This is a genomic window from Bradyrhizobium sp. MI1.7 (assembly GCF_055811795.1).
The window spans coordinates 56,743-100,440 of record NZ_JBVVPO010000018.1; the positions used below are offsets into that span (position 1 = coordinate 56,743).

Below are 43,698 nucleotides of genomic sequence, written 5' to 3' on the forward strand. Positions count from 1 at the left end.
TCGTCATCAACTTAACATCCAGCGACGGTATCTGCCGAAGAGACTGGCCTTCAGTGCCATGGATCGCCTGATCTTTGTCGGGCTGTATCGTTTGGTCCCAAACACCATCAAGGCGTTGACGATTGTGAAGCCGGAAACGGTCATCCGCTGGCACCGCGCCGGTTTCAGCTTGTATTGGTGCTGGAAATCGCGACGCCGCTGCGGTCGACCAATTGTGCCGTTGGAAATTCGCCGGCTAATCCGCGAGGTGAGCATTGCCAACCCGTTGTGGGGAGCGCCGAGAATCCATGGTGAACTTCTCAAGCTCGGCATCAATGTCGGCCAGACCAGCGTGGCCAAGCATATGGCACGGAGAAGGGGCCCTCCCTCGCAGGGATGGAAGACGTTCCTTCGTAACCATGCGGATGGCATTGTCGCGATGGACCTTTTTGTGGTGCCGACAATCTTGTTCCGGCTGCTCTATGGATTGCTGATCATGGGCCATGGCCGGCGGCAGATCCTATGGCTTGGAGTCACCGCGTATTCAACGGCCGAATGGATCGCCAATCAGCTCACTGAGGCCCGCGGCTGAGAGCAAACTCCTCGTTATCTGATCCGGGATCGCGATCGAGCTTATGGCGAGATCGTTGTCCGCCGGGTTCGGCCGATCGGCTTTCGAGATCGTCCGACGTCTCCGCGCTCACCCTGGCAAAACGCCTACGCGGAACGGCTGATCGGTTCAATCCGCAGGGAATGTGTTGATCATATTGTGGTGTTCGGCGAGCGCAATCTACGTCACGTGCTGCTGTCGTACATGGATTACTACAACGCCACGCGCACTCATTTGTCATTGAACAAGGATGCCCCGCTCCCTCGCGGCGCCGAGCGGGCCGGGACTATTGTCTGCCTCCCGATCCTGGGCGGTCTCCATCATCAATATGCCCGGATTTGATTTGCGATAAGGACAGGTGGCACACGCCCCGCTTGGCTGACGAGGTAGCCTGCCATCAACAGGTGTCGGTACATCGAACCACCGCGGATCGGTGACGAGTACCGCGGGCGGATGGGCATTAAGAACCCGTCGGCTAGAGAAGCCGGACGGGCTTTTCTTTGGACTGAGAGGCGCTAGATCAGCATGGCAGACCGAGTGAATGCCGTTTTCTATGGCCTGTTTATGGATTCCGAGGCCCTAGAGACGAAGGGGTTTCGACCATCCAATGTCAGGCACGCCTATGTGGAGCGTCTTGCACTCAGGCTCGGTACGCGCGCGACATTGGTACCCAGCCCGGAAGGACGTGTTTACGGGATGATCATGACGCTTACTCATCGACCTGCTTGTGCTGGCACAGTTTGAGGATGACACCTGCGAGATTGCGCTTGGTCTCAATCTACCGTCGGGCACGGCCTACCCTGGCGGGCAGACCCTGCGAAGGGAGCATCAGCGATCGACGCCCGCAGATCGCCAAATACGACCGCAGTCAAAACTGGCCGCCGGCCCGCAAGGTCGGAGGGTCTTCTTTTCCGCTAACCGTCTCGGCAGGATATGCCGAAGTTGTCGCAGGTGATCGCAAAAGCTTCTTTCGACTTCGCATCTGCAAAGCAAAAGCGGGTGCCGATCTCCACGCGATCGCTCCACCAGTCGACAGTATTTTCTTTTGCAATGCGGGAAGCCTCTCCGCGCAGCAAATCTAGCTGCCTTCCGGCAGCATGAACGATCAAGCAATTTTCCTTTGCCATGAATGCTTTCCTCTCAAAAAATGAAATCGGCGCGCAAATTGATGCGACGGCGGAGCTCGCTGGCAGGCCTATGTCCTGGATCCGTGGGACCGCTTCCAGTGGCCTAGCCAAGGCGGTTATCGGGGCCAGTTGATTGGTCGCGGTGCACTTCGCTGGAGAACGACCGGACGAGCATCTCCAGCTTCGATTGTTCTTCGCTCAAGCGCCTTTCGACAAACTGGCGCTCGAATTCTGTCAGAGTGGTTTGCAGTAAGAGGCGATAACGTTGAATATTGTTGCGATGTGCACGCGCCAAATGGTCGTCAATCATCGTCGTCTTCCTGTGGCGGATACCAACCATTCCACTTTTGTTTACGGGGGTGAGGCGCCCCGAGGCAACATTCCAAGACGTCGTTGGAGCGGAGTATCTTCGCTCAGCGAAGCCGGCATACCTGGCGGCCCCGGCCATCTAATATCTGACGGACTTAGATGACAGAAAAAAGCCCCCCGAAAGGAGACGCCCCGCGCTTTCGCTCACGGTAATGCGCTTTGCTGTTCCGATCTGTGAACTACTTCACAAGCCCCATGATCCTCCGCCTGCTATCGCTCACTCATCGCTTAGATCAAAAATTGCTTCGAAACGCCCCCAGCCGTTCGCGCGCTGGGGGTTTTGCTTGTTAGCCCAACGCGCTTGACCTAGGCTGCTGTCATTGTTCAATCGGGAGGCGGACGTGGCGACAGGCATTGTGAAGTGGTTTAACGCGACCAAGGGATTCGGCTTCATCCAGCCGGATGACGGCGGCCAGGATGTTTTCGTACATATCAGTGCGGTGGAGCGCGCTGGCCTATCGGGTTTGGCTGAGGGGCAGAAGGTCTCTTACGAGGTCCAAGTTGATCGGAAGCGCGGCAAGAGCAGCGCAGAAAATCTGCGCGTTTGACGCGCCTCGACCTACAAAAGGCTTGCCGGCTCACACTGGAGGGCGCGGCGCCGCAGTTGGGGTTGGAACCATCCTGCGGCCTTCCCCCTTTGGCGCGCGGACGGAGAGACGGTCCCGACTTCAGGGGGCTTGCAGGGATTGACCGGGGCCGCTCCGCCAGCTCGGCCGGAAGCCAGTCGCAAATCAAATATCCGTCGATCTTTCGTGTTCCCTTTGGGAGCGTCATCCCGCGAATTCCTCGGGCGGCCGTCGGGCGTCTACCGTTCTCCGGCTCCCACGGTCAGATCGTAACTTCAACCGAATGTCGGTATCGTGGTTGCACCTGGCGATCGGGTAGAAAGGCGTCAGGGCCAGACCCACCGTCGATGCGGTGTGACGGGCCTCGCCGTTCCCAGCCGATATCAAACATTGCGAACTGGTCAGGCATTGCGCTGAGAGAATACCCGAAGGAGACGGCGCACGTGGTCGTTCCTTCGAGCTGGGCCCCAGAGATGGCTCGGAGAATAAGCCCGGCATTTGCGCCGGGCTAATCGCCAATAAGGTTCAGGTTCTCAGCAACGGACTAATTAGAGAGGAGTCCGCGGGGCAGTCGGTTCGCTTTCTGACATGGGGATGCTCGCTCACGCAATTCGTACGCGCTTGTCTCCGTGTAGCGGTGCGGACCTTTCCCAAACAGTCTGGAAATGATTAGCTCTCCTGACGCTCCTTTGCTCGCCGCTCCGCGCCGCACGTTCACAACTGCTGCCAGCGAAACATGCGGGCTCTGCTTGACGCTGTCACACGATCGTGGGCGGTACCTGAGGCAAAGCTCATGAGCGAGAGTCCCTTGCGGGTCAAGACATTGGGCCGCGGCCTGATCGGCCCCGAACCGCTATCCGACGAAGCGGGGACAATTTCAGTCCCGTCTTCGCCGGCTTCACCGGGCCAGGCCCTAGCGGCTAGCATCGCCCGTTGCATTTACTACCAAAACGCGAGATCGGGTTGCATTCATTGAGAAGATCTCTTCGACTTCGAGACGCATGGTGTCGCGGCATTCGCACGCCACCGCTGCGAGCCGCGATGGGTCGATCTCGATTTCGCCTCGCCGTTCAGATCTGATCGCTCCGGAAGCGCGAAGATTGCGCATCAGGAGCGTCACCGTCGTTCGTCGCACACCCAGTATTTGCGAAAGCGCCTCTTGGGTGAGCGGGAGGACGTCGTGGTCGACGCGGTCGCGAAGATGGAGCAGCCAGCGTGCCATGCGGGCTTGGACCGGATGCAGCGCATTGCAGGCCCCGCCGATTTGAAGCTGTATCAGCATCGCCTTGAAGTGAATCTGGACTGCGTGGCGGATCGCGGGGCTCCGGCTGAAAGCGGCGTGGAATCGCGATGCGGGGATCCGCGAGGCGGTACCCGCGGCACGAACGATGGCGGTAACGGCCGCAGGGGACGGACCCAGCACGGAAAGAGTGCCTACTGCTCCCTCGCGCCCTATTGCAGCGCTGGCGACCGTCTGCCCGTTCGCCATGTCGATCATCACCGAAATGGCGCCGCTATGAGGGAAGAGGACGTGCTCGGTCTGGTCACCCGCCCGCGAGACGACCGCGTCCCGATCGAGCCCGATCATCTCTAACTCGGGTGTCAGCAGATCGAGGTCCGCCGCCGGTAGAGCTGCCAGAAGTCGGTTACCAATTCCACTGAGAAGCGTCACCGTAGCCCGCCGCGAACCATTCGCCGCATCGCATTTCGAGCGGCATGGAGCGGCATGGAGCGGCAAACTCGAACTTTGTTTGAATCCGCCTACGCTTCGCGCTCCGAAATCCAATTCAGCTGCGGAAGCTCTCAATGTCAAAAATAAAACTCCGAATGCACGCGACCGCGAGGCGAATAGGCTCCGAGCCGCGGCCGGTATCCCTGGTCGCAATCTACAGTCCAAATAAACTCCCCGCCGGCTAACAAGGTCGGCGGGTTTTTCTTTTGACCTTGGGAATTTACGGGTGGGCGCCGGTTCACGCTGGCGGGCCAGTCCGCGTCGGGGCAAAAACGGTTCCATCGCTGCTGGTGATTCTAGCGGGCGCCCGCGGCTCGACGAAGCTTGCCGCGCGTGCACCGATCCATCTGGCTGCAGCGATTGCCAGGTTGTTTGCCGGAAGGAACAGGACAGCGGCAAGCAGCGAGAGGATCACAACTGCGATGTCGATGACCAGACAAGCCATGATGCTGCCGTTCGCACGCCTCAGCAGGGGCTCCCCCACGAGCCAGATTACAGGGCCATGGATGAGGTAGAGCGGTAGCAGATCTCACCGAGAAGTCTCGATGTCTTCGATCCTAGCAAGGTGCGCGCGGAGTCAAGGCAAACGCATCCCACGACCAATGCCAGAACGCCGAGCTCCCATCCGATCCAGGGGCGTAAGGGAACGCTCAGGAATCCGGCCAAGATCAAAAGCCCTACTACGGGACGAGGAATGGTATTGAGCCAGCCCCTGAGATGAAGGTCCGCAAGGACGCAGCCGGCGGGAAAAAGCGCCAACATCCGCCAATAGTCGTCCAACACCAAGCTTAAGATGACGGCGATCGCGCTGAACCAAAAGATCCGTGCGGGGGCACGCCGCAAGGCGATAACACCCGCCAGCGCAATGAACGAGCCGAATAGCTCGTACCGCATTGTCCAGAGAGGACCGATATAAGTGTCGCGATAGTCGAAGAAGACAACGTACCAGGAAAAGTAGAACAGGTGCTGCCAGGTCGGAGCAAAAGCCAAGCCCTGCTGGAATTTCGGGTGCCTGATCTCACTTGGTGATATTGCTCCCGCAATCATTGCGAGATGGACCAAAGCAGGCCAGGAAGATCGGGATCGCCAGGCGGAAGTAGCGGCCGGCTACAATTCTTATCCACGACTTAAGATCGCCTCGATCGAGATAATCGATCGAGAGCGAAAATCTATGAAGATTGCCATGATCCCGCTGAAGGGCAGGAACAACTGAAGCAACGCCGCGGCCCTGTCGTCAAACGGGTTTGCTTAGCAAAAGACGTGATAGAGCAGCACAAAAATAGCTGCCCATCCGCGCAAGCCATCGAGAAACTTAAGCCGTGGCTCGTCGTCCCCCTGAAGGTGCCCGATTTACCATGCACGAGTCGGGCGAGAAAATCGGCTCACACTGGAGGCGCGGATCTTGCGCGAGCTAATGCCTGTCGGGGGTGTGGGGAAGTGAAGCTCCGGCTCTCGTTGGCGGCCCACCATCCCCGCCCTTTCCCTGGCTTGGTGGATTTATTCTTCCACTTCCGTGCACGCTAGCGTGCATTTAGTTCCCGGTAAGCGCCAGTAATAATAAGGAATTTTTGCTAGAGATCTGAGCTGAGTGTTGCGGCTTGGCTACATCAACCTGCGGGCGAACGGAATAGCATCGATCCCGCAGGGGAGCGTCATTGCCTTTTTTGGGGATGGTATGGTCAACGTATCTCTCAGATCTAGGTGCGTGTCGCTCGCTTGGATTGCGCTTCTGGCGTTTGTTGCCTACGAGATCGCTAAACTTCCCTGGTAACGCCTTAAGCAATGCAGGCGCTCAACCCAACGGCCTTTTCTTTGTGCTCAGCGTAGCCACCAGCACCGCTGCCAATAAAGCCCAGCCGACGATATCGACAGCACTCATAGAACCGTACTCTCAAGGTCATCAGGGTAGTGCCTTGGCTCCGAGAAAGGTTCAAAATCTTCGTGTCGTCGCTGGCGCGTGCGGTCGCTAGTTCGTGACTGGAATCAGAGCTTTTTTGCTTGATGACGCGCCTCCCCGGGGAATGTCGCGCCTCATAGGGCGATGTACGCAAGTCCCAATCGTAGGAGCTCCGAATGCGCGCGAGCTACTGCCCGTCGTGGGTGTGGAAAAGCAGCCGAAGTCGCAGGCGTGCCCGTCGGTTGGTCGCAAGGTCATCCGCGATTGTTGTGCCGAGCGTGTTGATCGCCATTTTTTTCGATTGGTCGTAGCGGGCGCTTCTGCCCCGAGCCGCTCGAGATACGCATTCATTAGCTGATCAACGAGGGAATGGCGGACCCGGGGCAGGTCAGTCCGAGCCATGATTTGGGCAGCGTCACCGTTCCGAACGGCCGAAACGAGTGCAGGCTGATGGCGCGATCAATTGCGACAGCAGCGAAACGCTCGTGTCCGTGTTCTGCCCGAGAGGGGGCGCCAAAGACGGCCCAAAATGTGGGACCTCGCCGACGGTGGGCTTATGCATGAAGAAGTGAGCCGTCGTTGCAGAATGAGCGCTCTTGCTGGTACAACCTAGCCGCGATTGGCGACGCCGGTCGTAATCTACAGTCCAAACTTCCCGCTGGCTCGCAAGGTCGGCGGGGTTTTTCTGTCTCGGTGGTTCACCCCCGTAGGGCTGCGGTGCAGGAAAACGAAGGGCGGGGCCCGGATCCATGACGTTGCAGATTGCTGCGGCGCAACAACCCGAAGTGACGGGGCAGCGGGACTTTGGTTGGCTTCTGGCCGGACTTGTGCCGGCCGCGTTCGTGTCCGCTTTCCTGGCGCTGATCCCACTGGCAGCGCCAGAGCATGACGATTACTGCTTCGCCTATGGTTATGCGGCAGCCGGCTTCCAGTCGACACTCGCTCAGTTCTACGCGGAGCTGACCGGCCGCGTCACGTCGCTGGCCCTGATACAGTTGCCGCAGGCGCTGGCCTCCGGCCTCTCGATCAGCATTCTCTCAGCATATCCACTGGTCCTCGCGATCCTCGTCGCGGCATTCATCGCTGGCAGCGCGGTTGCAATTGCATGGGCGTGGCGCGTTCGCGGCGCGCGGCTGTTTCTGATGACCGCAACCTTCGCCGCGAGCGTCATCTCTGTGGCGCCGAGTCCGCATGAGCTGCTGTATTGGCTGCCGGGCGTCGCCTGCTACGTTCCTCCTGCCGTCGTCGCGATAATGTTCCTGGCACTGCTGACGCGGCTGGAACGTCTTTCGCCGCTACAGGTCACGGGCCTGGCGCTCGCGGGGCTCGCCGCTGCCATGTGCAATGAATTCACCGCGGTCTGGCTCTGGCTGATCCTGGCGTTTTCCGTCGTTGCGCGTCAGCTCACTAGGGCGCCGCGCCAGCTGGTCGCGCATGCGGCTATCGCTGCATCCGTCCTGGCTGGCTTTGCCGTGATCGCCGTCGCGCCCGGCAATGCCGCCCGGCGCAGCGCCTTCCCGAATTCCGGCCAGCTCTGGCACTCGCTAAGCGATGGGCTCGTCTATGGAATCTCCCGTCTCGGCAAATTCATTGCGGAGCCGTCGGTGATCGCGTGCGTCACCGTGGCCGTCGCCGTTGCCCTGACCTGCGCGCCAATGCTGGCGCAAGACCGGCGCCGGACGACGCTGCTCGCGGTCGGCATCGTCGTGCTGTGCCTGACGTGTTGCTATGTCGAATTCTTCGCTCATGTATATTCGACCAGCATCCGCTTGGTTGAGCGCGCACAAAATCAGGCGCTCATCGTGTTGCTGTTTGGGGTAGCGCTCGCCGGCGCAATGCTGGTTCGCGCATGGCTTCCTGACTTCTCCCTCTCGTCGCCAATTGCCCAGCTGTTGCTGGCTGGGCTCGTCGGCGCAAGCCTCGGCATCAGTCCGAGCGGCCGACTGCTGCGCGCTGAGGCTGGGGCATTTGCAGACTTTCGGAGTGAGGCGATCGAACGCGACCGCGCGCTGCGCGAGAGTGTGGACGCGGTGCCAGCCGTTGCGCGGCACAGGTTTACCCCGTCGCTGCTGATGGGTGTCGACGCCGACGTTAACAAAGGCTGCCTTGCGCGCTATTACGGAAAGGCTGATCTGCGCGTCGAGACGCGGCAATGAGGCCGTCGCGAGGTAGGTGCGCGCGAAGTGATGCTTGCAGATCGTAGCCGGGGAGGCTGTCACATTACTTTGTCAGACAGGTGCCACTTTGGCAGGCGCTGGGATTTCAGAGCCCAGTCCGGAAGACGTGGCGAACGCTGCCAAGTGAATATATTCCGCTGGTGCAGCGTTCAGCATCCTCTCAATTTCGGGAGCTCGGCGTGTTTGATGCTGAAATGACTGCGCTCCTCAGGGCAGTGCTCGATGAAGTGTGCGAAAGTATTCCCGTAAGCGAGACGGGCGCAAGAGCGTACGTTGCTTCGAAGCTCCTCGATGCCGCGGCACATGGACAGCTCACAACCGACGCGTTGAAAGCGGCGGGTCGCAAGGCCCTGGCCCCACCAACGATGTGGCGCTGGTTATCCGCCCCACATCACTCGATCACATCGTATTCGAAGGCGACGCCCTCAGGATCGTGCTGCTCGAACCAGGCCTGAACGGACGCCAGTCGTGGCAAAGACCTTGATGTGATCGACGTCGCCGACCTATTTGGCGGTGTTCAGATACACGCCCGCAGTTGTGGTTCCTTTTCAAAACTCAAGCCGGCGCTGTCCGCATCTAACCCAGTGTCCGAACCTGATTTAAGGGGCCTAACATGGTAGAAGGGAAGCCAGCGGGGAAATGCGCTCCCACATCCCGCGCGGGCAACCAGAAGGCTGAGCAAGTGATCAACATTGCTGAGTGCCGAGAACATGCCAACCACTACAAGATGATTTCTGGCGCGAGCGGCATTTCCAAGGATCGCGCCGCCGTCCTGAAAAACATCGCCCGAACTTTTGTGGGGTTGGCCGGCCAACTGGATAGACTGGCGTCGCTCGCGAGGAACGAACAGAGGTAAGGCCACCGCCAATTAGCGGTCTATTTTTTAGTAGAGCGTTCTAATTCAGGTTTCGGCCGCCCCTTTCAGCTCAAGGAATTTGGTCCCATAGAACATGTCTCGAACGAGGTGTTCTGCTAGAGGAGCATCTGATGTAATGCTCCCAGATTGAACAGATGAAATCCCGAAAGAGTTGGTGTGCGGGAGGATGTTCAAATGAAACGCCACCGGTTCAAACAGGATAGAGCACTAGGCGAACGGCTCATCGAGGAAGCTAGGCAAGCACGGGCAACGGCAGAGCAGTTGCTCCCGGGCGCGGAACGTGAGGATCTTTTGAGGAAGGCCCGCGCAGTCGATATCACCACCCATATTGACGAATGGCTGAAATCACCGGGCTTGCAGCCACCGAAGTAGTGTCATGGAAGACATGAAGGCCAGCGCGGAGAAAATGCGCGCCGAAGCCAACTATGCAGAGCAGATCGCCAAAAGCGCGACCGACCTGCAGAAGCGCGAGCTTTATCAGCGGCTCGCCGCCCATTTCAGACAGCTCGCCGACGAAATCGAGAAGGCCATAGCTATCCGGCCGGAGGCGGAGTAAGGCGGCCTCAGTTGGCCTTGCGAGTCACCAGATCTTCACCGGGTGGCGTCAGCTTCACGTAGGTGCCGCTCTCGTGCTTCGATAATCAGCCGGATCGGCCGCGTTCTTGATGCCGGCGCCGAACTCCGGCGGGCCCGTTGCCTTGAACTTGCAGATATTGTCGCAGGCGATCGCAAACGCCTCTCCGAGCAAGAAGCTGGCACAACCTGCATAGACCTCTGATGCGAACAGGAGCATGCTCTTACCGGTCAGGCGTGGATGGGGAACACCATGATCGGCTTAACCCGTATCTTTGATGCGGCCGTGCTTGTGGTGGGTGCATTCAACATCGTTCTAATTGCAATGATTATTCTCGCAATCTGAGCCGCTCCAGTTGGCGGCCTCGGTTCATTACCAGCTCCTCGCTCGGTTAGCGTTGATGCGCAAATCTAGAGCTGAGATCATCCGTATGAGCTTGCAAGGCCGAATGAAGAGAGACCTTCGAGAGTTCCGGCGCCTAGAAAAAATATGCTCTGCCGCAGCCGAGGCGGAGCCAATGGATCTAACGCGGATCGGGCTTTTGAAGGTCGCGGAGGATTGTCGGCGGGCGGCGGACAGCCTTGAGGCTCATCTTCCTGCACGCCGGCAGATTTGGTTTCGGGCGAACTTGGGCGAGTGAGCCAAATGATCAAGCGAGCTTTCATCAACCCAATAGCCTAAGCGGTGATTTTCGCGGGCTTGGCGGCATTCATCGCGCTGTATCTGCCCTGGTAGGCATCTCTCAGGATTATCGCTCGTCGCGCCGGGCTGAGACGGGTAGCTCGCCGATTCACGCTGGCGGGCCTAGCACTCCCGGCGCTCAAATCCGCAATTGGATCGGCAGCCGGGAGCATTGGGGCTGGAACTGCCATGCCGTGCCATGTCGGCCCTCCAAGCGACAATGCGTAGAAAACCGGAGTCCGGTAGTTGTCCGGACTCCATTTTCGGAACGGGGTGTTCTACTGAAGGAACACCGGCGCGATTTTTTGAGCACCAACTTTTTTCGTTATTCCGGGAATGCCGCAGTGGGGCTGGAACCACGCTGCGGCTTTTCCCATTGTACCCCGCCTCGCAGATCACGCTTCAGGCGGGCAGGCCCACCACATCCTACTCGAAGGCTACGCCCTCCGGATCGTTTTCATCGAGCCACACCTTGGCGGCTTCCTCAGTCGCGAACACCATGAGCTCTTTGCCTTGGTCGTAGATCCAGACGGTCATTGATCCCTCTTGAGCTTGCGCCGGCCCCAGTGGTGCTCCTTTCCCTTGGCGTTAAACTCCGGGACGTGGTGGCGGTTCAATGCCCGCATGACCCCGATGCGCGCGAACATCGTGGGGGCTCCATCTTCAGCGACCAGGATCAGCGCCTGCATTGCCGCTTGCCATTCCGGCGCGGCGTGCTCTTTCTTCGGCAGCGTGGCGATGTACTCGCCGGCGTCGAGTAGTGTCACCAGAGCGCGATCGCCAATCCTGATCGGATCCTCGAAAGGCCGACGCCCTCCTCGTTCGGTCATTCCTTCCGCTTCAACTCAGGTCCCGCGGAGCAATGGCGTGTTCAACCTCGTCGGCCAGAATTGTCAGATGCTCTGCCAGCCTTGTGAACAGTTCTCGCTTCTTGGGATCAGTTGCCAGATCGCGAATCAAGGCGCACTCGGCCGCATCTGTGCGGAGCTTTTCCAACTGAGCCTGCATGTCTTTCATTGCAATCGGTTCCGTTCCCGATCTGGAACTATACCGCTTTGTGCACAAGCGGACAGAACTGATTGCCGGTTTTTCCTATGCTCATGACCACCTGGCGACCCCATTACCGCCAAGGTAACCTCCAAACGGCCCCGGCAACTTAGTCTTTTGCTGGGGCCGCTTTTGCGCTGGTACCGATCAACCGGACATACGTCCCGCTCTCGTGCAGCTCGAGCCAGCCCTTCTCAACTGCATGCTTGATGCCGGCCCCAGATTCCGAGCCGCTGGCTTTGAGCGTGTAAAGGAAGGGCGCGTTGACCTTCTCAATGTGGATGCGGCCGTCCTGGACGGATTCAATAGTCTTCGCGAGTTCGATCAGCTTGCGGGCCGCGACTTCTGGGTTGGCGAAGGGACGTTCGGTGGCGAGTTTCATCGATAAGCCATAGCTTGCACTGGCGGCGTATTCCAATCGAAGTGCGGTCGGACATCGGCGCCTCTTCTACCGCAAGCCTGGCAGATGAATCGCGACTCAAGATCCGACAGCCGCACGTCGTCAGACCATCGATCTGCGCTCAAAGCAACGTTGTGGCCGCACCGATAGTCCGCGCAGTAGACCAGGATGCCGCGAACGCCCATTGCGCGCATCTGACCGAGCGGGATCTTGACGGGCCTGCCGTCGGCTTCGGTAGGTGTGTGGCGTCGGATAGGGCGAGGCATGCCGCGATCAAAGCCCAGTGCGAGCCGCCGTCAAACTATCGATTCCTAGCGGCGCGGAACGAGCGCGAGCTACTGCCTGTCGTGGGTGTGGAAAAGCAACCGAAGTCGCAGGCGTGCCCGTCGGTTGGTCGCAAGGTCATCCGCGATTGTTGTGCCGAGCGTGTTGATCGCCATTTTTTCGATTGGTCGTAGCGGGCGCTTCTGCCCGAGCCGCTCGAGATACGCATTCATTAGCTGATCGACGAGCGAATGGCGGAGCCGGGGCAGGTCGGTCCGAGCCATGATTTGAGCAGCGTCACCGTTCCGAACGGCCGAAACGAGGCCTGGCACAGAAACGAAAGCTGACTCGATATAGACTACCAGGCGCACCAGGACGGTCGCGACACGTCTGAGCCTCAGAAGCCGGCTCTGTCGCTCATGCGGCGCGCTCTCGTTCACGCCCCAGAGTAATATTTAAGAACCAAGACCGTGCTCGGCGCCACGGAACTCACAGGGGCAGGCGGACTGTCGATGCTTTTTCCAGACTCACGTTCTTGTTCGGTTTCTGTTGTTCTTCTTACTTGTCATTGGGGGCTCTGGCCACCAATCTGATAGTTGATTACCGCGAGAACGCCGTCGACGAAAGCCTGACATTCAGCGTGGGTCTTGAACGCGCCTCTATACTTCCCGAATAAGAAAACGATCCGCCCTCGGCCCTTTCCAAACAAGTACTGTCCGATCTGCCTGCCGTCCTCATCTCTAAGTTCAACACTGTCGAGGCTTTGGACTGATTTGAGGTCTGTCTCCGGAAGCTTGATCTGCACAAGTGGTCTCCGCGATCCATTCTTCATACCGGGCAGCTTCGGAGGGCAGGCTAGATGCCGAGGGCAAACTGCGCCATCATCCATTTTTCCGCTTCCCATGCTTCGCCAAATCTTACCCGCATCCGCCCAGTCTCCCAGCGCGGGCTGGTGGGATAACAAGCTCGCGCGGCCAAAAGATCAGTTCATGCATCTGTTTCAGAGCGTGCCCGACGAGCGAAAGCAACACCGGATCGGGGAAGCCTTGGAGGCCGCTGACAGTCACAAAGCCATCAGCGATGAGCTTAAGCGAAAGATCGGCTTCCGTGAAGCCGAAGACCATCTCAACGACGTCTACTTCAAGCAGGTCAGCTCTGGCCAGATCCTGCGCCGTTGGCGGTCTCCTGGTCAGCTCGGCCTGTAACAGCGCGCCGTAGGAAGGCCGCCCTGATCAGCAGATCTAATCCTTTTTGAACGGCAGGACTTTGACCGATAAGGAAATTACACAATGAACTCGGTCGACGACTGATAAAGAATGGTCGCAACTGGAGTCAGTTGGCGAACTGATAGAAAAATCACACGAACCTTATCGGTAGGCGAAAACTGCAAAAAGGCTTGTCAGTCTGAAAAATCAGTTGTCGCGGCACGCAACCTCTCCGTGCGCCTTCCTTGATGCGTGGATGATCATCCAAAAGTTGTGGAAAACTCGGCGTTCGCGACATGCGCCCGTCTGCACCTATGGTGCGGCCTGCGCAACTCTAACGGTCGTAGATTGATCGGTGCATTTTCATTTCTGCTGAGATTTTGCTTGGGGGAAGCTCAATCGATGAACATCAAAATCCGTATGCAACTGTTGCTGTTTTCTAAGCCGCGCTCCGTATCCCGGTGAAGCCGGTCGCATCACCGAGTGGATTGGCGCGTCGCGCGCACGGCGCTGGAACGATCGGATCCGCAACAATGGCGAGATTTCCGCTCGAAGGAGCAACGGTGCGCTCCGTTCGAGTGATGCATTTTCAATTTTGTTGTGCGGGCTTCCAGGTCACCGCAGAAAGGATGTCGTTGATCAATGGACGACGGGGAGAATGAGGGCGCGCCGGCGTCGTTCCACCATCGGGAGGCTGAAGGTCCATTTTCGCTGGATCGGCGAGAGGTGGTTGTCGGCTTGGCGGCAGGGGCGGTCGGACCTCTAGCCGTGTAGACTGCGACATCGTTGGCCTATCGACCAATTCCGCATTTCGCTCTCGGCGTGGACAACTGCTATCCTGCATTGGCCGTGAGGCCGGCGGTCAAGATGCCGGCCACGGCACAAGCCTCGTCATTGTCGGAGGTGTCGCCGGAGACGCCGACGGCGCCGAGCAGCGTTGCGCCATCCATGATCAGCACGCCGCCGGGGACCGGCACCAGCGCCCCCTTGGCGATGGTATTCACGGAATCGATGAAATAGGCCTGCTCCTGCGCACGCTGGTACAAGGCGCGCGAGCCCATGCCCATGGCGAGCGCACCATAGGCCTTGCCGTGGGCGATCTCGGCGCGCATCAGGCTGGTGCCGTCCTGCGCCGCGGCGATCTTGAGCACGCCGCGTGCGTCCAGGATGGTGACGACCAGCGGCTTGAGCTTCAGCTCGGTGGATTTTGCGAAGGCGGCGTCGAGGATCTTGCGAGCGGTGTCGAGCGTGAGGTCAGCCATGGCTGGTTCCCTTTTTAGTGTGAGAAGTGGAATTTGCTCCGGCGCGGTCGAGGCTCATCGCCAGCACGCGCGCGACGTGAAGCGCTTCGCGCTGGGCGCCGTCGTGGATCTGATGCCGGCAGGAGGTGCCGTCGGCAACGACCAGTGTAGCTTGGTCGGCGCGCCGCACCGCGGGCAGCAGCGACAGCTCGGCCATCTCGATCGAGGCATCATAGGTGTCCGCGCCGTAGCCGAAGGCGCCGGCCATGCCGCAGCAGCTCGATTCGATGGTCTCGACCTTCAGGTCCGGAATGAGGCGCAGCACCTGCTCGACCGGTTTGAAGGCGCCGAAGGATTTTTGGTGGCAATGGCCGTGCACGACGGCCTTGTCGGCGACGATGCCGAGCGGCAGTTGCAGCCGGCCGGCCTCGGCCTCGCGCACCAGGAATTCCTCGAAAGTCAGCGCGTGGGCGCCGACGGCCCTGGCGTCGTTGTCCTTGCGCAGCGAGGCGAGCTCGTCGCGCAGCGTCAGCAGGCAGCTCGGCTCGAGGCCGACGATCGGCACGCCGCGGGCGGCAAAGGGCGCGAACGCGGCCACGAGGCGGTCGAGCTCGGCCCTGGCTTCGTCGACGAGACCGGCTGAGAGGAATGTACGGCCGCAGCAGAGCGGGCGACTGCCGCTCGCCGGCTTGGGCAGGTGCACGCGATAACCGCCCGCCGCGAACACGCGGAGCGCGGCGTCGAGATTTTCGCGCTCGTAGATGCGATTGAAGGTGTCCGTGAACAGCACGACTTCGCGGCCGGTCTCCGGCCCGACCGCTCCCGCGGGCGGCACGAACACGTCGCTGCGGAAGGCGGGCAGGGCGCGGCGCGCGCTGATGCCGGCAAAGCGCTCGAACAGCTTTCGCAGCAGCGGGCTGCGGTTGCGCAAATTGGCGAGTGGCGCGAAGCGCGACGCGAGACCGGCATAGCGCGGGAGGTAGCCGACCAGGCGGTCACGCAGGGTCAGGCCATGGGACGCGGCGCGGGCGGCGAGCACCTCGATCTTCATCTTGGCCATGTCGACGCCGGTCGGGCATTCGTGGCGGCAGGCCTTGCAGGAGACGCAGAGTTTTAGGGTCTCCATCATTTCGTCGGAGGACAACGCGTCGGGACCGAGCTGGCCGGAGATGGCGAGCCGCAAGCTGTTGGCGCGGCCACGGGTAACGTCCTTCTCGTTGCGCGTCGCGCGATAGGATGGGCACATCACGCCGCCCTCAAGCTTGCGGCAGGCGCCGTTGTTGTTGCACATCTCGACCGCGCCCTGGAATCCGCCGCCGGCGCCGGGATAGGCGGACCAATCCAGCTTCGTCTTCAACTCGTTGACGCGGTAGTCGGGTTTGAAGCGGAACAGCGAGCGATCGTCCATCCGGGGCGCATCGACGATCTTGCCGGGATTGAGGACGCCCTCGGGATCGAAGCGGCTCTTCACCTCCCTGAAGTCGGCGACGAGACGCTCGCCGAACATGGTCTCGTGGAATTCGGACCGCACCAGGCCATCGCCATGCTCGCCGGAATGCGAGCCCTTGTACTCGCGCACCAGCGCGAAGGCCTCCTCGGCGATGGCCCGCATCGCCTTGACGTCCTTCTCCAGCTTCAGGTTCAGCACGGGCCGTACGTGCAGGCAGCCCTCGGAAGCATGCGCATACATCGTGCCGCTGGTGCCGTGCTTTGCGAAAACCTCGCTCAAGCGCGCGGTGTAGTCGGCCAGATGCGGCAACGGCACGGCGCAATCCTCGACGAACGAGACCGGCTTGCCCTCCTGCTTCATCGACATCATGACATTGAGGCCGGCGGCGCGGAAATCGGCAATGCCGCTTTGGAGTGCGGGCTCGGTGATCTCGACCACGCCGCCCCATTTGCGCTGCTCGTTGTTCCAGCCGAAGCCGAGATCGCCCATCAATTCGCCGAGCTGCTTGAGGCGCACCAGATTGTCCGCCTGGTCGTCTTCGGCGAATTCCACCACCAGAACGGCATCCGGATCGCCCTTGATGGCCGCGGAGATGATCGGCCTGAACATCGCGATGTCGCGGCCGAGCGCGAGCATGGTGCGGTCGACCAGTTCGACCGCGATCGGCTTGAGCTTGACCAGGTGCTGGGCGGCGTCCATCGCCTCGTAGAAACTGCCGAAATGACAGATGCCGAGCGCTTTGTTGCGGATGACGGGCCACAGCTTCAGCTCGACCTTGGTGGTGAAGGCGAGGGTGCCTTCGGAGCCGACCAGGAGATGTGCCATGTTGTTGCGCGCATTGCGCGGCGTCAGCGCATCGAGATTGTAGCCGCCGACACGGCGCTGCACCTTGGGAAAGCGCGCGGCGATCTCGTCGGCCTCGCGGGCGCCGAGATCGAGCATGTCGCGGAACAGGGCTCGCGCGCTGTCGTTCGCATCGAGATCGGAGAGATCGCGCGACACCTCGCCGTACCGGCCCAGCGTGCCGTCGGCGAGCGCCGCCTCCATCGACAGCGTGTTGTCGCGCATCGTGCCGTAGCGAAGCGAGCGGCCACCGCAGGAATTGTTGCCGGCCATGCCGCCGATCGTGGCACGCGAGGCCGTGGAGACGTCGACCGGAAACCACAGGCCGTGCTTCTTGAGCTGGCGGTTGAGGTCGTCGAGCACGATGCCGGGCTCGACCACGCAGGTGCGGCCGTCGACGTCGAGCGACAGGATCCGGTTGAGGTGTTTCGAGAGATCGACCACGAGGCCGTCATTGACGGTCTGGCCGCATTGCGAGGTGCCGCCGCCGCGCGGGGTGACCTTCAGGCCCTCGTCGCGGGCGATCGCCAGCGCCCGCAAGGCCTCGTCCATGGTCCTCGGGACCACCACGCCGGCGGGCACGATCTGGTAGAACGAGGCGTCGGTGGCGTAGCGGCCGCGGCTGAAGCCGTCGAACAGGACGTCGCCAGTCATGTCCGCGCGCAGGCGCCGTTCGAGCGAGGAGGCGATTGTCATCCCTGGTCCCGGATTGATCCAACGCGGCGCCTGTGGCTGGTTGGAGTATTCATTCTTGTTTCTGACCGATTATATTATGAATTCAAAATGAGCAAGCCAGCCACCCCTTAAGGGGCGGCCGGCGTGTCATCTTGGGGTTCGGTCAGGTGCTCGATCGCGGCCGCCCGCTTGTTGCGCAGGTGCTGGAACAGGATGTCGCTGAGCTCGCTGGCGGCGCGGCGGCGCAGTGCGTCGAGGATGGCCTCGTGCTCGCGCATCGCTTCCGCCCAGCGCTGGCGCTTGCGGGCGAAATTGGCGGAGTAGCGGACCCGGCGGATGCGCCCCGCGAAGTTGGCGTAGGCGGTCTTCAGCGTCTCGTTGCGCGCGGCCGCGACGATGCTCTCGTGGATGCGCTGGTTGGTCTGGAAATAGCCGTGCATGTCGCGATGCAGATAGTGCCCGTACATCTCGTAATGCAGCTGCTCGATCGCGGTGATTTCCTCATCCGTAATGGCCTCGCAGGCGAGGCGCCCGGCAAGGCTCTCCAGCCCCGCCATGACGTCGAACAGCTCTTCGAGGTCGCGCTGGCTGAGTTGGCGGACGCGCGCGCCGCGGTTGGGCAGGAGCTCGATCAGCCCCTCGGAGGCGAGCACTTTCAGGGCCTCGCGCAGCGGCGTGCGGGAGATCCCGAGCATCGCGCAGAGCTGCCGCTCGGGAACGCGTGCGCCGTCGGGAATATTGCCCTCGACCACGTAGTCGCGCAGCCGCAGCAGGATCTCGCCGTGAAGCGAGGCCTCCTGGCGGTCGCCGCCATTTGCGGCTGGTGGGGCGATCGGAACCCCAGTGTCGGGAATCGTGGATTTCATTTGCGACACAATAGTTTGCCTGTTTGATCGCGTCGATGTTCACAATCGAATACCAAAATTCAATTGAAATGACAAAAAATGAATGCAAAATGGCCTCCGAAGCCGGCTAGAGTCCGCCGACAGGGAGGTTTTCATGCACCAGGGACGCCATTTCCTTCAGATTCCAGGCCCGAGCCCGGTCCCCGAGCGCGTCCTCCGCGCCATGGACATGCCGGTCATTGACCACCGGAGCGCCGAGTTCGGCGAGCTCGGCCGCGCCGTGCTCGAAGGCAGCCAGAAGATTTTCCAGACCGCGGGTCCGGTCGTGATCTTCCCCTCGTCGGGAACGGGCGCCTGGGAGGCCGCGATCGTCAACACGCTGTCGCCTGGTGACCGGGTGCTGATGGTCGAGACCGGCCATTTCGCCACCCTGTGGCGGCAGATGGCGGGGCGATTCGGCATCGAGGTCGACTTCGTGCCCGGCGACTGGCGCCGCGGCGCCGATCCCGCATTGATCGAGGCGAAGCTCACCGAGGACAAGGCGCGCGCGATCAAGGCCGTCATGGTCGTGCACAACGAGACCTCGACCGGCGCGACCAGCCGCATCGCCGAGATCCGCGCCGCGATTGATCGCACTGGTCACCCGGCGCTGCTGATGGTCGACACCATCTCCTCGCTCGGCTCGGTCGACTACCGCCACGACGAGTGGAAGGTCGATGTCAGCGTGAGCTGCTCGCAGAAAGGTTTCATGCTGCCGCCCGGCCTCGGCTTCAATGCGATCTCGGAGAAGGCCCGCGCTGCTGCGAAGACCAACAAGATGCCGCGCTCCTATTTCGACTGGGAGGAGATGCTCAAGCCCAACGCCAACGGCTTCTTCCCCTACACGCCGGCAACCAATCTGCTCTATGGCCTGCGCGAGGCGATCGCGATGCTGCTCGAAGAGGGGCTCGACAACGTGTTCGCGCGCCATCAGCGGCTGGCTGCCGCGACGCGTGCCGCCGTCAGTCACTGGGGCCTCGAGATCCTCTGCCAGGAGCCCTCGGAGTTCTCGCCGGTGCTCACCGCGGTGTTGATGCCGCCGGGCCACGACGCCGATCAGTTCCGCAAGATCGCGCTTGACAATTACAACATGTCGCTCGGCTCGGGCCTGTCGAAGGTCGCCGGAAAAGTCTTCCGCATCGGCCATCTCGGCGAATGCAATGCGCTGACGCTGCTCGGTGCGCTCACCGGCGTGGAGATGGGCCTGTCGGTTGCGGGCGTGCCGCATCGCTCCGGCGGTGTCGACGCCGCGATGAAGCTGCTGGAGCAGCGCCCGCAGGGCAATGCCTCGCCGCATCTGAAAGTGGTCGGCACCTAGGTCGCGCGGGACACGCAAGGCCAATCATAAAAAACAGTCAGGGAGGGTGGAGATGGGAATTCGGTTCAAGGCCACGCATGTCGTCTTGGCGATGCTCTGCGCGATGTATTTCATCACCTATGTCGACCGGGTGAACATCGGCACCGCCGCGAGCGAGATCCAGAAAGAGCTGGGTCTGTCGAACACCCAGCTTGGCCTCGTCTTCTCCGCCTTCGCCTATCCCTATCTGCTGTTCCAGGTGATCGGCGGCTGGGTCGGCGATCGTTTCGGGCCGCGCAAGACGTTGTTCTGGTGCGGCATGATCTGGGCGGCGGCGACCATCTCGACCGGCTTCGTCAACGGTCTTGCCGCACTGTTCGTCGCGCGCTTCGCGCTCGGCTTCGGCGAGGGCGCGACCTTTCCGACGGCAACGCGCGCGATGCAATACTGGACGCCCGCGAACCGCCGCGGTTTTGCGCAGGGACTGACCCATTCCTTCGCCCGGCTCGGCAACGCCGTGACGCCGCCGGTGGTGGCGCTGCTCATCCTCTGGCTGACCTGGCGCGGCGCATTCGTCGTGCTCGGTCTCGTCAGCCTGGTCTGGGGCGTCGTCTGGGTCTGGTACTTCCGCAACGAGCCGAAGGAGCACGCCTCCATCACCGAGGCCGAGCTCGCCGTACTGCCGCCGCGCCCGACCGGCGAGCGGCCGCGCGTTCCGTGGGGGCCGTTGCTCGGACGCATGTGGCCAGTGACGCTGACCTATTTCTGCTACGGCTGGTGTCTGTGGCTCTATCTCAACTGGCTGCCGCTGTTCTTCAAGAACAACTATAATCTCGACATCAAGAACTCGGCGCTGTTCGCCTCCGGCGTCTTCTTCGCCGGCGTAGTCGGCGACAGTGTCGGCGGCGTGCTCTCGGACAAGATCCTCGACCGCACCGGCAATGTCCGGCTGGCGCGGCTGAGCGTCATCGTTGCGGGATTTACGGGCGCGCTGCTCTCGCTGTTTCCGATCCTGTTCGTCCACGACATCACGATCGTCGCGCTATGCCTGTCCGCCGGCTTCTTCTGCGCCGAGCTGGTGATCGGCCCGATGTGGTCGATCCCGATGGACATCGCCCCGAAATATTCCGGCACCGCCTCGGGCCTCATGAATACTGGCTCGGCCTTCGCCGCCATCGTGTCGCCGCTCGTTGCCGGCTTCGTGATCGACGCGACCGGCAACTGGTACCTGCCGTTCCTGATGTCGATGGGGCTGCTGCTGCTCGGTGGCTTCTCCGCCTTCCTGATGCATCCGGAGCGTCCGTTTACGGAGGCCGACGGGCGCCTGCCGGTCGGAAAGGTGGTGGCCGCGGAGTAGGGGAAGCGCGCTTGGGGCGAGGGCCGCCGGTAATGCATGGGAGGCGCCTTTAGGAGAGGGGACAAGCTGGTCAAATGGTGCTATTCGGCGGCCATCAAAACCAAGGCTAGACCGGGAAGGACGCCGATGACCGTGCACACTGGAAGGCATTTCTTACAGATTCCAGGACCGACCAACGTGCCCGACCGCGTGCTGCGGGCGATGGACATGCCGACGCTGGACCATCGCGGTCCGGAGTTCGCCGAGCTCGGTTTTGCGGTCCTGGCGTCGATGCAGCGGGTGTTCCGCACCAAGCAGCCCGTGATCATCTTCCCCTCGTCCGGGACGGGGGCCTGGGAAGCGGCGATGGTCAACGTGTTCGCGCCCGGCGACAAGGTGCTGATGTGCGAGACCGGCCAGTTCGCCGTGCTGTGGCGCGGCATCGCCGAGAAATTCAAGATCGATGTCGATTTCATCCCGAGCGACTGGCGCCATGGCGCCGACCTCGCCGAGATCGAGAAGCGCCTCAGCGCGGACAAGCAGCACGCGATCAAGGCGGTCTGTGTCGTCCACAACGAGACCTCGACCGGCTGCGTGACGCCGCCGCTCGACGTGCGCAAGCTGCTCGACCGGGTCAAGCATCCGGCGCTGCTCATGGTCGACACCATCTCCGGCCTCGGTTCGATGGAATACGAGCATGACGCCTGGGGCGTCGACGTCTCGGTCGCCGGCTCCCAGAAGGGCCTGATGCTGCCGCCCGGTCTCAGCTTCAACGCCGTATCGGAGAAGGCGCTCGCGGTGGCGAAGGCCAACCCCGGCATGCGCTCCTATTGGGACTGGCAAGAGGTCATCACCTTCAACAAGCTCGGCACCTTCCCCTACACGCCCGCCACCAATTTGCTCTACGGCCTGCGCGAAGCGGTCAAGATGCTTGAGGAGGAGGGGCTGGAGAACGTCTGGACCCGCCACAAGCGTCACAGCGCCGCGACGCGCGCCGCCACCAAGGTCTGGGGCCTCGAGACGCAGTGCGCCGATCCCGCCGCGCATTCGCCGGCGCTGACCGGCGTGCGCGTGCCTGATGGCCACGACGCCGACGCCTTCCGCAAGGTGGTGCTGGAAAACTTCGACATGTCGCTCGGCACCGGCCTGAACAAGGTCAAGGGCAAGGTGTTCCGCATCGGCCATATCGGCCATTTCAACGATCTGATGCTGATGGGTACGCTCGCCGGCGTCGAGATGGGCCTTGATCTTGCAAAGATTCCGCACCGCGGCGGCGGCGTATTGGCGGCCATGGACGTCCTGAAGGGACGCGACGCGGTGCCGATGGCCAAGGCTCAGGTGGCTTAAAGGCGCAGGTCGCCTGAAGGTTCAGGCGGCTTGAACTAATTTGGAAAGTGAGCGCGCGATGAACGCACCGACGACGACCAACGAAGACCTGCTCTACTCCGTCACGGACGGCATCGCGCGGATCACCTTCAACCGCCCCCAGGCGCGCAACGCCATGACCTTCGCCATGTATGACCGCATGGCGGAGATCTGCACCGAGATCAACGGCGACCGCTCGATCAAGGCGCTGATCCTGACCGGTGCCGGCGACAAGGCGTTCGCTTCCGGCACCGACATTTCCCAGTTCCGGGCGTTCAAGACCGCGCAGGACGCGCTCGACTACGAGGCCCGCATTGACCGCGTGCTCGGCACGCTCGAGCAGTGCCGCGTGCCCGTGATTGCGGCGATCGCCGGGGCCTGCACCGGTGGCGGCGCCGGCATCGCGGCCTGCTGCGATCTCCGCATTGGCACCGAGACGACGCGAATGGGCTTTCCGATCGCGCGGACGCTCGGCAACTGCCTGTCAATGTCGAACATCAGCCGCGTCGTCTCGCTGGTTGGTCCCGCGCGCACCAAGGATATGATCTTCAAGGCGCGACTGGTCGAAGCGCAGGAAGCGCTGGCGCTCGGCCTGCTCACCGAAATCGTCCCCGACGTCGAGACGCTGCAGCGCCGTGCCGACGAGACCGCAAAGCTCGTCGCAAGCCATGCGCCGCTCACGCTGGAAGCGACCAAGGAGGCGGTGCGCCGCATCCGCCGGACGCTGTCGCGCGAAGAGGGCGAGGACCTGATCCTCAAGGCCTATATGAGCGAAGATTTCCGCGAGGGCATGGACGCCTTCCTCAACAAGCGCACGCCGAACTGGAAGGGCAAGTAGCGCGGGACACTACGTCTCCGCGTCTCGATCACTCAACTGGCGGCCGCGAGACCGCCGAGGCACTGACCTTGCAAGCCGCAAGGTCAACCCGGCCAGAAATACCCCCAGCGCAAAAGCAATTGTTCGCTCAGCCAGCCGATCCAAATAGCTGGCGCCATAAAAAGTCCGAACGGCAGGAATGCCGTGCGTCGCAGCGGCTGTCGTCGCACGACAGCATTGGCGGTGTAGGCGGCAATCGCTGAAAGTGCTGCCAATTCGATCACCGCAGCCGCCGTTGGGAGTTCGAGCCAGGCACCGGCAACCGCGGCAAGCTTGACGTCTCCAAGCCCCAATCCGCTCCGGCCGCGCCAGTAGCGGTAGAACAACAAGAGAAAAAACAACGGCAGACTTACCGCGGAGGCGCGAAAAACCAGCCACAGCATGGATGTTACATCGGCATTGGTTAAGATTGCTCCGTGTAACAAGGCAATTCCGAAAGCCGCGGCGGTCAGCTCGTTTGGAATGAGGTAGTGGCGGGCGTCGTTGCAGGCGATGCCGAGCATTAGGGCGGCGAGGTATGCACCCAACAGCCCATCCGCGCCCGACGCGATCATGAGACTTGTGACAACGAGCACGAATACGACGACAGCGAATACCCAAGCGCTTTGAATTACCTTTGGTTTTCTTCCAGTGGAATTCCGATTGAAATAGACCATGCGCTCTCGGCATCTGCAAACTGAGGAAACGAGCGGCTGCTCTTCACTGAAGCAACTGGAGAACGGTGATCATAGGTTGCATCCGGCGTGCCGACCCATCCGCCCGATGGTCTCGCGGACTTTGTGGCACAAAGCTGTGACAAATTATCTCTCACTGCCAGACAGCAGGGAATTCCCGAACGATCGTAGGCGGCAACCCGAACTCCAACGTTGATTTGGGGACTCGCCTTCTATTCCAGTCCCGAGATTTCAGCGGTCGAGCTTGCAATCGATCTCATTCCAAAGTCATAAGCGGAGCGGCGCCGGGCCGGCTCGAACTGGCCGGCATTCGCCCGCACAATGCAATTCGCATTGCTTCGCGAATTGCCAATCCGAACAAGAACATAGGCGAAAAACTTGGGGAGACGCACGTGGGACATGGAATGAAGGCCGCGGTCGTGCTGGCCGCCGCGCTTTGTGGCGCGCCGGCTTTTGCCGGCTGGGAGCCGACCAAGCCCGTTGAGATCGTGGTGGCGGCAGGCGCGGGCGGCGCCTCCGACGAGATGGCGCGGATGATGCAGGCCGCCATTCAGAAGAACAATCTGATGAAGCAGCCGATGCTGAACGGGGCAGATAGTTCTAAGTACCCGAGCGCGACGGACTAATCGCATTTGACAGCTAAACTGGTGTTATTCTTCGGACGCATTGCGATCGAAAGGAGGTAGGCCGCGAACAGCCACAAAGGAAGCTGCACGAGGTAGGCCGGCCACCCCATCCAGGGTCCATAGTGAAGAAAGTACATCTGCTTCGGGAATTCAGTGAGATCGGCATAATCATTACCTTCCCACGGGGCGATATTGAACTTGAGCCACAATTGCGTGTTCAAGATCGTCAGGGTGGCAAAGAGATATTTGAAGAGATTTGATACGCCCGACCGGTTGAGTGCGAGAGCCAGTCCCAACACCAAGCTTGGCCAAGCACCGAGTATGAAGCGGGACTCAGTGACTAACACTAGCGGTAGAGTGGCGGCAACGATGCCAAGCGGCCCAAGCCCTAGTTTCCGCAGTTCGGCACTCACGTCTGTCCACCTGAGGATCACGAGCAGCACAGCCGGTCCCCAAAGAAGCGTTGCCGACAGGAAGGGCATTAGAAACTTTCCCCTGCCAGTCATTGGAAAGATGATCAGTTTTAATACGTAGAATATGCCACTCGGGTTCGCGACATCCGGGTTTGATATGGCCGTAAAAGCAATATGAGGAATTAGCAGTCCGGCAGCTGCAAGCAGAAAGAAGCGCAGGGGTACATCGGCGAGCATGGCCAGGGTAGAGCGGCTCAATAAGACGGGGCCGATCAAGATCCAGAGCGCAAGCACGACGATCATCAAGGAAGGCGCGCCGGTCAGAAAAATACCAAGCTCATGGAACTGGGAGCCCGTCTTGATTGCTCGCGTAAGCGACGCAAGCACGAAGATCGAGATCGCCGCCGCCACTATCGCAACGAACAGCCGGAAGGTGCGCATTTGATGATCGTTTCGCATCCCATCTGACGGCGTCAAGGGTAACTGTACACTTTGGACGTCCGGCAATTTTAGGTTTAGAGAGATCAACAATATTGCGCCGTAAACTCCTGTGAGCTGCCACGCAAATGATCCTGCAATCGTAACGATGAGGATCAGCAGTGCGCGTCGTTCCAGATAAAGCAAGAGCAGGAGCAGGTTGACAAAAAGCGCAACACCATCGGTCAATACCGGGTAATACATCAAATTCTTGGTAGCAAAGTAATTCAGGAAGAGGCTGGCGAACCCGATCCACTGCCCGCTTGGGCCGATCGAAAGCAGATCCGCCATTCTCTTCCAAATGATGACACCTAAGAGCAGCGCCAGCAAATTCAGCAGCTCAAAACCACGAATGATGTTTTGATTGGAAAGATCGTTCCCCGAGACAGTGAGCATCGACCTGACGATCACGGAGGGAAGGATACGCTGTGAATAGTAATGACTCAGCTGCCCGTTGCTGATCATCGAGCCAAGTCTGCGTACCATGTCGGCGTAGGTGACGCCGTCCCAGCCGAACCCGCCTCCGGCAGGAACAATCTCGCCAAAAAGGAGATTGGAAACGCCCAAGACGAGAACGATGGCGATCATAAGGAGCAGTGTCGTCGACGCGCCTAATCCCGAAGAAAGCCTGTGCATTTTGCCTTTTCTTTAAAAAAAGAGGGCTGCGTTGCGTTTGCCGGCCAATCGCATTCGGCGGCACTTTGGAGCATGTCTCACAATCGTGGGTTCATAACAAGATGTGTCTTAGCCCGCGTAGAAGAGGCCGTCCCCGATCAGACTGGGGCGAATGCGATGTACGGGAGGTCGGCATCGAAGTACCTGGCCTCCCTCGCGACCCACGGTCTTTCGACGGTCGGGCTAGATTGCAGTCAGGCCATATGCGAACAATCTCATTCCAAAGTCATAAGCTGGGCAGTGCCGGGCGACTTGAACTGGCTGGCGTTCGCCCGCACAATGTAGCCCGCCTTACTTCGCGAATTGCCAATCCGAATAAGAACATAGGGAAGATGCGCGTGGGACATGGAATGAAGGCCACAATCACGCTGGCGGCAGCGCTTTGCGCCACGCCGGCTTATGCCGGCTGGGAACCGACCAAACCAGTCGAGATCGTGGTGGCGGCAGGCGCGGGCGGCGCCTCCGACCAGATGGCGCGGATGATGCAGGCCGCCATTCAGAAGAACAATCTGATGAAGCAGCCGATCGTAGTCTCGCTCAAGGGCGGCGCCTCGGGCGCGGAAGCGCTGATGTACATGAAATCCAGCGAAGGCGACCCGAACAAGGTGCTGATCGCCTATTCGCTGATCTACATGCTGCCGCTGTCGGCGAAGATCCCGTTCAACTGGCGCGAGCTGACGCCGGTCTCGGTGATCGCGCTCGACCAGTTCGTGCTGTGGGACAACAGCGCAGGTCCGAAGACGGTGAAGGAATTCGTCGCGGCCGCGAAGGCGGCGAGTTCGCCGTTCAAGATGGGCGGCACCGGCTCCAAGCGCGAGGATCACGTGCTGACCGTCTTCCTCGAGCAGAAGACCGGCGCGAAATTCTCCTATCTGCCCTACAAGTCCGGCGGCGAGGCCGCGACCCAGCTCGTCGGCAACCACACCGAATCCAACGTCAACAACCCGAGCGAAAATCTCGAAGTCTGGCGTGCCGGCCAGGTGCGCCCGCTCTGCGTGTTCGACAAGGAGCGCATCTCCTACACCAGCAAGGTGACGGACACGCAATCCTGGGCCGACATCCCGACCTGCAAGGAGGAGGGCGTCGACGTCCAGTATCTGATGCTGCGCGCGATGTTCCTGCCCGGCAAGGTCACGCCGGAGCAGCAGGCGTTCTATGTCGATCTGTTCCACAAGGTGACGCAGACCGCGGAATACAAGGACTACATGGAAAAGCAGGCGCTGAAGCCGATCTTCCTCACCGGCAAGGACATGGTGCAATTCCTCGAGGAGGACGACGCCACCAACAAGTCGCTCATGACGGAAGCCGGATTCGTCGCGAAGTAGCCGTCTCTCTTCTCCCTCTCCCCGTTCTTACGGGGAGAGGGAAGGGGTGAGGGGCTCCCTCCCCGAAGAGAGTGGCAGACGGATTCGCGGAGAGTCCCCCTCACCCGGCGCTTCGGCGTTCTAGAAAACGGCCGCGGACGCGGCCTCTGCCTCTCCCCGCAAGCGGGGCGAGGTGACATCACTCCCGGCTTTTGCAAAGCAGCTCATGTCCCAAACCGATCTTGAAATCGTCGTCGACGATCCGACCGCGCCTGAAGACGACTCACCCTCCGTCGTCTCCTCCGGCACGATCGAGATATTCGTCTGCCTGCTGTTGCTCGCGTTGGCCGCAACGCTTGGCTATGACAATTGGCGCACCGGCGCTTCCTGGGATTCGACCGGGCCGGAGCCCGGCTATTTCCCGTTCTATCTCTCCGTCATCCTCGGTGGTGGCAGCCTCTATGGCCTGATTGCGGCCTTCGTGGCGCACCGCGCGGCATCCGAAAGCTTCGTCACGCGTGCGCAAGCGCGCCGTGTGATGGCGGTGTTTGTGCCGACGCTGCTGTTCTGCCTGGTGATGCAGTTCCTCGGCCTCTACGTCGCGAGCTTCCTCCTGATCGCGGGCTTCATGCGGCTCGTCGGCAAGATCGCGCTGTGGAAGTCGCTGCTCACTTCCTTCCTGTTCACGGCGATCATGTTCGTCACCTTCGACATCGCCTTCGACGTCATCATGCCGAAAGGGCCGCTCGAAGCGGCCTTCGGCTACTAGGCGCTCACGATGGAAGCTTTCGGTCTCTTGCTTCATGGCTTCGCCGTCCTGCTGACGTGGAAGACGCTCGTGCTGATGATGGTCGGGCTGGTGCTCGGCATCTTCGTCGGCGTGCTGCCCGGGCTCGGCGGCCCCAACGGCGTTGCGATCCTGCTGCCGCTCACCTTCACGATGGATCCGACCTCGGCGATCGTGATGCTGTCCTGCATCTACTGGGGCGCGCTGTTCGGCGGCGCCATCACCTCGATCCTGTTCAACATCCCCGGCGAGGCATGGTCGGTCGCGACCACGTTTGACGGCTATCCGATGGCGCAGCAGGGCAGGGCGGCGGAGGCGCTGACCGCGGCGTTCACGTCCTCCTTCATCGGCTCGCTGGTCGCGGTGCTGCTGATCACCTTCCTCGCGCCGATGATCTCGTCCTTTGCGTTGAAGTTCGGCCCGCCCGAGTTCTTCGCTGTCTATCTGCTGACCTTCTGCTCCTTCGTCGGATTGGGGCGCGAGGCCAAGCACAAGACGGTCATCTCGATGTCGCTCGGCCTTCTGCTCGCCGGCGTCGGCATGGACACGGTGTCGGGCAACCTGCGCATGACCTTCGGCTCGGCCGAGCTCTTGCGCGGCATCAACTTCCTCGTTGCCGTCATCGGCCTGTTCGGCATCAGCGAGATCCTGCTGACGATGGAGGAGCGGCTCGCGCTGCGCGGACACGCGGCGAGCATTTCGCTCCGCGTCGTGCTCAGCGTCTGGAAGGACCTGCCGAAATACTGGGCGACGCTGCTGCGTTCCTCCTTCATCGGCTGCTGGCTCGGCATCACCCCGGGCGGCGCGATCGCGGCCTCCTTCATGGGTTACAACCTCGCAAAACGCTTCGCCAAGGATCCCGAGAGCTTTGGCAAGGGCCGCATCGAGGGCGTGTTCGCACCGGAGACGGCGGCGCATGCCTCCGGCACCTCGGCGCTGCTGCCGATGCTGGCGCTCGGTATTCCCGGTTCCGGCACGGCCGCGATCCTGCTCGGCGGGTTGATGGTGTGGGGACTCAATCCGGGTCCGCTGCTGTTCGTGGAACACAAGGACTTCGTCTGGGGCCTGATCGCCTCGATGTATCTCGGCAATGTCGTCGGTCTCGTGCTAGTGCTGACGACGGTGCCAATCTTCGCCTCAATCCTGCGGGTGCCGTTCGCCGCGGTGGCGCCGATGATCGTGGTGTCCTGCGCGATCGGCGCCTATGCGATCCAGAACGCGATGTTCGACATCTGGCTGATGCTGGGCTTCGGCGTCGTCGGCTACGTTTTCAAGAAGATCGGCATCCCGCTCGCGCCGTTCACCCTGGCGCTCGTGCTCGGCAACCGCGCCGAGGATGCCTTCCGCTTGTCGATGATTGGGTCCGGCGGCAACCTCAAGGTGTTCTGGTCGAACAGCCTGGTCGGCTCGATCACAACCTTGGCGATCGTGCTGCTATTTTGGCCTGTGATCGACCGCTTGCTGCGCTGCGTCGGATGGCCGCGGCGGGCGAAGCCTGCCGCTTGACCCAAGCGGATTGGAAACTGGAGCGCTGAACGTCGTGAACACCACGGGATATGGGAGGCAGCGGCTTTACGATTGCCAGCGCGGCTGCGGGCTTGATCAAGGCGACGCTCAGCAACGTCAAGGTGATCAACGCGGCCAGCGGTATCGGCGTGGGTGCCGGCGCCGCCGTTCACCTCAGCAATTCGGTCGTGTCAAGCAACTCGGTTGCCGGCATTGCCATCTCGGGCGGCGGCATCAACATTGACGCCACGACGATCTCCTTCAACACGATCGGCGTCAAGCAAGTCGGCGGATCGGTCGACCTGTCCAACAACGACCTTTCTCCGCTATGTCGGCACGCGCTTCGACGGTTTGCGTAAGATCTAGATGGTTGCTTAAGCCGTCAATGCGCGGCCGATGGTGATCACCGCGGCGGCTCGGATCCGAAAGGCCGGCTGTCGCGACGCGGCCGTTCTTTCACACCACCTTGGCGTTCCGGAGCGTCGCGATCTCGTCTGCACTGAGGCCGAACTCCTTCAAGATCTCGTCGGTCTGCTCGCCGAATTCCGGCGGCCGCGCCACCATCTTGCTCGGCGTGCGCGACAGCGTGACGGGTTGGCCGACCAGTCGAATGTGGCGGTCCTCGTCGTTCGGCACGTCCTGAGCGCAGGTCTTTGCGTGGGGTAATGGCTGAGAGAGGTCGGAGAATTCTCGCCAAACGGATGATCTTGCACGCAGATCTCGCAGCTCTTCTAGGCAGCGTCGAGAGTCTTCTCAGCCATGGCATTCATATGGAGCCGGGATTCAGATTACCGTCCGGCCCGCGCGCTGATTCCTATTGGAGCGACGTGATCACGCACCGCCAGAAATCCTGTTTGACCCCAACTTCGCCCTCGAAATCGGTGTTGCCGATGATGTCTCAGAAGTGGATGATTGGGCCGTGAGGATGCAATTCATCTGCGACGTCTTAGAGAAAGGCATCCTGACAAAATCGAACGCCGCAAAAAGCAGATGAAAAAAGGGAGTAAGGCTGTTCTGCAGCGATGGCCGTGCAGCTGACACCTCCGCGAGGCCAAGGCGCTTTAATTCGTTAATGGCGCTTACGGTCCAGAATGGGGCGCCCTGCGTATACGAGCAATTCAAGACATGAAGGCCCGCGGATTCACAGTGACGAATGAAGCTAGGTTTGGTGAAGAGAACAAAATGTCGAGGCGTGTGATATCCTCCCCAGGAACGATATCTAAAAATACGAGCGTCTAGCGAGTCGTAGTTGGGCGTTTTAATCCAAATGAGACCACCAGGAGAAAGCAGGCTCTTTGCCTTTTTCAGTATCTGGATCGGATCTGGAACGTGCTCGATCAGGTTTAGCATCAAAATCAAGTCAAACGTTTTTTCAGTCTCGAAGCCTTCAATAGGCGTGAGGTGAAAGTTGTGACCTTTGGCGCGGGCGACATCAGCCGCTCCAGCATCAATGTCTACGACGGTTGTATCAGCAATTCTGGAATCGGCTCTCTTCAGCCCGTCGAGGAGCCAACCGATTCCGCCTCCAACGTCTAATGCAGACAGGCGTTCTCCATTGAGTTGTTTAGTGATTGCTTGGAAAGCCCTGTCGTCAAGACGCTTCTTGAAGCGTAGTGCCAAGGTATCGGCTGCATTGGCGTGAAACGAATAATAGTTGGATGGATAGATTTCATTCAGCCGATCCGACAGCATCGGGTAAATGAACAGAATATCGCAGCCGTCACAGCGGTAGAAATCGAAGAGCCTGCCGGATGTAAAATACTCAACGTCGTTGGCTTTCGCGAAATGACGCACAGAACCATCGGCACAAATCGGGCACGTTATTTTGGTCATGTGAACCTGAAGAGACTGAGGAACGTTTTCAAATATGTGGAGCGACGCTGCTCGATAACCGATGCTAACTCCGTCTTGAGGAGATATGCCTCCATTTCATGCAAGTTGGTATAGGAAACCTGCGGCTCCCAGTGGTGCAGTAGGTGGCGATTGAATCCCGCGGCTCCGAATACCGAAGAGAATATGCCGGGTCCAAACACCCTCGTATAGGCGCCATGATCATGCTCATTGTAATCGACACATGGATCCGCAGAGGGGTCTCTATGTTCCAGCAACTGGCGAAGAGCGCCGAAGAGGGGGAAAAACATCACAGTCCCCAGGACCCACGCGGCGCAAAAAAGTAGCTCGCGAGAAAAGAAGGAAATCGTGACGATTGCAATGTGCGCAAGGAGACCCATGGGCCTGACCCATGTGCCTCGATCGACCCTCTTGGCTTTAGCTTCGAGTTCGGTGCGCGACCGAAGCACTTCCATCACTCGGACGCCAAACAGAGCCTTGATCAGAAATGCCAGATTAAGCGAGGAGAAATAAGTCGATTCGCTGTCGTCGACTTTGCCGAGCGCGCGATGATGCTGAAAATGGGTGATGCGGTACTGCTGAACAGATGTGCCTATCATCCAAGCAACCAGAATGTTGCATAGAAAATCACTCTGTCCTCTATCAGGGGCGAAATTGAAGTGAGCGCCTTCATGAAGGAACAGTTGCAGGTAGGCGATCCAGAAGCCAATAGAGATTGCACCAGCAAACACAGTAAATAGCAGTCCATAGTCCATTTCCACGGGCACGGCGCGGACAAACGCAAAAGTAACAATCAGTGCAAAGTAGCCGAGCGCAATATCCAGATAGAGCCTCGTATAGTTGGGCGTCAGCGTCTTGATGAAGTCCGCGTATCTGAGACCTTCGTCATTTACGAGAAATGGCCTTAGTTCCTGAAACCTTCGCGAATAGTCATCATTACTATCGATCATTTGCCGTCACCCCGGAGATGGTGCGCCGCCTGAGCGTGCGCCGAGCGTCATTGGTTTCGCCCCCTTCTGGCTCAAGTTGAAGAGGTCAGGTTAATATTTCCATTCCCGGTCCATCCTCCGATAGACGCGTTGAGCGAGAACGGACAGCGAACGGCAGCCGGGCGCAACAAACCTTGATGCGACACTGCTTGATCTGGACACGCCGGGGGTGACGGTGCTCCACTGCCCGCCGGACTGGCAATGCATCTTCAGCGACAATGTGGCGGTCGCCCATCCGCGGTTGGATGTGTTGTAGAAATAGTTCAGGCGGTACCAAAGGCGGCGTATTGGGCGCCGAGCGGAATACGCCTCAAGGCGCCCTCGACGCGGCGTGCCGGCTCTGCCTCCCAGGGCAACAGTAGGAAATGATGCGCGCCGATCTTCTGCAAACCGCTAGCCGCCATCAATCTCCGTGCCTTGCGAGCGCTGAGCAACACGGCGTCGCGATCGAATTCGCAGCGCGCAACGGCAAGGCGGGTAAGCGGATTGAGGGGATTGTGCTCGATGATGCAGATAAGGCCCCCCGGGCGCGCCACGCGCCGCATCTCATTGATGAAGTTGGTCCATTGGGCAGGCGCGACGTGGTGCAGCACGCAAATCGCAGTCACGATATCGAAACTGTCGTCGTCGAAGGGAAAGCTCCTGCCGTCGAAGGCGCGGTACTCGCCGCCGGGATTGTCGGCGCGCGCCTGCTCGATACTCTCCGATGAAACATCGATGCCGGTCAGGCTGCCGACCATGCCGCGCAGCAACGGATGAAAGCTGCCGACGCCGCAACCGACGTCGAGCATCGCGGGATTTGCCGATCCGAGACGCCGCGCGGTCAGGTCGCGCAGGAGGTCGGCTTTGGAGCGCATGAAGAAGCTGTGGGGCAGGCCCGAGAAGTCGATCGATGATTGGACGACGTCCCGGTAATTGCTGCGGTACTGGTCGAAGAGCTCGCTCATGTGGGCTCACTATTCGTGCATGGCGTGAGCTGCGGCGCCCGCCGGCGCAGCCTGGGCGCGATCGAAGCCCAACCGCTTCTGCACGACGTAGAGTGGACGGTGTTTCACCTCGGCATGAATGCGGCCGATGTAGAGCCCGACGATGCCCGTCATCAGCATGTTAAGTCCGCATAGGAGCGATATGACGACCATGGTCGAGGACCAGCCGGCAACCAGGTGGCTGTCCTTGCTCATCCACAGTACAAGCACCCAGCCGCCGTAGAGGAGGGCCAGACACGACACCACGAGCCCACACCAGATTGCCAGGCGTAAGGGCACATCGGAAAAGCCGAGCGCTGCAGCCAACGCAAGACGGGTCATCTTGAGCAGAGGATATTTTGTTTCGCCGGCCGCGCGCTCAAGGCGATGGAAGGTCACTTCAGTCTGCCGGAAGCCGAGCCAGGCGATCATGCCGCGCACGAAGCGGTCCCGGTCCGGCATCTGGCGCAGCGCGTCGAGCACCTTGCGATCGATCAGGCGGAAGTCACCGACGTCGGCCGGAATCCGAACCGAGGTCATGCGCCCGAGTATCCGGTAGAACAGATGGGCCGTCGAGCGCTTAAACCGGCTTTCGCCAGCGCGCGACAGCCGCCGCGCATAGACGACTTCGTAACCTTCTTCCCATTTGGCGATGAGTTGCTCCACGACCTCAGGCGGGTCCTGCAGATCGGCATCCATAACCACAATCGCTTGGCCCTGCGCCGCGTCCATGCCGGCAGTAATAGCGACTTGGTGGCCGAAATTGCGCGACAGGCCGATCAAGCGATAGCGCGGATCGCGTTTGACGAGTGCTTCCAGCACGATGGTGCCGGAATCGCTGCTGCCATCGTCGACGATAATGACCTCCGCCGGCCCGTTGAGCCGGGTCAGCAGCAGGTCGAGCCGGCGCAGCAATATCGGGAGAACGGCCTCCTCATTGAAGACCGGGACAATGATGCTGTAGCTAACCGTCCGGGAATCGATCGCCATTGGGGTTCATTCCGCTTTGAATGAGCTGAAATCTAGAGCACCTGTGGTTAAAGCAGCCTTGCATGAGCAACTAGGAACGGCTCGAACGGAGGCTCTTTTTTCGTGAAAACCGGGATGGAGGGTCAATAAGGCTTATCCGGTCGGGCCGGGCGGCCCCGAACGGACAGGCATCCAACGTTTTACCCAATGCGAGACTGTCCCTGTCGTGAGCGGACTCAGACGACGCCCGCCTCCCTAGTCTTCGTGCTCAGCAACCGCGCCGAGGATGCCTTCCACCTGTCGATGATCGAGTCCGGCGGCACCTCAAGGTGTTCTGGTCGAACGGTCTGGTCGGCCCGATCACGAACGCCGGCCATCCTGTTGCTATTTTGGCCGGTGATCGACGGTCTTCTTGGGCGCGCCGGATGGACGGGGCGGGCGAAACCCGCGTCGAACTAGCAAAGAGGGTCGTAGGCGCAGATCGTCGGCGAGGCGAATCCGCTGTCTAAAGCCGCGCGTCAAGGGCGGTCACCTGTTCTGACGGGCTGCGGCGGCCAAGGCCGAAGAAGGCCGAGCGCTGCTTCTCGACGGATCTTGCGGTGGCGCGAATGCGCAGGAGATCCTTGCGGGCAACCAGGCCGACGAGATGCCCGCTCGCGCGTTCGACGATCGGCACGCGCCCGACGTCGGCCAGAACCATCCGATCCGCAAGATGTGACACCGGTTCGTCGGGAAAACCGAGTGTAAGCGAGCGGTCCGAGGCGCAGTCGAACAGGGTGTCGCGACCGTCGGCGCTTTCCGCTCGCCAGCGCAGGACGTCCGAGCGGCCGACGAGACCCGAGACCTGACCGTCCGCATCGATCAGCGGATAGGACTTGTGGCGCCGCCCGTTCCCCGAGAAGAACGTCACCGCTTCGCCGACTGTCATCGTTGCCGGCAGCGTATCGACGTCCGTCACCATCACTTCGTTGACGCGGAGCAGTTCGAAGGGATCGATGCCGTATTCGCGCACCACGTGCTGGCCGCGCCGCGCGATTTTCTCCGTGAGGATCGAGCGCTTGAGCAGCAATACGGTGAGCGCATAGGAGGCGCTCGTGGCAATCAGAAGCGATCCGAGCAGCGGAAAGTCGCCGGTCAGTTCGACGGCGAACAGGATACCGGTCAGCGGCGAGCGCATGGTGCCACCCATCATCGCGGCCATGCCCACGAGCGCCCAGGCCCCATGCGACCCCGGCAGCAATTGTCCTTCGAGCCAGCCGACGCAGCCGCCGAAAATGAGAAGCGGCGCGAGGACGCCCCCGGATGTGCCCGACGCCAGGGCGACGATCCAAGTCGCGGACTTTACCAGCAGGATCAGGACCGCGGCCGATACCACGATGTTGTCGTTGAGCAGGTCGCCGATGATGTCGTAGCCGACACCGAGCGCCCGCGGTTCGATCAAGCCGCCGGCGCCGACGAACAGTCCGCCGATCGCTGGCCACCACATCCAGTGGATCGGCAGGTGACTGAAATAATCCTCGGCCTTGTATAGCAGTGTGGTCAGCAATCCCGATTGCAGTCCCGCGACCACGCCGACACTCACGCAGGCAAGCGGCCCCCACCAGGGCAGATCGAGCTGGCCGGCGAACGGAAACAGTGCGCCGCTGCCGATCAGCCAGGGGCGCAGCGACGACGAGACCACGCAGGCGGCGATCACGGGGATCAGGCTGCGCGGCTTCAGCTCGAACAGGAGAAGCTCTACGGCGAGCATGACGGCGGCCATCGGTGTTCCGAAGATGGCCGTCATTCCCGCGGCGGCACCGGCCACCAGCAACGCCTTGCGCTCGGCCGCGCTGAGATGGAAGCATTGCGCGAAGAGAGAGCCCACCGCACCGCCGGTCATGATGATCGGGCCCTCTGCGCCGAACGGCCCACCGGTGCCGATCGAGATCGCCGACGACAGTGGCTTGAGGACGGCAACTTTCGGCTGCAAACGGCTGCCGCCGATCAGGATCGCCTCGATCGCCTCGGGAATGCCGTGGCCGCGAATTTTTTCGGACCCGAAGCGCGCCATTAGGCCGATGACGAGGCCGCCAATGGCCGGGGCCGCAACCATCCAGGCGTCGGGATTCAGATTGGTTGTCGAGAGGGTCTGCGTGCTCAGCGTGTGCAGCCACACGGCATTGGTGACGAGTGCGATGGCGCGCAGCAACAGCCACGCCGTACCGGCGCCACCCGCGCCGACGAAGACCGCCATGGCGACCAGCATGAGAACGCGCCGGTCTGTCGTGAAGTCGCCGAGGCGCGGCAGGGAATTGGCGGGGATGGGGCGGGGCATCTTGATCCGATCGGGATAACGCGATTGTGAGGATGATGAAGCGGCGCCGATCACATCGGCCGGCGCTGGAAATATATCGTAGAGCGATATAAATCAACGGATCATTGCTGGCAGGAAGGCCCCGTTTCGCAGATCAGGCGAGAAGGCAGCTTAGCGCGGCAGCTCGGGAATCCGCGTGATGCAGGCATGGGCTCGGCACCGCTTCAGATGCGCGCCGGAGCAGACCGCCAGGTACGATTTGAGCTGGACGACAACGATGACCCGCGGTTCTGCTCCCCTGGAGCATGATATTCTTCGGTCCGAGATCGCCTTGGCAGATCGCTTCAGGCAGGCCCGCGAGACGATCCCCGAGCCTTGCGCGGGCCCTAGCGGGCCGTGCGCGTTAGCGCTGCACGACGTCAAACGACATTCGCTCGTCTCAGTTCGGCGATTTCCTCCTGGCCGAAGCCGAGCTCCTTCAGCACCTCTTCGGTCTGCTCACCGAATTCCGGCGGCCGCGCCACCATCTTGCTCGGCGTGCGCGACAGCGTGACGGGCTGCCCGACCAGGCGGATTGCGCGATTCTCGTCGTTCGGCACGTCCTGCGCGATGCCGAGATGTTTGACCTGCGCGTCCTCGAACATCTGGTCGATGGCGTAGATCGGTCCGCAGGGCACGCCGGCGTCGTTGAACTCGCGTACCCAGGTCTCGGTTGACTTCGTGACCGTGCGCTCCTCGATCTTGGCGTTGAGCGCGTCTCGGTTCTTGGAACGGGCCGGCGCGGTCGCATAGTCGGGATGGCTGTAGAGCTCGGGGGCGCCGATCGCCTGCGCGCAACGCTCCCAGATCCGCCCGCCGGTCGTGGCGATGTTGATATAGCCGTTCGAGGTCTTGAACACGCCGGTCGGGATGCTGGTCGGGTGATTGTTGCCGGCCTGCTTGGCGACCTCCTTCTCCATCAGCCAGCGCGCGGCCTGGAAGTCGAGCATGAAGATCTGGGCCTGGAGCAGCGAGGTTTGCACCCACTGTCCCTTGCCGGAGACCTCGCGCTCGAGCAGCGCGGTGAGGATGCCCATGGCGCAGAACAGGCCGGCCGTGAGGTCGGCGACGGGAATGCCGACCCGCATCGGCCCTTCGCCCGGCGCGCCGGTGATCGACATCAGCCCGCCCATGCCCTGGGCGATCTGATCGAACCCGGGGCGCTTGTGGTAGGGTCCGTCCTGGCCGAAGCCGGAGATGCTGCCATAGACGATGCGCGGGTTGATCTCGCGCAGGCTCTCATAGTCGATGCCGAGCTTCTTCTTCACGTCGGGACGGAAATTCTCGACCACGACGTCGGCCTTGGCGGCGAGGCGCTTGAACGCAGCAGCCAAAGTCCTCGTCCCACTAGCTGGAGCGAGAGAAGGCCGGCTAGTGCCACACCCCAGACGCTTAGCCTGGGGCCGTATCTAAGCGTCACCATCTCGCGCTGATCTCATCGGTTCTTCAGAGCGGACCATTCTCTGACGAGGGAGGCGAACGTCGATCTACTCGAAGTATTAAGTTGGTTTGTATTGAGGCCGCCACGACCGCTCAACGAAATCACTGCATTCAGGTGCAGGGTCCAAAATTTCGACGAATATCGCTGCAAGATTGGGCTTTCCAATATGAGTGCGCGTTAAAGGCTTTGCGGTGCCAAGCTTTGAGCGGGCTTCGAGCAACGTATAAATCGGCAAGTACCGAGTGTACCATTGGGCCAACAGCTCGCCGCAACCGGCACATTGGAATTGTCCGGCTTCCGCTAAGGGGAGGGCATTGAACGTTCGTAAACAGACCCGCATGTTGGGCAGGACATTCGGTCATGAATCTTAGAGGCCATCCGAAGAGCTCACCATGAGCGCTATTTTGCTGATCTGAGCGGCTCTTTCCGCGGTGTCGATTTGGCTACTTCCAAGCCGATAGCTATATCCGAAAACTTGTCTATATTGACAGAATCGGCAGAGGGAAACCTCAATACGAATTTGCCTGACCGAGCCCGTGCCAAACGTCTTACTCTTGATGAATGGTTCTCAAATGGCCAAGCAAGTAAGGACGTCGGGGCGGATCACAGAGGCGATTTTGGTCAGCCTTGTTGTCTCGTCCTGCGCGAGCTCCGATCAGGCTTCCTCGGTGGCGCCCGTTAGAACCGGTGCACCCTGGGCTCGAGACCTCAATGAGCCCCCGCCTAGCCGAGAGCCGGTAATGAGCCCTGCGCAGACGTCAGCTGATCTACGGGCGGCACGGGAGAAAGCATTGCGCTAACGCTTGCGGAACTCCCACTGCTTCTTCGTTATCCCACGCTCGCCTGGTTGTTTTGTCATTCACACGACCTTGGCGGCCTTTAGAACTGCGATTTCCTCCTGGCCGAAGCCGAGCTCCTTCAGCACCTCTTCGGTCTGCTCACCGAATTCCGGCGGCCGCGCCACCATCTTGCTCGGCGTGCGCGACAGCGTGACGGGCTGCCCGACCAGGCGGATTGCGCGATTCTCGTCGTTCGGCACGTCCTGCGCGATGCCGAGATGTTTGACCTGCGCGTCCTCGAACATCTGGTCGATGGCGTAGATCGGTCCGCAGGGCACGCCGGCGTCGTTGAACTCGCGTACCCAGGTCTCGGTTGACTTCGTGACCGTGCGCTCCTCGATCTTGGCGTTGAGCGCGTCTCGGTTCTTGGAACGGGCCGGCGCGGTCGCATAGTCGGGATGGCTGTAGAGCTCGGGGGCGCCGATCGCCTGCGCGCAACGCTCCCAGATCCGCCCGCCGGTCGTGGCGATGTTGATATAGCCGTTCGAGGTCTTGAACACGCCGGTCGGGATGCTGGTCGGGTGATTGTTGCCGGCCTGCTTGGCGACCTCCTTCTCCATCAGCCAGCGCGCGGCCTGGAAGTCGAGCATGAAGATCTGGGCCTGGAGCAGCGAGGTTTGCACCCACTGTCCCTTGCCGGAGACCTCGCGCTCGAGCAGCGCGGTGAGGATGCCCATGGCGCAGAACAGGCCGGCCGTGAGGTCGGCGACGGGAATGCCGACCCGCATCGGCCCTTCGCCCGGCGCGCCGGTGATCGACATCAGCCCGCCCATGCCCTGGGCGATCTGATCGAACCCGGGGCGCTTGTGGTAGGGTCCGTCCTGGCCGAAGCCGGAGATGCTGCCATAGACGATGCGCGGGTTGATCTCGCGCAGGCTCTCATAGTCGATGCCGAGCTTCTTCTTCACGTCGGGACGGAAATTCTCGACCACGACGTCGGCCTTGGCGGCGAGGCGCTTGAACACGGCGAGCCCGCGCTCGTCCTTCAGGTTCAGCGTCATCGCCCGCTTGTTGCGATGCAAATTCTGGAAATCGGACCCCCGCCGCGGCCCGCCCGGCTGCTCGCCGCCGGAATCCTCGGTCAGCGCGTCGATCTTGACGACATTGGCGCCCCAGTCCGCGAGCTGCCGCACGCAGGTGGGCCCGGACCGGACACGGGTCAGATCGAGCACGGTGAAGCGCGACAGGGCTTCCGAGGCATGCGGAAAGGGCATCGTGAAAGGCTCCGGGTCAGATTACGGAGTCACCATAGTGCCGAAACATCATGCGGCAAGTCTGCGCCAGCGCGGACGGCGCCTGTCAAAATGCAGTGCTTGGTGCGGTTTGCTGCGCTGCATGAAGGGATCAGCGCGACAGGCGCTTCAGCTCGTCGCGTGCCTGCTCGGCCAGAGGGTCATCGCCGTGGCGCGCAATGAAGAGCTCGAACGCCTCCCTGGTTCCCTTCTGACGCGCGGTCTCGTATTCCCGGGTGACCGTCGCCGCGGGGTCGCGGGCCATAGGCATGGAGGGGGCGCGTCCCGCCTTACCGCTTTCATTGCCTTTGTCCTTGCCGCCGTCGTCTGCATTGGCTTTCCCGACCATGGCAGGCTGTTCTCCGATGAGCAGACGATCCGGCCCGGCGAACACCGCCAGGACCCCGATGAGACTGACTGAAAATGGGCCTGGTTTCATGATTTCCTTTACAGATCATACCCGCCGGCGGGACCTGAATCCTTGCCCTCGGCCCGTACCGCTACTTGATTTGATGGCTAATACGGCCTTATGAAAGGGGACCCGGAGGCCGCTGCCGAATTTTAACCGAACGTATAACTCTCAAGCTAGAATCTCGCGCCTTCGTCCGCGAATCGCGTGATCCGTTGCTCCGGAGAGTCCATTGGCTAATTCTGTTACCGTTGGTGCAACCAACAACGCCGATATTGACGGCTTGCTGTCGGGCTACAAGTGGACCGGCACGATCACCTATAGCTTTCCCGACTCGGCCAGCGACTATTCCAATCCTTATTACAACGGCAACAGTGAGCCGACATCGTCTGGCTTCGCCGCGGCGCCAGGCGCGATGCAGGCGGCGATCAACTACGCGATCGGACTGATCCTCGGCTACACCAACGCCAGCATCCAGTACCTGGGGACCGACGGCGCGGACATCATGATCGCGCAGTCGTCGAAGCCCCCAACCTCCTACGCCTACTACCCCGGCGACTATGCGGCCGGCGGCGACGTCTGGTTCGGGACCCATTACGATTACTCGCAGGCCAAGCTCGGCAACTATTATTTCACGACCGCGATGCACGAACTGGGCCACGCTCTCGGTCTCAAGCACAGCCAGGAGACCGGCGGCCCCGCCAATGTCGCGGTGCCGAGTGCGCATGACGACAGCGAATACACCATCATGAGCTATCGCAGCTATGTCGGCGCCTCGACGACCGCCGGCTACAGCAACGAGGCTTACGGATATCCGCAGACCTACATGGCCAACGATATCCTCGCGCTCCAGACGATGTACGGCGCGAACTATGCGACCCAGGGCGGGAACACCGTCTACTCCTGGAATCCCACCACGGGTCAAGAGTTCATCAACGGTGTCGGGCAACTCGCGCCGGGCGGCGGCACCGGCAACTCGGCCAACCGCATCTACGCGACGATCTGGGACGGCGGCGGCATCGATACCTACGATCTGTCCAACTATGCGACGAATCTGAGCATCAATCTCAATCCCGGCGCGACGTCGCTGTTCTCCACCGTGCAACGGGCCAATCTCGGCGACAACCAAAATCTCGGCTACGACCACTACGCCTCAGGCAACGTCTACAACGCCTATCTCTATAACAACGACGCGCGCTCCTACATCGACAACGCCACCGGCGGGTCCGGCAACGACACGATCATCGGCAACGCCATCGCCAACGTGCTGAACGGCGGCGGCGGCAACGATACGATCACCGGTGGCGGCGGCAACGACACCATTGTTGGCGGCTCCGGAACTGATACAGTGGTGTATTCCGGCAATAGGGCGAACTACGCGGTCAGCTACGATTCAGCTAACCAGGCCTTTACCGTTAGCGACCGGCGGGCCAGTTCGCCCGACGGTATCGATACCGTGTCGGGAATGGAGAACTTTCAATTTTCCGACGGAGCGGTCACGAGCGCGACGCTTGTGAGCCTCCTTGATCCTGTTGTAATCGAGGCGGCGGGTTCGACCAGCCTGGTCCAGGCCGGTTCGAACTATTATCTCGACAGCATCAGCACCGGCACGGGGCCAACGTTGAAGTACGGCGGCTCGGCGGTGACGGTTGGCATTTTTGGTACTTGGTCACCAGTCGGCGCTGAGCAGGTCTCTGGCGGTTACGACATCGTCTGGAAGAACTCCGCCAACGGGGCATTCTCGTTCTGGATCACGGACAGCAACGGCAACTTCGTTACGTACTTGGCTCCTGATGCGGCTGGCAACAGCACGGCGGTGGCGTCGCTGGAGACGACGTTCCATCAGGATCTCAACGGTGACGGCGTGATCAGTGCTAGCTCCGTCACCATTGAATCGGTCGGGTCGACCAGCCTGGTCCAGGTTGTTTCGAACTATTACCTCGACAGTATCAGCATCGGCACCGGGCCAACGTTGAAGTACGGCGGCGCGGCGGTGACGGTCGGCATGTTCGGGACGTGGTCGCCGGTCGGCGCCGAGCAGGTCTCTGGCGGTTATGACGTCGCCTGGAAGAACTCCGCCAACGGGGCATTCTCGTTCTGGAGCACGGACAGCAACGGCAACTTCGTTACGCACCTGGCCCCTGACGCGGCTGGCAACAGCACGACGGTAACGTCGCTGGAGGCGACGTTCCAGCAGGACCTCAACGGTGACGGCGTGATCGGCGCTGGCTCCGTCACCATTGAATCGGCCGGGTCGACCAGCCTAGTTCAGGTTGGTTCGAATTATTATCTCGACAGCATCAGCACCGGCACCGGGCCGACGTTGAAGTATGGCGGCTCAGCGGGGACGTGGTCGCCGGTCGGCGCCGAGCAGGTCTCTGGCGGTTACGACGTCGCCTGGAAGGACTCCGCCACCGAGGCGTTCTCGTTCTGGATCACGGACAGCAACGGCTACTTCGTTACGCACCTGGCCCCTGATGCGGCTGGCAACAGCACGACGGTAACGTCGCTGGAGTCGACGTTCCAGCAAGACCTCAACGGTGACGGCATGATCGGCGCCGCTGGCCCGGTTTCAATCGAGGCGGCGGGTTCGACCAGCCTGGTCCAGGCCGGTTCGAACTATTACCTCGACAACATCAGCACCGGCACCGGGCCGACGTTGAAGTACGGCGGCGCGGCGGTGACGGTCGGCATGTTCGGGACGTGGTCGCCGGTCGGCGCCGAGCAGGTCTC

38 protein-coding genes and 4 pseudogenes (1 of these 42 only partly in view) are annotated in these 43,698 nt (G+C 61.1%); 18 read left to right on the plus strand and 24 right to left on the minus strand.

The features are described 5' to 3' along the window. Positions 1-571: the 3' portion of a hypothetical protein gene (locus AC0L3X_RS18575; RefSeq protein WP_473316622.1), read on the plus strand. 86 nt of this gene lie to the left of the window's left edge; 571 of the gene's 657 nt are visible here — the last part of the coding sequence; its start codon lies off the left edge, out of view; the stop codon is at positions 569-571. 75 nt (positions 572-646) lie between these two features. Next, positions 647-931, plus strand: coding sequence for an integrase core domain-containing protein (locus tag AC0L3X_RS18580; protein ID WP_473316687.1), 285 nt, complete (start codon positions 647-649; stop codon positions 929-931). 572 nt (positions 932-1,503) lie between these two features. Here the strand turns inward: AC0L3X_RS18580 and AC0L3X_RS18585 are convergent. Then, positions 1,504-1,716, minus strand: a complete 213-nt coding sequence (locus AC0L3X_RS18585; protein WP_473316623.1) for a hypothetical protein — start codon at positions 1,714-1,716, stop codon at positions 1,504-1,506. Between the two features lie 103 nt (positions 1,717-1,819). Beyond that, the gene (locus AC0L3X_RS18590; protein ID WP_473316624.1) at positions 1,820-2,026 is read right to left on the minus strand and encodes a hypothetical protein; all 207 of its coding nucleotides are present in this window, start codon (positions 2,024-2,026) and stop codon (positions 1,820-1,822) included. Between the two features lie 400 nt (positions 2,027-2,426). Between AC0L3X_RS18590 and AC0L3X_RS18595 the strand changes: the two genes are divergently transcribed. Further along, positions 2,427-2,633 (plus strand): cold-shock protein, encoded by a 207-nt coding sequence (locus AC0L3X_RS18595; RefSeq protein WP_464160365.1) that lies wholly within the window; start codon positions 2,427-2,429, stop codon positions 2,631-2,633. A gap of 931 nt (positions 2,634-3,564) precedes the next feature. On the opposite strand, the gene AC0L3X_RS18600 is transcribed toward AC0L3X_RS18595, so the two are convergent. The 3 genes from AC0L3X_RS18600 to AC0L3X_RS18610 all read right to left on the minus strand — a co-directional run bounded on the left by AC0L3X_RS18600 (position 3,565) and on the right by AC0L3X_RS18610 (position 6,682). Beyond that, the gene (locus AC0L3X_RS18600) at positions 3,565-4,323 is read right to left on the minus strand and encodes a Crp/Fnr family transcriptional regulator (protein ID WP_473316625.1); all 759 of its coding nucleotides are present in this window, start codon (positions 4,321-4,323) and stop codon (positions 3,565-3,567) included. A gap of 552 nt (positions 4,324-4,875) precedes the next feature. Further along, positions 4,876-5,430, minus strand: a complete 555-nt coding sequence (locus AC0L3X_RS18605) for a hypothetical protein (protein ID WP_473316626.1) — start codon at positions 5,428-5,430, stop codon at positions 4,876-4,878. Positions 5,431-6,349: 919 nt separating this feature from the next. Next, on the minus strand, positions 6,350-6,682 hold the full coding sequence (locus tag AC0L3X_RS18610; protein WP_473316627.1) for a hypothetical protein: 333 nt from the start codon (positions 6,680-6,682) through the stop codon (positions 6,350-6,352). A gap of 347 nt (positions 6,683-7,029) precedes the next feature. On the opposite strand from AC0L3X_RS18610, the gene AC0L3X_RS18615 reads away from it, so the two are divergent. From AC0L3X_RS18615 to AC0L3X_RS18625, 3 genes are all read left to right on the plus strand, one after another. Beyond that, entirely contained in the window at positions 7,030-8,436 is a 1,407-nt protein-coding gene (locus AC0L3X_RS18615; protein ID WP_473316628.1) for a DUF6056 family protein, read from the plus strand. Positions 8,437-9,139: 703 nt separating this feature from the next. After that, complete coding sequence (locus tag AC0L3X_RS18620) at positions 9,140-9,313, plus strand: hypothetical protein (RefSeq protein ID WP_473316629.1); 174 nt, start codon at positions 9,140-9,142, stop codon at positions 9,311-9,313. Between the two features lie 397 nt (positions 9,314-9,710). Beyond that, complete coding sequence (locus tag AC0L3X_RS18625; RefSeq protein WP_473316630.1) at positions 9,711-9,890, plus strand: hypothetical protein; 180 nt, start codon at positions 9,711-9,713, stop codon at positions 9,888-9,890. Between the two features lie 54 nt (positions 9,891-9,944). Here the strand turns inward: AC0L3X_RS18625 and AC0L3X_RS18630 are convergent, their stop codons facing one another. From AC0L3X_RS18630 to AC0L3X_RS18650, 5 genes are all read right to left on the minus strand, one after another. Continuing rightward, positions 9,945-10,127 carry a hypothetical protein gene (locus AC0L3X_RS18630; protein WP_473316631.1) on the minus strand — a complete coding sequence of 61 codons (183 nt, stop codon included), beginning with the start codon at positions 10,125-10,127 and terminating at the stop codon, positions 9,945-9,947. A 995-nt stretch (positions 10,128-11,122) separates the two neighbouring features. Beyond that, a complete protein-coding gene (locus tag AC0L3X_RS18635) occupies positions 11,123-11,419 on the minus strand; it encodes a hypothetical protein (RefSeq protein ID WP_473316632.1) in 297 nt (98 codons plus the stop codon). A gap of 10 nt (positions 11,420-11,429) precedes the next feature. Then, positions 11,430-11,606 (minus strand): hypothetical protein, encoded by a 177-nt coding sequence (locus tag AC0L3X_RS18640; protein WP_473316633.1) that lies wholly within the window; start codon positions 11,604-11,606, stop codon positions 11,430-11,432. 139 nt (positions 11,607-11,745) lie between these two features. After that, positions 11,746-12,018, minus strand: coding sequence for a hypothetical protein (locus AC0L3X_RS18645; RefSeq protein ID WP_473316634.1), 273 nt, complete (start codon positions 12,016-12,018; stop codon positions 11,746-11,748). Between the two features lie 353 nt (positions 12,019-12,371). After that, a complete protein-coding gene (locus AC0L3X_RS18650; protein WP_473316635.1) occupies positions 12,372-12,740 on the minus strand; it encodes a DUF2939 domain-containing protein in 369 nt (122 codons plus the stop codon). 549 nt (positions 12,741-13,289) lie between these two features. Here AC0L3X_RS18650 and AC0L3X_RS18655 point away from each other — a divergent pair. After that, positions 13,290-13,505 carry a hypothetical protein gene (locus tag AC0L3X_RS18655; RefSeq protein WP_473316636.1) on the plus strand — a complete coding sequence of 72 codons (216 nt, stop codon included), beginning with the start codon at positions 13,290-13,292 and terminating at the stop codon, positions 13,503-13,505. Between the two features lie 833 nt (positions 13,506-14,338). Here the strand turns inward: AC0L3X_RS18655 and AC0L3X_RS18660 are convergent. From AC0L3X_RS18660 to AC0L3X_RS18670, 3 genes are all read right to left on the minus strand, one after another. Continuing rightward, positions 14,339-14,767: a GlcG/HbpS family heme-binding protein gene (locus AC0L3X_RS18660; protein ID WP_166342879.1), complete on the minus strand. Its 429-nt coding sequence runs from the start codon at positions 14,765-14,767 to the stop codon at positions 14,339-14,341. Next, positions 14,760-17,735 carry an FAD-binding and (Fe-S)-binding domain-containing protein gene (locus AC0L3X_RS18665; RefSeq protein WP_473316637.1) on the minus strand — a complete coding sequence of 992 codons (2,976 nt, stop codon included), beginning with the start codon at positions 17,733-17,735 and terminating at the stop codon, positions 14,760-14,762. Before AC0L3X_RS18665 ends, AC0L3X_RS18660 begins: the two co-directional genes overlap by 8 nt. A 107-nt stretch (positions 17,736-17,842) precedes the next feature. Then, positions 17,843-18,580, minus strand: coding sequence for a GntR family transcriptional regulator (locus tag AC0L3X_RS18670; protein WP_473316638.1), 738 nt, complete (start codon positions 18,578-18,580; stop codon positions 17,843-17,845). A gap of 133 nt (positions 18,581-18,713) precedes the next feature. Here AC0L3X_RS18670 and AC0L3X_RS18675 point away from each other — a divergent pair, with 133 nt between their 5' ends. The 4 genes from AC0L3X_RS18675 to AC0L3X_RS18690 all read left to right on the plus strand — a co-directional run bounded on the left by AC0L3X_RS18675 (position 18,714) and on the right by AC0L3X_RS18690 (position 23,434). Continuing rightward, positions 18,714-19,916: a pyridoxal-phosphate-dependent aminotransferase family protein gene (locus AC0L3X_RS18675; protein ID WP_354142148.1), complete on the plus strand. Its 1,203-nt coding sequence runs from the start codon at positions 18,714-18,716 to the stop codon at positions 19,914-19,916. A 52-nt stretch (positions 19,917-19,968) separates the two neighbouring features. Further along, positions 19,969-21,252 carry an MFS transporter gene (locus AC0L3X_RS18680; RefSeq protein ID WP_473316639.1) on the plus strand — a complete coding sequence of 428 codons (1,284 nt, stop codon included), beginning with the start codon at positions 19,969-19,971 and terminating at the stop codon, positions 21,250-21,252. A 126-nt stretch (positions 21,253-21,378) separates the two neighbouring features. Then, the gene (locus AC0L3X_RS18685) at positions 21,379-22,578 is read left to right on the plus strand and encodes a pyridoxal-phosphate-dependent aminotransferase family protein (RefSeq protein WP_473316640.1); all 1,200 of its coding nucleotides are present in this window, start codon (positions 21,379-21,381) and stop codon (positions 22,576-22,578) included. Between the two features lie 58 nt (positions 22,579-22,636). Further along, the gene (locus AC0L3X_RS18690) at positions 22,637-23,434 is read left to right on the plus strand and encodes an enoyl-CoA hydratase/isomerase family protein (protein WP_473316641.1); all 798 of its coding nucleotides are present in this window, start codon (positions 22,637-22,639) and stop codon (positions 23,432-23,434) included. Positions 23,435-23,517: 83 nt separating this feature from the next. Here the strand turns inward: AC0L3X_RS18690 and AC0L3X_RS18695 are convergent, their stop codons facing one another. Then, a complete protein-coding gene (locus AC0L3X_RS18695) occupies positions 23,518-24,129 on the minus strand; it encodes a prepilin peptidase (protein WP_473316642.1) in 612 nt (203 codons plus the stop codon). A 422-nt stretch (positions 24,130-24,551) separates the two neighbouring features. Here AC0L3X_RS18695 and AC0L3X_RS18700 point away from each other — a divergent pair. Further along, positions 24,552-24,770 (plus strand): annotated as a pseudogene (locus tag AC0L3X_RS18700) (tripartite tricarboxylate transporter substrate binding protein); the annotation flags it as partial. On the opposite strand, the gene AC0L3X_RS18705 reads toward AC0L3X_RS18700, so the two are convergent. Then, on the minus strand, positions 24,770-26,251 hold the full coding sequence (locus AC0L3X_RS18705; protein ID WP_473316643.1) for a hypothetical protein: 1,482 nt from the start codon (positions 26,249-26,251) through the stop codon (positions 24,770-24,772). The pseudogene AC0L3X_RS18700 and the gene AC0L3X_RS18705 overlap by 1 nt on opposite strands. Positions 26,252-26,688: 437 nt before the next feature. On the opposite strand from AC0L3X_RS18705, the gene AC0L3X_RS18710 reads away from it, so the two are divergent. From AC0L3X_RS18710 to AC0L3X_RS18725, 4 genes are all read left to right on the plus strand, one after another. Next, on the plus strand, positions 26,689-27,663 hold the full coding sequence (locus tag AC0L3X_RS18710) for a Bug family tripartite tricarboxylate transporter substrate binding protein (RefSeq protein WP_473316644.1): 975 nt from the start codon (positions 26,689-26,691) through the stop codon (positions 27,661-27,663). A gap of 205 nt (positions 27,664-27,868) precedes the next feature. Next, positions 27,869-28,411 (plus strand): tripartite tricarboxylate transporter TctB family protein, encoded by a 543-nt coding sequence (locus AC0L3X_RS18715; RefSeq protein ID WP_473316645.1) that lies wholly within the window; start codon positions 27,869-27,871, stop codon positions 28,409-28,411. Positions 28,412-28,420: 9 nt separating this feature from the next. After that, on the plus strand, positions 28,421-29,935 hold the full coding sequence (locus AC0L3X_RS18720; RefSeq protein ID WP_473316646.1) for a tripartite tricarboxylate transporter permease: 1,515 nt from the start codon (positions 28,421-28,423) through the stop codon (positions 29,933-29,935). Positions 29,936-29,985: 50 nt separating this feature from the next. Continuing rightward, positions 29,986-30,294: a right-handed parallel beta-helix repeat-containing protein gene (locus AC0L3X_RS18725; protein ID WP_354078460.1), complete on the plus strand. Its 309-nt coding sequence runs from the start codon at positions 29,986-29,988 to the stop codon at positions 30,292-30,294. 97 nt (positions 30,295-30,391) lie between these two features. Here the strand turns inward: AC0L3X_RS18725 and AC0L3X_RS18730 are convergent. From AC0L3X_RS18730 to AC0L3X_RS18750, 5 genes and pseudogenes are all read right to left on the minus strand, one after another. Beyond that, a pseudogene (locus AC0L3X_RS18730) lies at positions 30,392-30,580 on the minus strand (CoA transferase); the annotation flags it as partial. 186 nt (positions 30,581-30,766) lie between these two features. Then, the gene (locus tag AC0L3X_RS18735) at positions 30,767-31,768 is read right to left on the minus strand and encodes a class I SAM-dependent methyltransferase (RefSeq protein ID WP_473316647.1); all 1,002 of its coding nucleotides are present in this window, start codon (positions 31,766-31,768) and stop codon (positions 30,767-30,769) included. Further along, a complete protein-coding gene (locus AC0L3X_RS18740; protein ID WP_473316648.1) occupies positions 31,765-32,736 on the minus strand; it encodes a fatty acid desaturase family protein in 972 nt (323 codons plus the stop codon). Before AC0L3X_RS18740 ends, AC0L3X_RS18735 begins: the two co-directional genes overlap by 4 nt. Positions 32,737-33,038: 302 nt before the next feature. Continuing rightward, positions 33,039-33,722: a class I SAM-dependent methyltransferase gene (locus AC0L3X_RS18745; RefSeq protein ID WP_473316649.1), complete on the minus strand. Its 684-nt coding sequence runs from the start codon at positions 33,720-33,722 to the stop codon at positions 33,039-33,041. Positions 33,723-33,731: 9 nt separating this feature from the next. Continuing rightward, positions 33,732-34,730 carry a glycosyltransferase family 2 protein gene (locus AC0L3X_RS18750; protein ID WP_473316650.1) on the minus strand — a complete coding sequence of 333 codons (999 nt, stop codon included), beginning with the start codon at positions 34,728-34,730 and terminating at the stop codon, positions 33,732-33,734. A 225-nt stretch (positions 34,731-34,955) separates the two neighbouring features. On the opposite strand from AC0L3X_RS18750, the pseudogene AC0L3X_RS18755 reads away from it, so the two are divergent. After that, positions 34,956-35,168, plus strand: a pseudogene (locus AC0L3X_RS18755) (tripartite tricarboxylate transporter permease); the annotation flags it as partial. Positions 35,169-35,214: 46 nt separating this feature from the next. On the opposite strand, the gene AC0L3X_RS18760 reads toward AC0L3X_RS18755, so the two are convergent. From AC0L3X_RS18760 to AC0L3X_RS18775, 4 genes and pseudogenes are all read right to left on the minus strand, one after another. Continuing rightward, positions 35,215-37,026, minus strand: coding sequence for a chloride channel protein (locus AC0L3X_RS18760; protein ID WP_473316651.1), 1,812 nt, complete (start codon positions 37,024-37,026; stop codon positions 35,215-35,217). A 398-nt stretch (positions 37,027-37,424) separates the two neighbouring features. Continuing rightward, a pseudogene (locus AC0L3X_RS18765) lies at positions 37,425-38,366 on the minus strand (CaiB/BaiF CoA transferase family protein); the annotation flags it as partial. Between the two features lie 978 nt (positions 38,367-39,344). Continuing rightward, positions 39,345-40,538: a CaiB/BaiF CoA transferase family protein gene (locus AC0L3X_RS18770; protein ID WP_473316652.1), complete on the minus strand. Its 1,194-nt coding sequence runs from the start codon at positions 40,536-40,538 to the stop codon at positions 39,345-39,347. A 130-nt stretch (positions 40,539-40,668) separates the two neighbouring features. Then, positions 40,669-40,995 (minus strand): hypothetical protein, encoded by a 327-nt coding sequence (locus AC0L3X_RS18775; protein ID WP_473316653.1) that lies wholly within the window; start codon positions 40,993-40,995, stop codon positions 40,669-40,671. Between the two features lie 202 nt (positions 40,996-41,197). Between AC0L3X_RS18775 and AC0L3X_RS18780 the strand changes: the two genes are divergently transcribed. Beyond that, the coding region (locus AC0L3X_RS18780) for a M10 family metallopeptidase C-terminal domain-containing protein (protein WP_473316654.1) at positions 41,198-43,698 on the plus strand (2,501 nt) is incomplete at its 3' end.

Excerpts from the sequence above, each read along its gene's own strand:
- AC0L3X_RS18585 (WP_473316623.1), bottom strand. The coding sequence starts at position 1,716 with ATGGCAAAGGAAAATTGCTTGATCGTTCATGCTGCCGGAAGGCAGCTA.
- AC0L3X_RS18590 (WP_473316624.1), bottom strand. The coding sequence starts at position 2,026 with ATGATTGACGACCATTTGGCGCGTGCACATCGCAACAATATTCAACGT.
- AC0L3X_RS18605 (WP_473316626.1), bottom strand. The coding sequence starts at position 5,430 with ATGATTGCGGGAGCAATATCACCAAGTGAGATCAGGCACCCGAAATTC.
- AC0L3X_RS18610 (WP_473316627.1), bottom strand. The coding sequence starts at position 6,682 with ATGGCTCGGACTGACCTGCCCCGGGTCCGCCATTCCCTCGTTGATCAG.
- AC0L3X_RS18615 (WP_473316628.1), top strand. The coding sequence starts at position 7,030 with ATGACGTTGCAGATTGCTGCGGCGCAACAACCCGAAGTGACGGGGCAG.
- AC0L3X_RS18625 (WP_473316630.1), top strand. The coding sequence starts at position 9,711 with ATGGAAGACATGAAGGCCAGCGCGGAGAAAATGCGCGCCGAAGCCAAC.
- AC0L3X_RS18630 (WP_473316631.1), bottom strand. The coding sequence starts at position 10,127 with ATGCTCCTGTTCGCATCAGAGGTCTATGCAGGTTGTGCCAGCTTCTTG.
- AC0L3X_RS18635 (WP_473316632.1), bottom strand. The coding sequence starts at position 11,419 with ATGACCGAACGAGGAGGGCGTCGGCCTTTCGAGGATCCGATCAGGATT.
- AC0L3X_RS18640 (WP_473316633.1), bottom strand. The coding sequence starts at position 11,606 with ATGAAAGACATGCAGGCTCAGTTGGAAAAGCTCCGCACAGATGCGGCC.
- AC0L3X_RS18645 (WP_473316634.1), bottom strand. The coding sequence starts at position 12,018 with ATGAAACTCGCCACCGAACGTCCCTTCGCCAACCCAGAAGTCGCGGCC.
- AC0L3X_RS18655 (WP_473316636.1), top strand. The coding sequence starts at position 13,290 with ATGCATCTGTTTCAGAGCGTGCCCGACGAGCGAAAGCAACACCGGATC.
- AC0L3X_RS18660 (WP_166342879.1), bottom strand. The coding sequence starts at position 14,767 with ATGGCTGACCTCACGCTCGACACCGCTCGCAAGATCCTCGACGCCGCC.
- AC0L3X_RS18665 (WP_473316637.1), bottom strand. The coding sequence starts at position 17,735 with ATGACAATCGCCTCCTCGCTCGAACGGCGCCTGCGCGCGGACATGACT.
- AC0L3X_RS18670 (WP_473316638.1), bottom strand. The coding sequence starts at position 18,580 with ATGAAATCCACGATTCCCGACACTGGGGTTCCGATCGCCCCACCAGCC.
- AC0L3X_RS18675 (WP_354142148.1), top strand. The coding sequence starts at position 18,714 with ATGCACCAGGGACGCCATTTCCTTCAGATTCCAGGCCCGAGCCCGGTC.
- AC0L3X_RS18680 (WP_473316639.1), top strand. The coding sequence starts at position 19,969 with ATGGGAATTCGGTTCAAGGCCACGCATGTCGTCTTGGCGATGCTCTGC.
- AC0L3X_RS18685 (WP_473316640.1), top strand. The coding sequence starts at position 21,379 with ATGACCGTGCACACTGGAAGGCATTTCTTACAGATTCCAGGACCGACC.
- AC0L3X_RS18690 (WP_473316641.1), top strand. The coding sequence starts at position 22,637 with ATGAACGCACCGACGACGACCAACGAAGACCTGCTCTACTCCGTCACG.
- AC0L3X_RS18695 (WP_473316642.1), bottom strand. The coding sequence starts at position 24,129 with ATGGTCTATTTCAATCGGAATTCCACTGGAAGAAAACCAAAGGTAATT.
- AC0L3X_RS18705 (WP_473316643.1), bottom strand. The coding sequence starts at position 26,251 with ATGATCGCCATCGTTCTCGTCTTGGGCGTTTCCAATCTCCTTTTTGGC.
- AC0L3X_RS18710 (WP_473316644.1), top strand. The coding sequence starts at position 26,689 with ATGAAGGCCACAATCACGCTGGCGGCAGCGCTTTGCGCCACGCCGGCT.
- AC0L3X_RS18715 (WP_473316645.1), top strand. The coding sequence starts at position 27,869 with ATGTCCCAAACCGATCTTGAAATCGTCGTCGACGATCCGACCGCGCCT.
- AC0L3X_RS18720 (WP_473316646.1), top strand. The coding sequence starts at position 28,421 with ATGGAAGCTTTCGGTCTCTTGCTTCATGGCTTCGCCGTCCTGCTGACG.
- AC0L3X_RS18725 (WP_354078460.1), top strand. The coding sequence starts at position 29,986 with ATGGGAGGCAGCGGCTTTACGATTGCCAGCGCGGCTGCGGGCTTGATC.
- AC0L3X_RS18735 (WP_473316647.1), bottom strand. The coding sequence starts at position 31,768 with ATGACCAAAATAACGTGCCCGATTTGTGCCGATGGTTCTGTGCGTCAT.
- AC0L3X_RS18740 (WP_473316648.1), bottom strand. The coding sequence starts at position 32,736 with ATGATCGATAGTAATGATGACTATTCGCGAAGGTTTCAGGAACTAAGG.
- AC0L3X_RS18745 (WP_473316649.1), bottom strand. The coding sequence starts at position 33,722 with ATGAGCGAGCTCTTCGACCAGTACCGCAGCAATTACCGGGACGTCGTC.
- AC0L3X_RS18750 (WP_473316650.1), bottom strand. The coding sequence starts at position 34,730 with ATGGCGATCGATTCCCGGACGGTTAGCTACAGCATCATTGTCCCGGTC.
- AC0L3X_RS18760 (WP_473316651.1), bottom strand. The coding sequence starts at position 37,026 with ATGCCCCGCCCCATCCCCGCCAATTCCCTGCCGCGCCTCGGCGACTTC.
- AC0L3X_RS18770 (WP_473316652.1), bottom strand. The coding sequence starts at position 40,538 with ATGCCCTTTCCGCATGCCTCGGAAGCCCTGTCGCGCTTCACCGTGCTC.
- AC0L3X_RS18775 (WP_473316653.1), bottom strand. The coding sequence starts at position 40,995 with ATGAAACCAGGCCCATTTTCAGTCAGTCTCATCGGGGTCCTGGCGGTG.